The organism is Sphingopyxis sp. Geo25, from assembly GCF_949769135.1.
Classification (GTDB): domain Bacteria; phylum Pseudomonadota; class Alphaproteobacteria; order Sphingomonadales; family Sphingomonadaceae; genus Sphingopyxis.
The window spans coordinates 1-56,653 of the sequence record NZ_CATKOZ010000004.1; the positions used below are offsets into that span (position 1 = coordinate 1).

General features: G+C 64.4%; 54 protein-coding genes, 3 tRNA genes and 1 pseudogene (1 of these 58 cut by a window edge). 20 read left to right on the plus strand and 38 right to left on the minus strand.

The window, feature by feature from the left end; genetic code table 11:
• On the plus strand, positions 1 to 1,574 hold a 1,574-nt coding region (locus QOL68_RS12280), incomplete at its 5' end, for a DUF2357 domain-containing protein (RefSeq protein ID WP_282949702.1).
• A 225-nt stretch (positions 1,575 to 1,799) separates the two neighbouring features.
• Here QOL68_RS12280 and QOL68_RS12285 read toward each other — a convergent pair.
• From QOL68_RS12285 to QOL68_RS12300, 4 genes are all read right to left on the minus strand, one after another.
• Entirely contained in the window at positions 1,800 to 2,729 is a 930-nt protein-coding gene (locus tag QOL68_RS12285; protein ID WP_282949701.1) for a HEPN domain-containing protein, read from the minus strand.
• Between the two features lie 52 nt (positions 2,730 to 2,781).
• Entirely contained in the window at positions 2,782 to 3,030 is a 249-nt protein-coding gene (locus QOL68_RS12290; protein WP_282949700.1) for a sigma factor-like helix-turn-helix DNA-binding protein, read from the minus strand.
• A complete protein-coding gene (locus QOL68_RS12295) occupies positions 3,027 to 4,232 on the minus strand; it encodes a tyrosine-type recombinase/integrase (RefSeq protein WP_282949699.1) in 1,206 nt (401 codons plus the stop codon). Before QOL68_RS12295 ends, QOL68_RS12290 begins: the two co-directional genes overlap by 4 nt.
• Before the next feature lie 89 nt (positions 4,233 to 4,321).
• A tRNA-Ser gene (locus QOL68_RS12300) sits at positions 4,322 to 4,411 on the minus strand.
• Positions 4,412 to 4,637: 226 nt separating this feature from the next.
• Between QOL68_RS12300 and QOL68_RS12305 the strand changes: the two genes are divergently transcribed.
• The 10 genes from QOL68_RS12305 (at position 4,638) to mazG (ending at position 13,616) form a co-directional block, all read left to right on the plus strand.
• Complete coding sequence (locus QOL68_RS12305; protein WP_282949711.1) at positions 4,638 to 5,630, plus strand: lytic murein transglycosylase; 993 nt, start codon at positions 4,638 to 4,640, stop codon at positions 5,628 to 5,630.
• Complete coding sequence (locus QOL68_RS12310) at positions 5,614 to 6,591, plus strand: septal ring lytic transglycosylase RlpA family protein (RefSeq protein WP_282949698.1); 978 nt, start codon at positions 5,614 to 5,616, stop codon at positions 6,589 to 6,591. Before QOL68_RS12305 ends, QOL68_RS12310 begins: the two co-directional genes overlap by 17 nt.
• Positions 6,592 to 6,598: 7 nt before the next feature.
• Positions 6,599 to 7,822: a D-alanyl-D-alanine carboxypeptidase family protein gene (locus QOL68_RS12315; protein WP_283404314.1), complete on the plus strand. Its 1,224-nt coding sequence runs from the start codon at positions 6,599 to 6,601 to the stop codon at positions 7,820 to 7,822.
• Positions 7,816 to 8,445, plus strand: a complete 630-nt coding sequence (gene tmk / locus QOL68_RS12320) for a dTMP kinase (RefSeq protein ID WP_282949709.1) — start codon at positions 7,816 to 7,818, stop codon at positions 8,443 to 8,445. The genes QOL68_RS12315 and tmk overlap by 7 nt, the downstream gene beginning before the upstream one ends.
• On the plus strand, positions 8,442 to 9,416 hold the full coding sequence (locus tag QOL68_RS12325) for a DNA polymerase III subunit delta' (RefSeq protein WP_282949697.1): 975 nt from the start codon (positions 8,442 to 8,444) through the stop codon (positions 9,414 to 9,416). Before tmk ends, QOL68_RS12325 begins: the two co-directional genes overlap by 4 nt.
• Before the next feature lie 38 nt (positions 9,417 to 9,454).
• The gene (gene metG, locus QOL68_RS12330; protein WP_282949696.1) at positions 9,455 to 11,023 is read left to right on the plus strand and encodes a methionine--tRNA ligase; all 1,569 of its coding nucleotides are present in this window, start codon (positions 9,455 to 9,457) and stop codon (positions 11,021 to 11,023) included.
• Complete coding sequence (locus tag QOL68_RS12335) at positions 11,023 to 11,820, plus strand: TatD family hydrolase (RefSeq protein ID WP_282949695.1); 798 nt, start codon at positions 11,023 to 11,025, stop codon at positions 11,818 to 11,820. Before metG ends, QOL68_RS12335 begins: the two co-directional genes overlap by 1 nt.
• Before the next feature lie 13 nt (positions 11,821 to 11,833).
• The gene (locus QOL68_RS12340; protein ID WP_282949694.1) at positions 11,834 to 12,598 is read left to right on the plus strand and encodes an MBL fold metallo-hydrolase; all 765 of its coding nucleotides are present in this window, start codon (positions 11,834 to 11,836) and stop codon (positions 12,596 to 12,598) included.
• The gene (locus QOL68_RS12345) at positions 12,595 to 12,777 is read left to right on the plus strand and encodes a hypothetical protein (protein ID WP_282949693.1); all 183 of its coding nucleotides are present in this window, start codon (positions 12,595 to 12,597) and stop codon (positions 12,775 to 12,777) included. Before QOL68_RS12340 ends, QOL68_RS12345 begins: the two co-directional genes overlap by 4 nt.
• A 113-nt stretch (positions 12,778 to 12,890) precedes the next feature.
• Entirely contained in the window at positions 12,891 to 13,616 is a 726-nt protein-coding gene (gene mazG / locus QOL68_RS12350; protein WP_282949692.1) for a nucleoside triphosphate pyrophosphohydrolase, read from the plus strand.
• On the opposite strand, the gene hflX is transcribed toward mazG, so the two are convergent.
• The 7 genes from hflX to dusB all read right to left on the minus strand — a co-directional run bounded on the left by hflX (position 13,594) and on the right by dusB (position 22,836).
• On the minus strand, positions 13,594 to 15,000 hold the full coding sequence (hflX, locus tag QOL68_RS12355; protein ID WP_502957394.1) for a GTPase HflX: 1,407 nt from the start codon (positions 14,998 to 15,000) through the stop codon (positions 13,594 to 13,596). The two genes, mazG and hflX, sit on opposite strands and share 23 nt — an antisense overlap.
• The gene (gene hfq, locus QOL68_RS12360; RefSeq protein ID WP_058455886.1) at positions 14,969 to 15,469 is read right to left on the minus strand and encodes an RNA chaperone Hfq; all 501 of its coding nucleotides are present in this window, start codon (positions 15,467 to 15,469) and stop codon (positions 14,969 to 14,971) included. The genes hflX and hfq overlap by 32 nt, the downstream gene beginning before the upstream one ends.
• Before the next feature lie 118 nt (positions 15,470 to 15,587).
• On the minus strand, positions 15,588 to 16,967 hold the full coding sequence (gene ntrX, locus QOL68_RS12365; RefSeq protein ID WP_058455887.1) for a nitrogen assimilation response regulator NtrX: 1,380 nt from the start codon (positions 16,965 to 16,967) through the stop codon (positions 15,588 to 15,590).
• Entirely contained in the window at positions 16,957 to 19,248 is a 2,292-nt protein-coding gene (locus QOL68_RS12370; protein WP_282949690.1) for a sensor histidine kinase, read from the minus strand. Before QOL68_RS12370 ends, ntrX begins: the two co-directional genes overlap by 11 nt.
• Positions 19,249 to 19,334: 86 nt before the next feature.
• On the minus strand, positions 19,335 to 20,750 hold the full coding sequence (gene ntrC / locus QOL68_RS12375; RefSeq protein ID WP_282949689.1) for a nitrogen regulation protein NR(I): 1,416 nt from the start codon (positions 20,748 to 20,750) through the stop codon (positions 19,335 to 19,337).
• Positions 20,747 to 21,841: a two-component system sensor histidine kinase NtrB gene (locus QOL68_RS12380; RefSeq protein WP_058455890.1), complete on the minus strand. Its 1,095-nt coding sequence runs from the start codon at positions 21,839 to 21,841 to the stop codon at positions 20,747 to 20,749. Before QOL68_RS12380 ends, ntrC begins: the two co-directional genes overlap by 4 nt.
• Positions 21,838 to 22,836: a tRNA dihydrouridine synthase DusB gene (dusB, locus tag QOL68_RS12385; RefSeq protein WP_282949688.1), complete on the minus strand. Its 999-nt coding sequence runs from the start codon at positions 22,834 to 22,836 to the stop codon at positions 21,838 to 21,840. The genes QOL68_RS12380 and dusB overlap by 4 nt, the downstream gene beginning before the upstream one ends.
• 96 nt (positions 22,837 to 22,932) lie before the next feature.
• Between dusB and QOL68_RS12390 the strand changes: the two genes are divergently transcribed.
• Entirely contained in the window at positions 22,933 to 24,108 is a 1,176-nt protein-coding gene (locus QOL68_RS12390; RefSeq protein WP_282949687.1) for a bifunctional 2-C-methyl-D-erythritol 4-phosphate cytidylyltransferase/2-C-methyl-D-erythritol 2,4-cyclodiphosphate synthase, read from the plus strand.
• Positions 24,109 to 24,110: 2 nt separating this feature from the next.
• Positions 24,111 to 24,668: a CinA family protein gene (locus QOL68_RS12395; RefSeq protein WP_058455893.1), complete on the plus strand. Its 558-nt coding sequence runs from the start codon at positions 24,111 to 24,113 to the stop codon at positions 24,666 to 24,668.
• On the opposite strand, the gene QOL68_RS12400 is transcribed toward QOL68_RS12395, so the two are convergent.
• Positions 24,611 to 25,090, minus strand: coding sequence for a type II toxin-antitoxin system RatA family toxin (locus tag QOL68_RS12400; protein ID WP_058455894.1), 480 nt, complete (start codon positions 25,088 to 25,090; stop codon positions 24,611 to 24,613). The genes QOL68_RS12395 and QOL68_RS12400 overlap by 58 nt on opposite strands.
• A complete protein-coding gene (gene lipA / locus QOL68_RS12405; protein ID WP_349252330.1) occupies positions 25,091 to 26,035 on the minus strand; it encodes a lipoyl synthase in 945 nt (314 codons plus the stop codon). It lies immediately after the preceding gene.
• Positions 26,036 to 26,097: 62 nt separating this feature from the next.
• Between lipA and QOL68_RS12410 the strand changes: the two genes are divergently transcribed.
• Both QOL68_RS12410 and QOL68_RS12415 read left to right on the plus strand, forming a co-directional pair.
• A complete protein-coding gene (locus QOL68_RS12410) occupies positions 26,098 to 26,736 on the plus strand; it encodes a carbonic anhydrase (RefSeq protein WP_282949686.1) in 639 nt (212 codons plus the stop codon).
• A gap of 22 nt (positions 26,737 to 26,758) precedes the next feature.
• Complete coding sequence (locus QOL68_RS12415; RefSeq protein WP_282949685.1) at positions 26,759 to 27,337, plus strand: DUF2846 domain-containing protein; 579 nt, start codon at positions 26,759 to 26,761, stop codon at positions 27,335 to 27,337.
• A 472-nt stretch (positions 27,338 to 27,809) separates the two neighbouring features.
• Here the strand turns inward: QOL68_RS12415 and QOL68_RS12420 are convergent, their stop codons facing one another.
• From QOL68_RS12420 to ettA, 3 genes are all read right to left on the minus strand, one after another.
• Positions 27,810 to 28,157 carry a hypothetical protein gene (locus QOL68_RS12420; RefSeq protein WP_282949684.1) on the minus strand — a complete coding sequence of 116 codons (348 nt, stop codon included), beginning with the start codon at positions 28,155 to 28,157 and terminating at the stop codon, positions 27,810 to 27,812.
• Between the two features lie 74 nt (positions 28,158 to 28,231).
• Positions 28,232 to 28,636 (minus strand): PaaI family thioesterase, encoded by a 405-nt coding sequence (locus QOL68_RS12425; RefSeq protein ID WP_282949683.1) that lies wholly within the window; start codon positions 28,634 to 28,636, stop codon positions 28,232 to 28,234.
• A 59-nt stretch (positions 28,637 to 28,695) separates the two neighbouring features.
• Positions 28,696 to 30,375, minus strand: a complete 1,680-nt coding sequence (gene ettA, locus QOL68_RS12430) for an energy-dependent translational throttle protein EttA (protein WP_058456740.1) — start codon at positions 30,373 to 30,375, stop codon at positions 28,696 to 28,698.
• Between ettA and QOL68_RS12435 the strand changes: the two genes are divergently transcribed.
• The 3 genes from QOL68_RS12435 to QOL68_RS12445 all read left to right on the plus strand — a co-directional run bounded on the left by QOL68_RS12435 (position 30,364) and on the right by QOL68_RS12445 (position 31,346).
• A complete protein-coding gene (locus QOL68_RS12435) occupies positions 30,364 to 30,696 on the plus strand; it encodes a hypothetical protein (protein ID WP_282949682.1) in 333 nt (110 codons plus the stop codon). The two genes, ettA and QOL68_RS12435, sit on opposite strands and share 12 nt — an antisense overlap.
• A gap of 205 nt (positions 30,697 to 30,901) precedes the next feature.
• A complete protein-coding gene (locus tag QOL68_RS12440) occupies positions 30,902 to 31,279 on the plus strand; it encodes a hypothetical protein (protein WP_156416629.1) in 378 nt (125 codons plus the stop codon).
• Positions 31,270 to 31,346: transfer RNA gene (locus QOL68_RS12445), tRNA-Pro, on the plus strand. Before QOL68_RS12440 ends, QOL68_RS12445 begins: the two co-directional genes overlap by 10 nt.
• A 6-nt stretch (positions 31,347 to 31,352) precedes the next feature.
• Here the strand turns inward: QOL68_RS12445 and QOL68_RS12450 are convergent.
• The 4 genes from QOL68_RS12450 to QOL68_RS12465 form a co-directional block, all read right to left on the minus strand.
• The gene (locus tag QOL68_RS12450; protein ID WP_282949681.1) at positions 31,353 to 32,828 is read right to left on the minus strand and encodes a M20 family peptidase; all 1,476 of its coding nucleotides are present in this window, start codon (positions 32,826 to 32,828) and stop codon (positions 31,353 to 31,355) included.
• 57 nt (positions 32,829 to 32,885) lie between these two features.
• A tRNA-Ile gene (locus QOL68_RS12455) sits at positions 32,886 to 32,961 on the minus strand.
• Positions 32,962 to 33,021: 60 nt separating this feature from the next.
• Complete coding sequence (locus QOL68_RS12460) at positions 33,022 to 34,044, minus strand: polysaccharide deacetylase family protein (RefSeq protein ID WP_282949680.1); 1,023 nt, start codon at positions 34,042 to 34,044, stop codon at positions 33,022 to 33,024.
• A 25-nt stretch (positions 34,045 to 34,069) separates the two neighbouring features.
• Positions 34,070 to 35,716 (minus strand): sensor histidine kinase, encoded by a 1,647-nt coding sequence (locus QOL68_RS12465; protein ID WP_282949679.1) that lies wholly within the window; start codon positions 35,714 to 35,716, stop codon positions 34,070 to 34,072.
• A gap of 167 nt (positions 35,717 to 35,883) precedes the next feature.
• Between QOL68_RS12465 and QOL68_RS12470 the strand changes: the two genes are divergently transcribed.
• On the plus strand, positions 35,884 to 36,357 hold the full coding sequence (locus tag QOL68_RS12470) for an Lrp/AsnC family transcriptional regulator (protein WP_058456737.1): 474 nt from the start codon (positions 35,884 to 35,886) through the stop codon (positions 36,355 to 36,357).
• Positions 36,358 to 36,433: 76 nt separating this feature from the next.
• Here the strand turns inward: QOL68_RS12470 and QOL68_RS12475 are convergent, their stop codons facing one another.
• Both QOL68_RS12475 and QOL68_RS12480 read right to left on the minus strand, forming a co-directional pair.
• Complete coding sequence (locus tag QOL68_RS12475) at positions 36,434 to 37,708, minus strand: tetratricopeptide repeat protein (protein WP_282949678.1); 1,275 nt, start codon at positions 37,706 to 37,708, stop codon at positions 36,434 to 36,436.
• A 162-nt stretch (positions 37,709 to 37,870) separates the two neighbouring features.
• Positions 37,871 to 38,167 carry a hypothetical protein gene (locus tag QOL68_RS12480; RefSeq protein ID WP_058456735.1) on the minus strand — a complete coding sequence of 99 codons (297 nt, stop codon included), beginning with the start codon at positions 38,165 to 38,167 and terminating at the stop codon, positions 37,871 to 37,873.
• 68 nt (positions 38,168 to 38,235) lie between these two features.
• Here QOL68_RS12480 and QOL68_RS12485 point away from each other — a divergent pair, with 68 nt between their 5' ends.
• Complete coding sequence (locus QOL68_RS12485; RefSeq protein WP_282949677.1) at positions 38,236 to 40,599, plus strand: coiled-coil domain-containing protein; 2,364 nt, start codon at positions 38,236 to 38,238, stop codon at positions 40,597 to 40,599.
• 190 nt (positions 40,600 to 40,789) lie between these two features.
• Here the strand turns inward: QOL68_RS12485 and QOL68_RS12490 are convergent, their stop codons facing one another.
• The 16 genes and pseudogenes from QOL68_RS12490 to QOL68_RS12565 all read right to left on the minus strand — a co-directional run.
• Complete coding sequence (locus QOL68_RS12490) at positions 40,790 to 41,050, minus strand: DUF1467 family protein (RefSeq protein ID WP_058456733.1); 261 nt, start codon at positions 41,048 to 41,050, stop codon at positions 40,790 to 40,792.
• Positions 41,051 to 41,053: 3 nt separating this feature from the next.
• Positions 41,054 to 42,688: a ribonuclease J gene (locus QOL68_RS12495; protein WP_282949676.1), complete on the minus strand. Its 1,635-nt coding sequence runs from the start codon at positions 42,686 to 42,688 to the stop codon at positions 41,054 to 41,056.
• Positions 42,685 to 43,470 carry a type III pantothenate kinase gene (locus tag QOL68_RS12500; protein WP_204993055.1) on the minus strand — a complete coding sequence of 262 codons (786 nt, stop codon included), beginning with the start codon at positions 43,468 to 43,470 and terminating at the stop codon, positions 42,685 to 42,687. Before QOL68_RS12500 ends, QOL68_RS12495 begins: the two co-directional genes overlap by 4 nt.
• 12 nt (positions 43,471 to 43,482) lie before the next feature.
• Positions 43,483 to 44,283 carry a biotin--[acetyl-CoA-carboxylase] ligase gene (locus tag QOL68_RS12505; RefSeq protein ID WP_502957395.1) on the minus strand — a complete coding sequence of 267 codons (801 nt, stop codon included), beginning with the start codon at positions 44,281 to 44,283 and terminating at the stop codon, positions 43,483 to 43,485.
• Positions 44,205 to 45,638 carry an NADH-quinone oxidoreductase subunit NuoN gene (nuoN, locus tag QOL68_RS12510; protein WP_282949675.1) on the minus strand — a complete coding sequence of 478 codons (1,434 nt, stop codon included), beginning with the start codon at positions 45,636 to 45,638 and terminating at the stop codon, positions 44,205 to 44,207. Before nuoN ends, QOL68_RS12505 begins: the two co-directional genes overlap by 79 nt.
• Complete coding sequence (locus QOL68_RS12515; RefSeq protein WP_282949674.1) at positions 45,635 to 47,191, minus strand: NADH-quinone oxidoreductase subunit M; 1,557 nt, start codon at positions 47,189 to 47,191, stop codon at positions 45,635 to 45,637. The genes nuoN and QOL68_RS12515 overlap by 4 nt, the downstream gene beginning before the upstream one ends.
• Positions 47,188 to 49,239: an NADH-quinone oxidoreductase subunit L gene (gene nuoL / locus QOL68_RS12520; RefSeq protein WP_282949673.1), complete on the minus strand. Its 2,052-nt coding sequence runs from the start codon at positions 49,237 to 49,239 to the stop codon at positions 47,188 to 47,190. The genes QOL68_RS12515 and nuoL overlap by 4 nt, the downstream gene beginning before the upstream one ends.
• Before the next feature lie 4 nt (positions 49,240 to 49,243).
• Positions 49,244 to 49,549, minus strand: coding sequence for an NADH-quinone oxidoreductase subunit NuoK (gene nuoK / locus QOL68_RS12525; protein ID WP_058456728.1), 306 nt, complete (start codon positions 49,547 to 49,549; stop codon positions 49,244 to 49,246).
• Entirely contained in the window at positions 49,546 to 50,157 is a 612-nt protein-coding gene (locus QOL68_RS12530) for an NADH-quinone oxidoreductase subunit J (RefSeq protein WP_204992746.1), read from the minus strand. The genes nuoK and QOL68_RS12530 overlap by 4 nt, the downstream gene beginning before the upstream one ends.
• A 12-nt stretch (positions 50,158 to 50,169) precedes the next feature.
• Positions 50,170 to 50,658: an NADH-quinone oxidoreductase subunit NuoI gene (gene nuoI, locus QOL68_RS12535; RefSeq protein ID WP_282949672.1), complete on the minus strand. Its 489-nt coding sequence runs from the start codon at positions 50,656 to 50,658 to the stop codon at positions 50,170 to 50,172.
• A gap of 401 nt (positions 50,659 to 51,059) precedes the next feature.
• Positions 51,060 to 52,103 (minus strand): annotated as a pseudogene (gene nuoH / locus QOL68_RS12540) (NADH-quinone oxidoreductase subunit NuoH); the annotation flags it as partial.
• Entirely contained in the window at positions 52,100 to 52,240 is a 141-nt protein-coding gene (locus QOL68_RS12545) for a hypothetical protein (RefSeq protein ID WP_282949671.1), read from the minus strand. The gene QOL68_RS12545 and the pseudogene nuoH, both read right to left, overlap by 4 nt.
• A complete protein-coding gene (gene nuoG, locus QOL68_RS12550; RefSeq protein ID WP_282949670.1) occupies positions 52,237 to 54,249 on the minus strand; it encodes an NADH-quinone oxidoreductase subunit NuoG in 2,013 nt (670 codons plus the stop codon). Before nuoG ends, QOL68_RS12545 begins: the two co-directional genes overlap by 4 nt.
• On the minus strand, positions 54,249 to 54,950 hold the full coding sequence (locus QOL68_RS12555; RefSeq protein WP_282949669.1) for a hypothetical protein: 702 nt from the start codon (positions 54,948 to 54,950) through the stop codon (positions 54,249 to 54,251). Before QOL68_RS12555 ends, nuoG begins: the two co-directional genes overlap by 1 nt.
• Positions 54,947 to 56,239 carry an NADH-quinone oxidoreductase subunit NuoF gene (gene nuoF / locus QOL68_RS12560; protein ID WP_282949668.1) on the minus strand — a complete coding sequence of 431 codons (1,293 nt, stop codon included), beginning with the start codon at positions 56,237 to 56,239 and terminating at the stop codon, positions 54,947 to 54,949. Before nuoF ends, QOL68_RS12555 begins: the two co-directional genes overlap by 4 nt.
• A gap of 112 nt (positions 56,240 to 56,351) precedes the next feature.
• A protein-coding gene (locus QOL68_RS12565; RefSeq protein WP_282949667.1) for a complex I 24 kDa subunit family protein crosses the window boundary here: on the minus strand, positions 56,352 to 56,653 show its end. It continues 367 nt past the right edge of the window; only the last 302 of its 669 coding nucleotides appear in the window; its start codon lies off the right edge, out of view; its stop codon occupies positions 56,352 to 56,354.

Here is a 56,653-nt window from a genome sequence, read left to right on the forward strand (position 1 = left end):
CCTACCACTTGTGGATCGAAGGGAATGTTTCGACGCCAGTGATACGGCATCGGGATCCACTATTTGCGCGGGACCTCACCAGTCGTCCAGAGCGAAGGGTCATCAGTGGAACCTTCAACCTTGGGCGACAAGTCGGCGTTTTGCCTTTTACGATTGCATTTGCTGACCGTCACTTGGACATCGAGCTTGAGGTCGTGCCGACGAAGATCGACTACGCTACTGATTATGAAAATCTGATCTCTGAGGTTGCGGCCGGCGCACGCGGCCTCGCTCTGGAGTACATGCGATCTACCCACCGATATGGCGACCGCAGTAACCGTCAAACGACGGAGATTGAGTGGCTTTCCAGCCTGAGACAGCAGATTGGAGAGCTGCAAAAGGCATTCGCGCACATTAATCAGCGACCTTTCCGGCATCTGCTTCGCGAGGTGCACCCCACAGCCAACCACAAAATCCGCCGACTCGATAGCGTCGCTAGGCGCGCGATCCTCAGAGGGAAGGGCAGCGGCATCGTCGACGAAGTGGCCGGTCTCGGTCCAATACGGCGGGTCATCGACAGCGTCACCGCTGTAAGCACACTCGACACACCAGAGCATTGCTGGCTTCGACTGCAGACCGGCCTTGTTCTCCAACAACTACGCTCTTTGCAAGCGGCTTTAGGGATGGAGGCGCGCAAGACTCAGCGCGAGGTTAGTGAGCGCAGGAAGGCCGAGCAGAGCGAGGTAGGTGAGCTCGCCGACAGCGTTGGTTCGATGCTACAGATGGAATTCCTGCGCCTAGCTACTTCGCCACCCCGTCAGACTTCGCCCTCGCTGACCATGCTCGGCGCCCACGGTTATCGAGACGCGTACCGGATTCTCTCGGGCTTGCGACTTGGATTAGCAGTTAGTGGGAGTGCATTGGAACTCCAAACAAAGGACATCCACGAGCTGTACGAGCTGTGGTGCTATTTAACAGTGGTGGAGCTGGTATCTGTCTACACCGATACGGAACGTGATGCCGCGCAACTCGTTCAATCTCACAAGGGAACCCTTCGAGTTGATCTTCGAGCTGGGAGGGAAAGTGAAATCCCACTTCACGGCAATGAACGGTCGTTTCACATCGCCTACAATCGGGGTTTCGCCGGCGAGACGGGGGAGCAGAAGCCAGACATCGTGATCCGTGTCGAAGAGCGTAACAGGCCAGACATCATCATCGTTCTAGATGCGAAGTACCGAGTGGATGCCACCGATCAGTACCGGCAAAAATACGGAGCGCCTGGTCCTCCGATCGATGCCATTAACGCACTTCATCGGTATCGGGATGCGATCGTCATCAATCAGGATAATAGGTATAGACCCGTCGTTCGCGGGGTTGCGTTGTTTCCTCTCACGAAGGAGGAAACCGAACAATTTGTTGCGACGAGCAAGCTCAGTAGGTCTCTTGCAAGCCTGGGGATCGGGGCGCTCCCATTTCTGCCTGGAAACACAGCCCTAGTTTCAGAATGGATAGAGTGGTTGCTTCAATTGCCGGCTGAAGACTTGGCCTGGAACGGGTTAACGGGGCCCGTAATGAAGGCAAGCTCGTCCCGCTGACAGGTCACTTCCAAAGCCGACTTATTTGCCTGTCAGGAGAGATGGAGATGGCGAAAACTTCGAAAATCAGGGAGCCAAATAAGAAGGCAAGATAAAAGCCGTGCCAGCTTCCGGCACGCGATGGTCGGTTTTGTGCGGCTTTGAGCGTATGGCACGGCGCAAAAATGCCATACCCAGCGCGCGAAACGGCGCGCAGCCGCGCGCCTTTCGTATGGCAATGGATAATCAGGATGGAATTGAGGCGTTTGCTTCAAGTTCAGCGATCCGCTCCGAGCAGATCGCATGAACCGCTCGTCCGAGGTCTTCGACGCAGCCCCCAAGCCAAGTCAGCTCGTCTTCGGTGATGCGGTAATGCTTCGAATAGCGGGCCTTCACGTAGGCCTCTTTCAGCTTCTCAAACCGCGCCCGATCCTCGCGGCGCTCACGCGGCCAGGCATCGACCAGCCGCATGTCGATGCGCTCAGCCTGTGTGCGCAGGAAGGCCAGATTGTGAACATGCGGCGTGTAGAAGGTGCAGACCAAGAGGACGCAGTGGTAAAGGCGCTCCGCAGACTGGTGCATGTTAAAGGCCGCTTCCCGCAGCCCGCCGTCGTTCGCGAGAAACTCTGCCGCGCTTTTAAATCTGCCCGCGCTCGGATACCACTCGTCAAAATACTCGCGCGCCATCGCCAACGCCTGCTTGGGCGTCTTTGGCTTAGGGGTGTGAAGCGGCTTGTCGTCATATTCGTAGAGCGCGATCCCGTCGCGCGCCACGTCCATGAAGAAATAGCGCCCATGCGCGAGGCCGTCGTTCACCTCCTGTAAGGTGTGAACGATGAAGTTGACCGGCGTCTTGAGCGTCTTGTCAATCGCCAACTCGCGAATGAGCCGGTCTTCGAGCTTGCTCCAGAAATCGACCTTCTCGGTCAAGCGCTTGTCGTTGACAATGATGAGAAGGTCGAAGTCCGAGCGGTAGCCCTTCGTCGTGTGCGGCTCATCGACCCAGCCGCCGCGCGCATAGCTGCCATATAGGATGATCTTGTCGATCCGCCCCTTCTTCTTCCAGCTCATCGTGCCGAGCGCCAATGCATCCTCGAACTCTTCGAAGACGATCTGCTTCACGCGCTCCAGCTCGCGCTGCTTGTTGGCTGGAAGATGATCGAGGTCGGTTTTCATCGCTGGCGGCACCCTGTCGGCGCGGAGGCTGCTTGGCAAGGTCTAGGCAGCTCTAACGCCGCCAGAATTGCCACCACCTGCGGTTCTTTCCATCAATCGATTGGGCGATGACCCGCAAGCTGCGGATCATCGCGTCCTCGACTTCGGCAACGCTGACGCCATGGCGCTTGGCAAGCTGGCGATAGCTCAGCTCCTCGACGCGGTGGCCGAGAAAGATAGCGCGATCCTCCTCGTCGATCCGATCGACGGCGCGCTCGTACTGACGGAGCAGTTTGCGCCGTGCGCGGGTATAGCGGCTCACCGTTTCCTCCCGTCGCAATAGTTCGCCCAATCCTCCATCATGAGGCGGCGCTTTTCGAGGAGATTGCCGCGCCGGTATGCGGCCTCGACCTTGTTCGCGACGGTATGGGCGAGGGCGGCTTCCGCGACGTCGCTCGGGTGGTTCGTTTCTTCACTCACCCAATCGCGGAACGACGAGCGGAATCCATGCGCCGTGTACGGTTCACCCATTTCCCTGAGTAGCTTGGTCAGCGTCTGATCCGACAGCGGGCGATTTCGCCGCATGCCTGGAAAGACAAGATCGCAGCCCTTGATGCGCAAGCGCGCACACCGCTCAACGATGCGCAGCGGGCGGCGGGTGAGGGGAACGACATGCTCTCTATAGGCCTTCATCCGATCCTTGGAGAGCTTCCAGAGGCCTTTTTCGAGGTCGAACTCGCCCCATGTGGCGCCGCGAACCTCCCCCGACCGGGCGGCCGTGAAAATCGCGAACTCGAGCGCGAGGCGGCTGAACGATTCCCGCTCGCGCAAGCGCTGCACGAAGGCCGGGACATCTTCATAGGGCATCGCCGCGAAATGATTGTCGCGGCGCGGCTGGCGGGGCAGTCCTTTCGTGATAGCGCGCATCGGTGCATCGGTTTCGCGGTAGCCCGACGCATAGGCCCAATCGAGGACCGCCCCGATCCGCTGGCGAACGCGGCGGGCCGTCTCGGGCTTCGCTAGCCAGATTCCCGCGAGCAGGTCGCGGATCATCGGGCCAGTAATCTGATCGACCTTGAACTTCCCTATGTGCGGGAAGGCGTAAAGCTCCATCGTTCGCATCCATTGAGCGTGATGCTTGCCGTTGCGCCATGTCTTCGAGTGTATCTCGTAGGTGGTGACGGCGGCATCCTTGAACGTCGGCACCGCCTGCCGCTTGCGCCGCTCAATTTGCGGGTCCACGCCCATCTCGATCTGGCTGCGAATTTCCTGCGCCAGTTCGCGCGCCTGCGCCAGACTGACTTTCTGGCAACTGCCAAGACCAAAGTCGCGGCGCACACCATCGCTCTGGACCCGGCACACCCAGCTGCTGGTGCCTCCCGGCCGTTCGAGGCGCATAAGGCCGTCACCGAGACTCACGCGACGTCGCTTATCCTTGGGCTTCGAGAGCCCGTTCGAAATGCTTTTCATCCCTTGAATCATAAAATTTGCTCCCACATTGGCAAAAATGTCGGCCTGGACCATGTGGGACGCACTGGGATACGAATCGCATCTCAAACCCGCAGCTAAGCTGGGGTTTCGGAGACGGTTCGGGAAAGAGTGGGATTGAAACCTGGCGGACAGGGTGGGATTCGAACCCACGGTAACGTTGCCGCTACGGCGGTTTTCAAGACCGCTGCCTTAAACCACTCGGCCACCTGTCCGCACGGCGCCGCCATAGCGTCCGCAAGCTTTGCGGCAAGCAAAACATGGCGGCACGGCCCGCCGCGCATATGACTCGGTCTGTCGCTCTACCAGGGGAGGATGGGGTGGCCAAGCCGCGTGCATCTGTGACAGAGGCACCCGATGGGGTGGGACATGACCGACGCTGGACGTTTCAGAATCAAGCAGATTTTCCGACTTTCGGGCGTGATCGCCTCGGCGTGGGCGATGGCGGCCTCGGCGCCCGTGTACGCCCAGAGCGCCGACGCCGGCTTCGACGCCTATGTCCAGTCGCTTTGGCCGAAAGCGCAGGCGCGCGGCGTCTCGCGGGCGACCTTCGACCGCGTAACAGCGGAGCTGCGCTATAACGCACGTGTCGTCGCGCTCGACCGCGACAACCTCGGCGCGCCGCCCAGCAACGACACGCCGATCCCCAATTTCGCGCCCTACAAGGCGAAGCACGTCGACGCCTCGCGGATCAATGGCGGGCGCCGCGTCCACGACCGGCTGCTGCCGTTGCTGTCGCGGATCGAGCAGCGCACAGGGGTGCCGACGAGCATCATGATCGCCATCTACGGCCACGAAACCGCTTATGGCGCGGTGACGGGCAATTTCGACCTTCCCGAAGCGCTCGCGACGCTGGCCTACGAGGGGCGCCGCCGCAGCCTGTTCGAGCCCGAATTCCTCGCGACGCTGGAGATGGTCCAGAAGGGTGTACCGCGCGATGTGCTCAAGGGAAGTTGGGCCGGAGCCTTCGGCTATCCGCAATTTCTGCCCTCGGTCTATCTCCAGGTCGCCGAAGACGGCGACGGCGACGGCGTCGCGCGCATCTGGTCGAGCGAAGCCGATGCGATCGAATCGATCGGCGCCTATCTGCGCCGCGCCGGCTGGCGCGCGGGCCAGCCGTGGGGCGTCGCGGTTCGCGTCCCCGACGGCTATAATCGCGCGGCGATGGCCAGCCGGCTCCAGCCGACGCGCTGTTCGCGCGTGTTCGCGCGCTACAGCCGCTGGCGTTCGATGGCCGAATGGCGCGCCGACGGTTTCCAGACGCTCGATGGGCGCTGGCCCGACGGGCAGGTGCAGGCGACCCTGCTCGAACCCGATGGTCCAGGAAAAACCGCCTATTTGCTGACTGGCAACTATCGTGCGATATTGGACTATAATTGTTCCAACTTTTACGCGCTTTCGGTGGGGTTGCTGGCAGATGAAATCGATCGGTAGGGGCGGGGTGCTGATGGCCGGGGCGGCGTTCCTGCTTGGCGGTTGCGGTAGTTTTGATGGCACGCGCGACGGCGAGCCCGTCGCAGCACGACCGACGCCGGCCCCTGCGGCCGAGCTTGTCGCCGATACGCCGGTCAAGATCGGCGAGCCCTATTCGATCGGCGGTACGACCTACACACCCGCCGATATCCCCGACTATGACGATGTCGGCTATGCGAGCTGGTATGGCGAAGAACTCGGCGGCCGGCCGACGGCGAACGGCGAGACCTTCAACCCCGACGCAATCAGCGCCGCGCACAAGACGTTGCCGCTGCCAAGCTATGTCGAGGTGACCGCGCTCGATACCGGACGCACGATCCTGGTCCGGGTCAACGACCGTGGGCCGATGGCGAACGACCGGCTGATCGACCTGTCGCGCGGCGCCGCGGCGCAGCTTGGCATCACCGAAGGGGTCGCCGCAGTGCGCGTCCGCCGCACGAACCCGCCGCAGGCCGAACGCGCGCAACTGCGCGCCGGACGCCCGGTTCCCGAACGCATCGCAACCCCCGACTCATTGCTCGCAATCCTTCGCAACAAATTGAAAACGCTTCCTGTTCCGGGTGGGCAGCCAGCGGCGCCGGTCGCATCGGGAACGCAAAAGCCCGGCGATGACAGGCTCGAAGTGAAGACGCCCGCCGCGCCCGCAAAGCCCGCGCCGGTCGCCAAGCCGGCACCCATGAAACCCGCGTCGCCAACGAAGCCCGCACCCGCAATTGGAAGCTATTTTGTGCAGGTAGGCGCGTTCAGCAGTGAGGAACGCGCCAGTGCGGCGGCGAAGTCCGTCGGCGGCTCGGTCGTGAAGGCGGGCAATCTCTGGCGCGTCCGCGCCGGCCCTTTCGCCAGCGACGCCGAGGCGCGCGCGGCGCTCGGAAGGGTGAAGGGGAAGGGATTCCGCGACGCTGTCGTGGTTCGCGACCGCTGACGCCGCCATGGAAAGAGCGTCGTCGATCCTGAAAGCTGGCACGGTAACGCTTGTGATGCTCGTGCTTTCGGCATCTCTGCCGATCGCCGCCGCGGACGCGGCGCCGGGCACGACGGCCCCGGTCACCCGCCCGATCTATGTCACCCAAGCGCCGATCGTATTGCTGAAGGACATGCATTCGGGCGCGATCCTCTTTTCGCGCGGCGCCGACAAGCGTTTCGCCCCCGCTTCGATGGCGAAGGTGATGACCGCCTATGTCGTGCTGGACCTGATCAAGAAGGGCGAATTATCGAGCGAAAAGCTGTTCACCGTCAGCGAAGCGACATGGAAGAAATGGAACGGCAGCACGGGCGGGTCGACGATGTTCCTGCGATCGGGTGAAAAAGTGTCGGTCGACGACTTGCTGAAGGGATTGATTACTGTTTCGGGCAATGACGCCGCCGCGGTCCTCGCAGTCGGAATTGACGGTAGTGAAGAAGCTTTCGTCAAAAGAATGAATGATATGGCGAGCAAAATTGGGATGAAATCGAGTCGATTCGGTACGCCAAATGGCTGGCCCGATGGCGGCGTGACCCAAGTCAGCGCCTACGACCTCGTCACGCTGGCCAATCGCCTGATCCGCGAGCATCCCGACGGATACGCCCGCTATTTTTCGATTCCCAGGCTGCAGCATGGCAAGTCGCCCGCCGGCAAGCCGATCGTCCAGCCGAACCGCAACCCGATTCTCGGCCGTTTCGCAGGCGCCGATGGATTGAAAACGGGCCACACGGCAGAGGCGGGCTATTGCTTCCTGGGCTCGGCAAAGCGCGGTGGGCGCCGCTTGATCATGGTCGTTGCCGGTATGGAAAGCGAAAAGGCACGACGCGACGAGGCCGAGCGGCTGATGACCTGGGGTTTCGAACAGTGGGAGGGGCGCAAGATCGTCTCTGCCGGGGCCAAGGTGGGGCATGTCGAGGTCGGCAAGGGGAGGGCTCCGATGGTCGGGGCGGAACCCGGCGCGGCAGTCCAGATGACGGTTCCCAAAGGCTATTCCGGCGGCTACCGCGCCGTCATGCGCAGCCGTGCCCCGCTGCCCGCGCCCGTCGCTCGCGGGACGCCCGTCGCCGACCTGATCGTGACGCCCGACGGCTTGCCGCCTCAAACCACGCCGCTGATTGCAGCAGCCGACGTCGGGCGTGGCGGCTGGCTCGCCCGGTTGCGGACAGGTTTCTACCGGTTGACCGGCTGGTGAGCGGGCGGTTCATCACGCTCGAGGGCGGGGAAGGGGTCGGCAAGTCTACCCAGATTCGTGCTCTCGCTGCCGCGCTTGCAGAGCGCGGAATCGAGGTCGTCGCGACACGCGAACCGGGCGGTAGCGCGGGCGCCGAGGCGGTCCGGACGCTGCTGATGGAAGGGAATGACGACCGTTGGGATGCGCGGAGCGAGGCCTTGCTCTTTGCCGCCGCGCGCGCCGACCATGTCGCCCGCGCCATCCGCCCCGCGCTCGACCGCGGCGCGTGGGTCTTGTGCGACCGCTTCATCGATTCGTCGCGCGCCTATCAGGGCGGCGGCGGCGGCATCACCGACGCCGACATATTGACGCTCCATGCTTTTGGCTCGCTCGGGCTGATGCCCGACCGCACTTTCCTCCTCACGGTCGGCGCCGACGAAGCCGCACGGCGGCTTGCGGTCCGCGACGCCGGCAGTGCCGATCGCATGGGCAGCAAACCCGCCGACTATCAGATGCGCCTTAACGCGCGCTTCCTCGAAATGGCGGCGGCCGAACCCGCGCGCTGGCGGGTGGTAGGCGCCGACGCGCCCGCCGACGTGGTGACTGCCGCGATCCTCGCCGAACTCACGGAATGGCTGCCATGATCGGCCATGCGGATGCGGAAGCCGCCTTTCTGGAGGCATGGCAGGCCGACCGGCTGCACCACGCCTGGCTGCTCGCAGGGCCGCAGGGCATGGGGAAGGGCAGTTTCGCCACGCGTGTCGCGCGGTTCCTCGCCACCCATGGACGCAGCGGCGATGCCGCGACGCTCGACGATCCCGGCGACGGCGCAGCGAGCCGGTTGGTCGATGCGGGCAACCATCCCGAGATCATCCATCTGACGCGCCAGCCCAAGGACAAGGGCAAGGAACTCGCGCGGAACATCACGATCGATCAGGTGCGCGGGATGATCCGGCGCCTCCACCTCTCGCTCTCGCTCGGCGAATGGCGTGTGGTCATCATCGACGCGGTCGACGATCTCGAAACCGACGGCGCCAATGCGTTGCTCAAGACGCTTGAGGAGCCGCCCGCGCGAACCTTGTTCATGCTCGTCAGCCATTCGCCCGGGCGCTTGCTGCCCACGATCCGATCGCGGTGCAGAATTCTGCGTTTTCAACCGGTTGATCGTGACGTCATGACATCGTGGCTGCACGACCTGCGCCCGATGCTGGACATGGCCGAGGTGCGCGCGATCGTCACAGCTTCGGGCGGTGTTCCCGGCAAGGCGCTGGTGCTGATCGACAGCGATGTCGCGGCGATGGAGAAGAAATTGCTCGCGATCGCGACCACCGGCGACCCCGGCAACCGCCTCCGCGACGCGCTCGCGCGGGAAGTCGGTGGATCGAGCAACCGCGAACGGCTCGAACTGGTGATCGACATCGTTCCCGGGCTGCTTTCGCGGATCGCCCGCGAGCGTCCGATTGCCGACATCGCACCGGTCCTCGCGCAATGGGACAGGGTGCAGCGCACGGTGCGCGACGCGATCCGCGGCTCCTATGACGGCTCGATGGTCGGCTTCGAAATCGGCAACTGTCTTGCCGAACTCGCGCCCCGCGAAACGCAGGCCGCGCGCTGACGCTTCCCCTCGCGCGCGCCACCCGCTAAGGCCCGCGCATGTCTGAGCCTTTCTACATCACCACCGCCATCAGCTACCCCAACGGCCGCCCCCATATCGGCCATGCCTATGAGGCCATTGCGACCGACGTGATGGCGCGCTTTCAGCGGATGCGCGGGCGCGACGTGCGGCTGACGACGGGGACCGACGAACATGGCCTGAAAATGTACCAGACGGCGCGCGACCAAGGGCGCCCCACGATCGAACTCGCCGATGAAATGTCGGCATATTTCCGTGAGATGTACAGAAAACTGAATATCAGCTTCGATCATTTCATGCGCACATCGGACCCCGCGCACCATGCGGCATCGCAGGCACTATGGCGCGCGATGGAAGCGAATGGCGACCTTTATCTCGACCGCTACGAGGGCTGGTATTCGGTCCGCGACGAGGCCTTCTACGACGAAAGCGAGCTCGTACAGGGGGAGGGGGAGAGCAAGCTCTCGCCGCAGGGCACACCGGTAGAATGGACCGTCGAGGAAAGCTGGTTCTTCCGACTGTCCGCCTATCAGGATAAATTGCTCGCGCTCTATAATGAAAACCCCGACTTCATCCGCCCCGACAGCCGGCGCAACGAAGTTCTGCGCTTCGTCGAGGGCGGGCTCAAGGATCTTAGCGTCTCGCGGACCAGCTTCGACTGGGGCGTGCCGGTGCCGGACTCGCCGGGGCATGTCATGTATGTCTGGGTCGATGCTCTCACCACCTATATGTCGGCGCTCGGCTATCCCGACCTCGACGGCGAGTGGGGCAAATTCTGGCCCGCGAATATCCATATGATCGGCAAGGATATCGTGCGTTTTCATACCGTTTACTGGCCGGCTTTCCTGATGAGCGCCAATCTGCCCCTGCCCAAGCAGGTCTTCGGTCACGGCTTCCTGCTCAACCGCGGCGAAAAGATGTCGAAGTCGCTCGGCAATGTCGTCGATCCGATGGAGCTTGCCGAACGGTTCGGGGTCGACGCGCTTCGCTATTATCTGCTTCGCGAAGTCAGCTTCGGGCAGGACGGCAGCTATTCGGCCGAGGCGATCGTCCGCACCGCGAATGCCGATTTGGCGAACAGCTTCGGCAATCTCGCACAGCGCAGCTTATCGATGATTTTCAAGAATTTGGATGGTAAGCTTTCTTCGGACTATACGCCCGCGCAAGATGATATCGACCTGTTCCACTTGGTCAATCGAACCGCAAAAGACCTCCTACCCCGCGAATTCGAGCAGCTCGCTTTCTCCGTCGGCATAGAAGAGTGGATCCGCGCCGTTTTCGCCTGCAATCAATATGTAGACACGCAGGCGCCCTGGGCGCTCCGCAAAACCGACCCCGAGCGGATGCGCGCGGTGCTGATGACGCTATTCCAGGCGGTTCGTACCCTCGCGATCGCAATCCGTCCGGTCGTCCCCGACGCCGCCGACAAGTTGCTCGACCAGATGGGCATCGCCACCGATGCGCGCGACTTCGCCGCGCTCGCGGACAAGGACTGGTTCGCCAAACTCGCCGCTGGCGGTTTCACCGTTGGCCAGCCCGTCCCCATCTTCCCGCGCCTCGAACTGCCGGAAGGAGAGGGGGAGGGCTGATGCTCGTCGATTCGCATTGCCACCTCAACTACAAGGGGCTCGCCGAGCAGCAGGGCGAGGTGCTGGCGCGCGCGCGGGAGCGGGGGGTCACCGCGATGCTCAACATAGCGACGCGCGAAAGCGAGTGGGATGAGGTGCTTGCCGCCGCCGAGGCCAACGACGACGTCTGGGCGAGCGTCGGCATCCATCCGCACGACGCCGATCATCATCCCGACGTCGACACCGCAAAGCTGGTCGCTCGCGCGGCGCATCCGCGCGTGATCGGGATCGGCGAGACCGGGCTCGACTATTATTACGACAAGAGCGACCGCGTGAGGCAGCAGGACAGCTTCCGCCGTCATATCCACGCATCGCAGGAAACCGGCCTGCCGGTGATCGTCCACACGCGCGACGCCGAAACCGGCACGCTCGCTTTGCTCGGCGAGGAGATGGGCAGGGCGACCTTCCCCGGCGTGATCCATTGCTTCACCGCGAGCGACGATTTCGCGCGGCAAGCGCTCGACCTCGGGCTCTTTATCTCGATATCGGGCATCGTGACGTTCAAAAACGCCGCCGACCTCCAGGCAACCGCAAAATGGCTGCCGCAGGACCGGCTGCTGATCGAGACCGATTCCCCCTTCCTCGCCCCCGTCCCGCATCGCGGCAAGACAGGAGAACCCGCGTTCGTCGCCGATACGCTGGCTTTCCTGGCCGAGCTGCGCGACGAGGATCGTGAGGCGCTGGCGGCGGCGACCAGCGCCAATTTCTATGCGCTTTTCAACAAGGCGGCACCATGTTTCAACAAGGCGGCACCATGACGTCGCAGCGCCCATGAAGCTGAGAATTCTTGGCTCCGGCACGTCTTCAGGGGTTCCGCGGATCGGCAACGACTGGGGCGCGTGCGACCCCGACAATCCGCGCAACCTGCGCAGTCGCGCATCGATCATGGTGTCGCTGGGCGGCTTTCGTATCCTTGTCGACACCAGCCCCGACATGCGCCTGCAGCTGCTCGACGCAGGCGTCGGCGAAATCGACGCGGTAATCTGGACGCACGAACATGCCGACCACACGCACGGGCTCGACGATCTGCGACAGGTGATGCATCTGCGGCGCTCCGCGGTGCCGGTCTATGCCCGCGACCATGTACTCGACATTCTGAAGTGGCGATTCACTTATGCGTTCGCAGGAAATGCCGGCTATCCGGCGTCGGTCGATCCGATCGACCTTCACGACCATCAATCGATCGGCCCGATCGAAGTCTCGGCGCTCGAAATGCCGCACGGCCCGATCAAGGCGACCGGGCTTATCTTCAGCGATGGTGGGCACAGGATCGGCTATGCCACTGATTTCTCTAAATTTACGGACGAGATGGTTGATTTCTTTCAAGGGGTCGACCTGTTCGTCATCGACGCCCTCCGTCGCTATCCGCATCCGACGCATCCGCATTTGGCGATGAGCCTCGAAGGACTTGCCAAGGTCGGCAATCCGCGCGCTATCATCACGCATATGGACAACACGATGGATTATGACGACCTTGCGGCCGAACTGCCACCGGGTGTCGAACCCGGCTATGATGGGTTGGAGGTCCAATTATGAGCGGCGACACGACGGTCGAGCTGATCTGGTTCGCCGGCGCGCTGACGCTTGTGATCAGCGCGCTCGTCGCGCGCCGGATCAAGCTGGCCGATGGCGTCAAGATGGCGCTCGCGTGGGCGGCGATCTTCGCGCTGGTGTTTCTGGCGATCTGGACGTTTCAATTGGCGCGAGGGGGCTAAGCTCCTCTACTTCCCTATAGATATATTTAACATAATATATATTATCGGATAAATAGATGAGCGAATCCGCGCCCCCCCGGGTCCAGTCCCCCATCGACCGCCTCCTTGCCGTGATGGCAAAACTGCGTGACCCCGATGGTGGATGCGAATGGGATCTCGCCCAGAACTTCTCGACGATCGCGCCTTACACGATCGAGGAAGCCTATGAGGTCGCCGACGCGATCGCCGGCGGCGATCCCGCCGCCATTTGCGACGAGCTTGGCGACCTATTGCTCCAGGTCGTATTCCACAGCCAGATCGCGACCGATGAAGGTCTGTTCGGCTTCGACGATGTCGCAACCGCGATCAGCGACAAGATGGAACGCCGGCACCCGCATATCTTCGGCGATGTGCGGACGGACGATGTGCGCGTCCAATGGGAAACGATCAAGGCAGCCGAACGCGCATCGGACGGCCCCAAGAGTGCGCTCGACGGCGTCGCGCTTTCGCTGCCCGCGTTGCTCCGCGCGCAAAAGCTGCAGGGGCGCGCCGCGCGGGTCGGTTTCGACTGGCCGGATGCCGAAGGTCCGCGTGAAAAGATCGCCGAAGAACTTGCTGAAGTCGTGACGGCACCCGACGATGCAGCGCGCGCCGAAGAGATCGGCGACCTGCTGTTCGCGGTCGTAAACTATGCCCGCCATCTTGGTGTCGATGCCGAAAGCGCGCTGCGCGCCGCCAACGACAAGTTTGCACGCCGCTTCCAAGCTGTCGAGGACCGTGCCGGACCCGATATTGCGAAACTGCCGCTCGATACGCTCGAAATGCATTGGCAGGCGGTCAAGGCGGCGGAGCGCTCCTAGGGTCAGGCCCCTGCGCGACGCCCGGCGGCCACAGCCGTTCGAACCGCGCGCGATCGGCCGGGTCGAGGCGCACCGTGAGCATATGTCCCTCGCCCTCGGGCAGGTCGGACAGGACTTCTCCGCGCGCGTGGAGCCACGCCATCGCTTCGCCCTGATCGAAACGGAGGAAGATGCGCTCCACCTTGTGCTGCGCAGTCAATTGCGACGCCATGAGCGCGCGCGCCGCCTCGACGCCCTCACCGGTAACAGCCGAGATGATCGCGACGTCGGGACGCCGCGCCGCCATCTCCTCGATCTGCGCGCGGCGGTCGGCGTCGGCGGTGTCGATCTTGTTCCAGATTTCGATCTGCGGAACCGCATCGGGAGCGTCCTCCCCCTCGCCGTCGCGCGGTCCATTGACGCCGAGCGAATCGAGGATCGCCCGCACATCGTCATATTGCGCGTCGCTGTCGGGATGCACGATGTCGCGGACATGAATAATCAGGTCGGCGGTGGTGACCTCCTCCAGCGTGGCTCGGAACGCGGCGACGAGTTCGGTCGGCAGGTCGGACACGAAGCCCACGGTATCCGACAGGATCGCCTTGTCGATGCCGGGTAGCCGGATTTCGCGCATCGTCGGATCGAGCGTTGCGAAGAGCATATCTTCCGCCATGACGTCACTTCCCGTCAGACGATTGAAAAAAGTGGATTTTCCAGCATTGGTATAGCCGACCAGTGCGATTACCGGCCAAGGCGCGCGTTGCCGCTTGGCGCGCTGCAATTGCCGCGTCCGGCGCGCATCCTCCAGGCTTCGGCGGATGCGCGCCATGCGGTTGCGGATCATCCGGCGGTCGGCCTCGATCTGCGTCTCGCCCGGCCCGCCGAGGAAGCCGAAGCCGCCGCGCTGGCGCTCGAGGTGGGTCCAGCTGCGCACCAGCCGCCCCGCCTGATAGTCGAGATGCGCGAGTTCGACCTGCAACCGCCCTTCGGCGGTCGCGGCCCGCTCGCCGAAAATTTCGAGGATCAGCCCGGTGCGGTCGATGACCTTGGTCCCGAACTCGGTTTCAAGGTTGCGCTGCTGGATTGCGGTCAGCGCCGCATCGACGATGACGAGCTGCACTCCCTCCATCGCGATGTCGGGCTTGATCGCCTCGATCTGGCCGACGCCGAGCAGCGTTGCCGCGCGGGTCTGGCGCAGCCGCAGCGGGTGCACCGCGACGACATTCAGTCCGATCGCGACCGCCAGCCCCTTCGCTTCCTCGACGCGCGCGTCGAGGTCGCGCGACAGGCGCTGTGCGTGCCATTCGGGCACGACGAGCAGCGCGGCGGCGCCGCGCGTCACTTCATCTTCGCTGGCGGTCATCGTCCCAAGGTCAGGCGCCGGCGTCGCCGTCCTCGTCGCCATTGTCGGTCAGGTTGATCGGGCCATTCGGCTGCACGGTCGAGATCGCATGCTTGTAAACGAGCTGAACCTGCCGCTCGCGCTCGAGCAACATGCAGAAGAGGTCGAACGCCACGATATCGCCCTGCAGCATCACGCCGTTGACGAGGAACATCGTCACCGACTCGTCCGAGCGGCGCACCGCGTTCAGGAACACGTCCTGCAACGCCTTGCCCTTGCTCGCGGGCGCTTCGCGAAGGTCCGCGCCGAGCGCGCCGACGTCGAAGTCGTGCGACGGCATCACCGTCGAGATCGCATGTTTGTAAACGAGCTGTGACTGGCCGTCGCGGCGCAGCAACAGCGAGAAATTGTCGAACCAGGTGATGATGCCCTGAAGCTTCACGCCCTTGACGAGGAACATCGTGACGGGCGTCTTGCTGCGGCGCAGGGCGTTGAGGAAAAGATCTTGGAGATTCTGATTTTTATCGGACACATTTGCCTCCTGTTCTTGGCGGTAGGACCGCGGGTGCGGCGCCGGTTTTCCGGCATTCTAGCCTTCATCGCAGGGGGCAATATGCGGCAAAGCTTGCCGCAGGTCTAGCGCAAAGCCGTTACCCCTCGCCTTCGGGATTATCGGTCAATCCCAACAGCTTCAGTTTGCGGTGCAGCGCCGACCGCTCCATGCCGATGAAGGTCGCGGTGCGCGAGATATTGCCCGAAAAACGGTTGATCTGGATGCGCAGATATTCGCGCTCGAAATTCTCGCGTGCTTCCTTGAGCGGAATGGCGGTGATCGATTCGCTGCCGGGCAATATGTCGGTGCCGCCGCGAACCAGCTCGGAGGGCAGCATGTCCGCGTCGATCCGGCCCAGCCGGTCACTCGGCGCGAGGATCATCACACGTTCGATCACGTTGCGCAGTTCGCGGACATTTCCCGGCCAATCGTGGGCTTGCAGTGCAGCCATTGCTTCGGCGCTGATTTCGGGCGGCGGCGCACGGCGGTCGGCGGCATAGCGCCGGACGAAATGGTCGCAGAGACTGGCGATATCGTCACGCCGTTCGCGCAGCGGCGGAATGTGCACCGGCACGACGTTTAGCCGGTAATAAAGATCCTCGCGAAACCGGCTCTCCGCGATCTCGGTCTTGAGGTCGCGCGCCGAGCCCGAGATGATGCGGACGTCGACGCGGATCATCGTGCGCCCGCCGACGCGGGTGAAGCTCTGGTCGGTCAGGACGCGCAGAACCTTGCCCTGCGTCGTCAGCGGCATGTCCGCGACCTCGTCGAGGAACAACGTTCCACCATGCGCCTGTTCGAGCAGGCCGACACGGATCGAGCCGTCCTCGGCTTCCGAACCGAACAGCTCCGTCTCGACGGTCTCGGGGTCCATTCGCGCCGACGAAATGACCCGGAAGGGTGCATTCTGCCGTCCGCTCCAGCCATGAAGGACGCGCGCGGCAACCTCCTTCCCTACCCCCGGCGCACCCGTGATGAGCACGCGGCTACCAGTGCCGGCAACGCGCTTCAGTGTCGCGCGGACATTGTTGATCGCAGCGCTGGTTCCGGTCAGTTCGTCGGCGGGGCCGGCCTTTTCGCGAAGTTGCTCATACTCGAATTTCAACCGCTCGCTCTCGGTCGCGCGCGCGACGAGATGCAGCAGCCGCTCGGCCTCGAACGGCTTTTCGATGAAATCGAACGCCCCGCGGCGGATCGCCGCGACCGCGGTGTCGAGCCCGCCGTGCCCCGATATGACGATGATCGGCAACGTCGGATCGAACGCCTTGATCGCCTCGACCAGCCCCAGCCCGTCGAGACGCGATCCTTGCAGCCATACGTCGATCAGCGCGAGCGAAGGCCTGCGCTGGCGGATCGCCTCCAGCGCGGCGTCGCTGTCGGACGCGGTGCGCGCCTCATAGCCCTCGTCCTCCATGACGCCGGCCACCAGTTCGCAGATGTCACGCTCGTCGTCGACGATCAGTATATCAAGCGCCATATTCTTCTTTGCCTTGCCGGTTCCGGATCCGCCCCGGAACCGATTCAATCTGCCCTGTCACCAAGTCGCCGCCCTTACCCGCGAGCGGTCGCAGCCGGTCGGGGTGCAGCGTCAGCGTTACGCACGTCCCCTGCCCCGCCGGATTGTCGCAGAAATCGAGCTCGCCATAATGCTGCTCGACGATCTTCTTCACGATCGCGAGACCGAGCCCGGTGCCGCCCTGCCGCGTCGTCATATAGGGTTCGGCGATCGCGTCGCGTGCCTCCGGCAATCCGATTCCGTCGTCGGAAATGCGGATGACAATGGCATCGTCGCGCCCGATGTCCAGCTCGGCGAGGATATGGCCGATTGGAGGAGATTCTGAATCTTTCGAATTTTCTTCAATCGCTTCCACAGCGTTTTTGACGATATTGGTAAGGGCTTGCGACAACAGCCGGCGGTCGCACACCAGCGGTTCGATCTCGTTCGGGGTCTTCACGCTGAACTGGATATCGGGCTTCGCAACCTCGAACAGGAACACCGCCTGGCGCAGGATATCGCGAACATCCTCGACGCCGAAGGTCGGTTTGGGCATGCGCGCGAAGCTCGAAAATTCGTCGACCATGCGGCGCATGTCGTGAACCTGACGGATGATCGTGTCGGTCAGGCGGCGGAAGGTCGCCTCGTCGCCTTCGACCTTCGCGCCGAACCGCCGCTGGAGCCGCTCGGCCGCAAGCTGGATCGGGGTCAGCGGATTCTTGATCTCGTGCGCGATCCGGCGCGCGACGTCGGACCAGGCCGCGCGGCGCTGGTCGAGCAATTGCTGCGTGATATCCTCGAAACTCAGCACATAGCCGTCGCCCTGCGCCACCGCCTTTGCCGCAAGCGTCGCCGGCTCCGCGTCGCGCCGCGCCAGTTGCACGATCGCCTCATGCTCTTCGCTGGTCAGCAGCCGCGCGAGTTCCGGCGCGACATCGGCGAGGGGCTGGCCGGTCAATTCCCCGGCGCTCTGCCCGATCAGATGCTCGGCGGCTGAGTTGGCGAGCAGGATGCGGTGTTCGGCATCGACCGAGACGACTGCCGACGAGACGCCCGACAGCACCGCCTCGATGAAGCTGCGGCGCGTTTCGAGTTGTTCGTTGACGCTGACGAGTGCCCCCGTCTGCCCCTCGAGCTGTTCGGTCATCCGGTTGAACGCGCGCGTGAGCACCGCGATTTCGTCGTCGCGCGCCGGCGGCGTCACGCGCACCGACAGATCGCCGCCCGCCGCGGTCCGCGTCGCCCCGATCAAGGTACCGAGCGGGCGCACGATGCGGTCGGCAACGACGATCGCGGCGATCACCGCGAGCGCGAGAAGCAGCAGCGATCCAAGATAAAGCGCGCCGTTGAACTGAAGCTGCAATTGCTGCGAGCGCTGGAACAGCCCGTTGTAATCGGCGAGGACGGTCCGCGCGCGTTCTGACTGCTGGAAACCCAGCACATTGGCGTCGCGCGAGGCATAGAGATAGGCGCGCCGCGTCCCTGGCAAGCGCGTCGCCGCCTCGATCCGGTCCGATCGCCGGACGACGACGACATCCTGCCCGCGATCGAGGCGTTCGACCATCGAGGGCGAGATACGGCTTTCGGCCGCGCGGTTGTCCGGGTCGATCATCGCCGGCGTGCGGGCAACGCCATCGGCACCGATCTCAATTATCGCCGATTCATTGAGGTTCCGGACGACGACCTGCTGCAGATAATAGTTGGAGAAGGCCGGATCGTCGATCGGAACCCGCTGCAGGAACGCCCCGATATCCTTGGACATTGCGATGGTGTTCGCGCCGACTTCGCGCTGGTTTTCCTGATAATAGCCTTGCGCGAGGCCCGCGGCATTTTCGAACATGCCGCGCGATCGATCGGAGAACCAGAAATCGACGCCATATTGGAAGAGCAGCGACGCGAAGATCACCACCAGCAGCGTCGGGGCCGCTGCGATGAGCGAGAAGAGGGCGACCAGCCGGACGTGCAGCCGTCCATTGCCGCCCGCCATCGATCGCTCGGCGCGCGCGCGGGCGACGCGACTGCCGACGAGGACGATCAGCGCCATCGCCGGAACCAGATTGACGACCATGATCGCCGCGACCAGCCCCGGGGTCAGCAGCCTCTCGCTCTGCGCGTCGCCGGTAACGAAGATATAAGTCGCGATTGCGACGCTGACGATCACCGCCAGCGTGTAATATTCGGGCGCGGCAAAGTGCCAACCGCGCGAACTGGCGTCCGCGGCGGGTAGTTCACTTGCTTGAAGGGGGGAAGCGGCGGGCTCCATTGTTGCCTTGTTACGACAAAGCTGTTGCATAGAAAACACACAAAGTGCGCTCGGCGATCGATTACCGGCTCCGGCCGATCAGATCGTCAGGGTTGTGCGGGATCGATATCGAGCTGGCCCAGCCGCTTGCGCAACGTATTGCGATTAATTCCCAGCCGGCGAGCGGCTTCGAGCTGGTTTCCGCGCACTTCGCGCAGCGTCCGGCGAATCAGTGCCGCCTCGACGATCGCCTCCAGCCGCTCGTGAATCTCGCCGTCATGATCCGCGGCGGCCAGCTGCTCGCGCGCCCAGTCGTCGACCGCACGCGCGATCAGGTCGACGGGGTCGGCGGGCATCGCGCCCTCGCCGCTGTCGTGGAGCACCGATTCGACGTCGCGCTGGGTCACCGTCGTATCGCGCGACAGCACTGCCAGCCGCTGGACGACGTTGCCCAGCTCGCGGACGTTACCCGGCCAGTCGTGCCGTTCGAGCAATTGCATGGCCTCTGGCGCAAACTGGCGGTCGGGGAGCCCCGAATGGCGCCCGGCATCGACGAAGTGGCGCACCAGCGCCGCGATATCGCTCCGCCGGTCGCGCAGCGGCGGCAAGGTCACGGGAATGACATTGAGCCGGTAGAAAAGATCCTCGCGGAAGCGGCCATCGGCGACGAGCGTCCGCATGTCGCGGTGCGTCGCGGCGATGACGCGCACGTCGGCGCGCAGCGCCTGGCTGCCGCCGACGGTCGAATATTCATTGCTCTGGAGCACGCGCAGCAGCCGCGTCTGCGCCTCGAGCGGCATGTCGCCGATCTCGTCGAGGAAGAGCGTGCCTCCCGCTGCCTGTTCGAAACGGCCGGCGTTGCGGCTGTGCGCGCCGGTGAACGCTCCCTTTTCATGGCCGAACAGTTCGGCCTCGATCAGCTCGCGCGGGATCGCCGCCATGTTGATGGCAACAAAGGGACCGGCGCGGCGCAGCCCCGTCGCATGGATGGCGCGCGCGACGACTTCCTTGCCCGTCCCCGATTCACCGAGGATCAGCACCGCAAGATCGTTCGTCGCGAGCCGCGCGATCGTCCGATAGACCGCCTGCATCGACGGCGCGCGGCCGACGAGACCATGGCTGTCGGCTTGCCCCGGATCGACCTTCGCCGCCGGCTGGTTGCTGCGTTCGAGCGCCGCGCGGACGCTTGCGGTCAGTTCTTCGAGGTCAAAGGGCTTGGGCAGATAATCATAGCTGCCGATCCCCGTCGCGCGCACCGCGGTATCGAGGGTATTCTGCGCCGACAGCACGATCACCGGCGTCTCTGGATCGACCCCGGCACCGGGAAGCGAGTCGATGCCGTCGCCATCGGGCAGCACGACATCGGTGATGATCAGATCGGGCCGATTGTCGGCAAGCCACGCGTTGCGTTCGCCGACACTGCCGACAGACGCGAACGTACCGCACTCGCCGGTCAGCGTCTCGCGGATGATCAGCGCGATCGCGGGATCATCCTCGACGAGCAGGATCGTCTTGCCGATCATTCGCCGCGGCCTTTCTTGGGCACGGCCGGCAGGTGGACGCGGAAGCGAGTCCATTCACCGTCGCGCATGTGCTGGACGGTGCCGCCCATGTCGCGCGCCAGCTTGGCGACGAGCGCGAGGCCAAGCCCCCTGCCCTCGCGCTTCGTGGTCACAAAGGGATCGAACAGGTCGCCGCGGATGTCGGCGGGCACGCCGGGGCCATTGTCGCTTACGCTGACCTCGATCGGCAACGCGATGCGGCCGCGGCCGTCGCCATTGTCGATCGACAGGCCGTGGCGGAATGCCGTCGCGACGCGTACCACGCCGTCGTCGCGCCCGCCGAGCGCCTCGCAGCCATTGGTGATCAGGTTGAGCAATATCTGCACGACCGCGTCATGATTGCCATGGACGAGCGGCAGCGAGGGGTCGAAATCCTCGGCAAAGCGAATGCCCGGAAACTGCCGTGCACGTGCGGTTTCGATCGCCTGGTGGATCGGCTGATACAGATTGAGCGGCGCACAAGCGATCGGCTGGCCGCGCGAGAAATGCTCCATCTGGTCGATCAGGGTGGTAATCCGGTCAACTTCGGCGCAGATGAGCGTCGTGAAGCGCTCGCCGCTGGCGTCGGTCTTGCGCGCCAGAAGCTGCGCCGCGCCCTTGATCCCTGCGAGCGGGTTCTTGATCTCGTGCGCCAGCATCGACGCCGCGGCCCCCGCCGCGCGGCCCGACCGTCCGATCGCACCGCCCATCAGCTCGGCATCGCTCTGCGAGGGCACAAGCGTCAGGATGCGGTGGCCGCTGCGACCATAGGGCACCATCTGCATGTCGACGAACGCCGATTTGCGCCCGCCGAGCGAGATTTCCGCGCGGTGTGCGAACAGCGCCGAGGTCGCGGGGTCGTTCATCCGCTGGCGATAGCTGCGATCCATTCCGATGACGTCATAGACGACGCGCCCGACCATCGCGGCGCGGCCGATATTGCAGAGTTGCTCGGCGGCGGCGTTGACGAACAGGATCACTCCGCCCTTGTCGATCAGCAGCGTGGCGATCGGGTGCGACTGGATGATCTCGTCATGGTCGAACGTCGGGATGCTCGACGTCAGCGCGCTCACGCAGCGGCCTTGCTCAGATATGGACCATAAAAGGCTTCGAGCGCAGCGAGGACGCCCTTGCTGTCGGGAATCTGGTTGACCTTGTTACGAAACTCTGCCGAGCCGTGCAGCCCCTTGACGTACCAGCCCAGATGTTTGCGCGCCATATTGACGCCGGTCATTTCGCCATAGTGATCGATCATCGCACGATAATGCGATGTAATCACTTCATATTGTTCGTCGATGCCGGGGTCGGGCCGCTCGGCCTCGCCGCGCAGCGCCGCGATCACCTGCCCGAGCAGCCAGGGGCGACCATAGGCGCCGCGGCCGATCATCACGCCGTCGGCGCCGCTTTGCGCCAGCGCTGTCTTGGCATCGTCGGGCGAGCAGATGTCGCCATTGACGATCACCGGGATCGACACCGCATCCTTGACCTTGCGGACAAAGGCCCAGTCGGCCTCGCCGCGATACATCTGGTTGCGCGTGCGGCCGTGGACCGTGACCAGCTTGGCGCCGAGATCCTCGGCGATATGCGCAAGCTCGGGGGCGTTGAGGCTGTCATGGTCCCAACCCATGCGCATCTTGACCGTGACCGGAGCCGACACCGCTCTGACGCAGGAGTCGATCAACGCCGCCGCGAGCTTCAGGTCGCGCATCAGCGCCGACCCTGCGTCGCCGTTGGTCACCTTGCGCACCGGGCAGCCCATGTTGATGTCGATGATCGCGGCGCCGCGGTCTTCGTTGAGCTTCGCCGCCTCTCCCATCTCATAGGGAGTGCAGCCGACAAGCTGCATCGACACCGGTTCTTCGACCGGATCCCACGCCGCCTTCTGGATCGACTGGCGCGTCTCGCGGATCGCTGCCTGGCTGGCAATCATCTCGGTGACGTTGAGCCCCGAGCCATAATAGCGGACCAGCTTGCGGAACGGCAGGTCGGAGACGCCCGTCATCGGCGCGAGGATCACGGGATCCGCGATGGTGATATTGCCGATCTGAATGGGCCTGAGCGGCGCCATGGCGGGGAGCTTTCGTTGAATTGCCTAAAATTTGAGCAGCCCCTACACGCTAAGCGGCTTTCCCGCAAGGCGCGGCTGCGCTAACCGGCGCGGCTGATGACCGACTCCACGCCGTCCACCGTTCCGCGCGTCGCGGCGATCCTGCTTGCCGGGGGCTCTGGCACGCGCGCGGGTTTCGATCATCCAAAGCAACTCGAATTGCTCGGTGGCAAGGCCGTGCTGCGCTGGAGCGTCGATGCATTCGACGCGCATCCGGCGATTTCACTGGGCGTACTGGTGGCGAATGGCGACGTCATGGCGGCCGTGGATGGCATCGGGAAAGGCTGGATTTCTGCCGATCCGGGCGCCGAGCGCCAGCAATCGGTTGGCAATGCCTTGCAGACCCTCGCCGATTGGGAGGACGAGGCGCTGGTCCTCGTTCACGACGCCGCGCGCCCCGGATTGACGACCGACGTGATCGACCGGCTGCTTGCGGCGCTCGAAACCTCGGCGGCGGCGATCCCGACCCTGCCTGTTCCCGATACACTCGTCGAACAGGCGCATGGCGAAGCGGGAGAGGTCATCGACCGCAGCGCCCTCGCGCGCGTCCAGACGCCGCAGGCATTCCGCCTGGGCATCCTCAGACGCGCGCACGCCGCGGCCGTCGAAGCGGCGGCGACCGACGATGCGCAGCTGGTCCGGCGGCTCGGCATTGCCGTCGCTGCCGTCCCGGGCGACCCGCGGCTTCACAAACTGACATATGCCGAGGATATGGTAATCCTCGCGGGACTTTTGGGAACGGGAACGATGCGAACCGCGGTCGGCATGGGCTATGACGTTCACCGCCTGGTTGCAGGCAAGCCGCTGTGGATCGGCGGGATAGAAATCGCGCACAGTCATGGACTTGAAGGGCATAGCGATGCCGACGTTGCGCTTCACGCGATCACCGACGCTATCCTCGGCGCCCTGTCGGACGGGGATATCGGCGACCACTTTCCGCCCAGCGATCCGCAATGGCGCGGCGCGGCGTCGCACCGCTTCCTTGCCTTTGCCGGCGAGCGCGTCGCGGCGCGCAATGGTCATATCGCGCACGTCGATCTGACGATCATCGCCGAAGCCCCGAAAATCGGCCCGCACCGCCCCGCCATCAGGGCACGGATTGCCGAAATCCTTGCGATTCCGGTCGAACGCGTTAGTGTGAAAGCCACAACGACCGAGCGGCTGGGCTTCACCGGCCGCCGCGAGGGGATCGCCGCGCAGGCCGTAGCGACCTTGGAACTTCCGGAGAATTGAGAGTGGTTTTCGACGCAGAAGCGCGCCTTGCCGAGCGCGACCAACTGGCCACGGCGGTCCTCGCCGCCAACCGTGCGGCGGGCAGGCGGATTGCAGTCGCCGAAAGCTGCACCGGCGGCATGGTCAGCGCCGCGCTGACCGACATTGCCGGAAGCTCGGACGTCTTTTCGGCGGGCTTCATCACCTATTCGGCCGACGCGAAGCAGAAGCAGCTCGACGTCAGCAGCGAGATACTCGAAACCTTCGGCGAGGTGGCGCTGGCGACGGCATGGGCGATGGCCGCCGGCGCGCTCGCGAACAGCGACGCCGATGTCGCGGTGGCGATCACCGGAATCGCCGGCCCCGGCGGCGGGTCGGAACGCAAGCCAGTCGGCCTTGTCGTCTTCGCGCGCGCGCTGCGCGGCCAGGATCCCGACGATTATTTCACCCAGCGTGTTCAGTTCGAAGCGACCGACCGCGCCGCGATCCGCCAGGCCGCGACTCTCTTCGCCCTCGACCTGCTTCAGCCCGAAAGGGACGCGCTGCGACCGTCGGAGGATATCGCGCTTCCGGCGCCATAGAGTTCGCCCGCGCGCGTTTCAAACGCGGCGATCATCTTGCGCAGCGCCTTGTCGAACATCTGCCCGGCGAGCGTTTCGAAGACGCGGCTGCGGAACGAGAAATCGACCATGAAATCGACGCGGCAGCCGCCGTTTTCGAGCGGCGCGAAATGCCATTCATTCTCCAGATGGCGCATCGGGCCGTCGATATAGCTGACAGTCACGGTCCGCGGCCGTTCCTTGTGGACGCGGCACGAGAAGCTTTCGCGCAGCCCCTTGAAGCCGACGATCATGTCGGCCACCGATTCATGTTCGCTGTCGCTGCGGACGCGCAGCGCGATAACCCACGGCAGGAATTCGGGATAGCGCGCAATATCCGTCACCAGCGCGAACATCTGTTCAGCGCTGTGCGGCAGTTCGCGCGTCTCGTGGTGCCGCGGCAATCAGTCCGCCCCAACCCGTCCCGGCCGGGCATCGCGCGCGAGCTGTTCCTCGCGCGCCGCGCGCATCCGCTCGAAATCGTCGCCGGCATGATAGCTCGACCGTGTCAGCGGCGATGAGGCGACCTGCAGGAAGCCCTTGGCACGGGCGATCTGCGCATAGGCATCGAACGCCTTGGGCGTCACGAATTCGGCGACCTTCGCATGTTTCGGCGTCGGCTGGAGATACTGGCCCATCGTCATGAAATCGATATCGGCGCTGCGCATATCGTCCATCACCTGGTGGACCTCCATCCGCTCCTCGCCAAGCCCGAGCATGATGCCCGACTTGGTGAAGATCGACGGATCGCGGCGCTTGACGCTTTCGAGCAGTCGCAGCGACGCATAATAGCGCGCGCCGGGACGGATCGTCGGATAGAGCCGCGGCACCGTTTCCAGATTATGGTTATAGACGTCGGGACGCGCGTCGATGATCGCCGCGACCGCGCTTTCGGGCTTGTTGCGGAAATCGGGGGTCAGGATTTCGATCGTCGTCTGCGGAGTTTCGCGGCGCAGCGCCTCGATCACCTTCACGAACTGGCTGGCGCCGCCGTCGGGCAGGTCGTCGCGGTCGACCGAGGTGATGACGATGTGCGTCAGTCCCATCTTCGCTGCCGCCGCAGCCGTATGCTCTGGTTCGAGCAGATCGACGGGACGCGGCATTCCGGTCTTGACGTTGCAGAAGGCGCAGGCGCGCGTGCAGGTGTCGCCGAGGATCATCACCGTCGCATGCTTCTTGGTCCAGCACTCGCCGATGTTCGGGCACGCCGCTTCCTCGCACACCGTGTGGAGGTTGAGTTCGCGCATCAGCTTGCGCGTTTCGGCATAGCCGGGGCTGGTCGGAGCCTTGACGCGGATCCAGTCGGGCTTGCGCGCACGCTGGCTGGGAGTAGATGCAGGAGCGTTCATGGCGCCCACATAGTCGTGCGCGCGCCTCTTCTCAACCTCTCTACCTATGCTAAGGGGCGGACATGACTCACTTTGCAGACATGATCGAAGGATATCGTCGTTTCCGTAACGGCGGCTGGCAGCAGCAGCGCGACCGCTGGGACGAACTGGCCGAGGGGCAATCGCCCAAGGTGATGGTGATCGCCTGCTCCGACAGCCGCGTCGAGCCCTCGCAGATTTTCGACACGAATCCGGGCGAAATCTTCGTCGTGCGCAACGTTGCCGCGCTGGTCCCCCCGTTCGAGACGACGCCGGGCCGCCACGGCGTCTCGGCCGCGCTCGAATTCGCGGTGCAGTTTCTGAAGGTCGAGGAAATCGTCGTGATGGGTCACGGCCTCTGCGGCGGCTGCCACGCGGCGCTTCACCGCTCAATGGAAGGGGCAGAGCCCGGTCGCGGCGGCTTCATCGCCGACTGGATTGCGATGCTGGACGACGCGGGTGCCGAGGTTCGCGCCGCACATCCCGACATCGACAATCGCGAGGCAGGACGTGCGATGGAAATGGCCGCTGTGCGCGTGAGCATAGCCAATCTGCGCACTTTCCCCTGTATCCAGGAGAAGGAAAAGCGCGGAACCTTGAAACTGCGCGGCGCCTTCTTCGCGATCAGCGACGGCGTGCTGCATGTGATGGACGACGCGACGGGAGATTTTGCGCCAGCCTGAGGGCACAAACAGGGAGGACGCGATGAGCAAGAATGCGATGTGGCTGACGATCATTTTCGCAGCCGCGATTGTCGGAGCCTTTCTGGGGCCGTCGCTCGGTAGCCTGCTCGGCGAGACGACGATGCTGATCCTCGCCCCCCTCCTCCTCATCGGCGTGATCGTCTTCTGCATTTGGGCGCTGTCGAGCAACAAGAGCGGCAAGAAGGGCGATACCGCTGCGCTGGCCGAAGCCCGCGCAATGCGCGCGCCCGAAGGCAAGGGCCGCATCTACATCACCCGCCGCGGCTTCGTCGCCGCGCTGCAGGGGATGAACGTCACGCTGGACGGCACGGCGACGGGCCAGATCAAGTCGGGGCAGATGTTGATGGCCGATGTCGAACCCGGCACGCATCGCATCCAGGTCGGGACCGCGAAGGCGAAGCTCGCCAATGCGGCCGAGATGGATGTCGAAATCGGCGCGGGCGGCGTGGTTGTTATCGACGCGATGATCGAGATGGGGGCGCTCAAGGGCAGCGTGAAGCTGACCCGCCTCGACGCGGCGAAAGCGCGCGAGAATGTCAACGCGACCGCGCTGATCCTGTGGGAGGTGGCGCCCGCCTGACGCCTTGACGTGCACGGGCGAAGGCAGCGCGACGATCCAAAGTTCAGTAAAGTTCAGCCCTGTGCGGCGCTACTTCGCCCTCCCTTAGACTGCCAGCGCCCGGCCCACCGCGCCGTGGCCGCACCTGCAATCAAGCGCGAAAATGAATGAGTCGGCCGAAGGCTGGCACAGCCGGATAATGTAGGAAAAGGCTATTTGAAGGCGCGTCCGTTTTGGGGTGGTTTCCAGACATTCGTCACCCCGGACTTGATCCGGGGTCCACGACTTCAACGCCGCGCTGGATCCCGGATCAAGTCCGGGATGACGAAGAGGGGGTGTCTAAATTGGGGTGGGGAGCGGTCGTTACCAATAATCGTCGCCCCCGCGAAGGCGGGGGCCGCCATCGGCCTTTTCCTGCGCCGCAGCGTAAACCGACTGCGGCCCCCGCCTTCGCGGGGGCGACGGCTAGTTCCGGTCGTTTGCTGCCATGCTCTCATTTGCGCGTCGGGACGGTCGTGCTCGGCTCAAACGTCACGGCTATTTGCGTGAGGGAGAAGCCACGCGTTTGAACTTCTTTCAAAGCCCGCTCATCCATGCCGCGATTTGTCTTTAGTTCGCGAACCGACACGGATTTTCGAAACTGCCATGGGCCATGCTTGCTAGGGAGGTTCGTGCCAGCTTCGTCAATCGTGATTGCCCAGAAATCGTTGTCGCCTTCGAAGAAATGGAGCTTCATTGTGACCTCATCGGCGCCATAGCTTTGAGCTTTGATTTCATTTGACGGCGCACAGGCGGCCAGAAGGCAAAGGGCCGTTAGCCCAAATAATATCCGGCTCCGCATTTAGATAGTGTCGCATCATCTCTGAACGACTGCAATCGGTCGTTAGCGGTCATCGGTACCAATCACTTCGCCCCTCACGGGATCGCGTAGGTCACATTGGCCTGCCCGACCGGCTTGTCGGCGTCATCGGTCCAGATGCGGACATCCATCACCGCCAGCCGTCTGCCGAGGCGGAGCATGTGCGCGTCGGCGAACAGCGGGCCGGGTCGGCAGGGCCGCAGAAACTGGTAGTTGAGCGCGCTCGTCACCGCCATCGCGACGGGGCCGATGTGCGCGAGGACGAGGGCATAGGCCGCCATATCGGCGAAACCCATCTGCGTCGGGCCGGAGATCAGCCCGCCGGGACGCAGCGCCTGATCATTGGGGTCGATCCGTGCGCGGATATGGCCGGGTTCGGCCAGGACGACATGGCCGCGCGAGCCGGGCTTCGAATGCGGGAAGGCGTCCGCGATGAAGGCGTTGAGCGCGTCCGCATCCATGCGGATCGCGCCAGACGATATGGGCGCCGACACCGGTGCCGCGTCCTCCGCCATACCGGTCAGCGCGTCAGCTTCTTATAGGTCGTCGCGTGCGGACGCGTCGCTTCGTCGCCGAGGCGGCGGATCTTGTCCTCCTCATAAGCCTCGAAGTTGCCTTCGAACCATTCGACATGGCTGTTGCCCTCGAACGCCAGGATGTGCGTCGCGAGGCGGTCGAGGAAGAAGCGGTCGTGGCTGATCACCACCGCGCAGCCCGCGAAATTCTCCAGCGCCTCCTCGAGCGCGGCGAGGGTTTCGGTGTCGAGGTCGTTGGTCGGTTCGTCGAGCAGGAGGACGTTGCCCCCCTCCTTGAGCATCTTGGCGAGATGGACGCGATTGCGTTCGCCGCCCGACAGCTGGCCGACCTTTTTCTGCTGGTCGACGCCCTTGAAGTTGAACGCCCCGACATAGGCACGCGTCTGCATCTCGTGCTTGCCGATGTTCATCAGTTCGTGGCCGCCCGAAATTTCCTCCCAGACATTCTTGTTCGGGTCGAGCGCGTCGCGGCTCTGGTCGACATAGCCGAGACGCACGGTGTCGCCGATTGTGACGCTGCCGCTGTCGGGGGTTTCCTGCCCGGTGATCAGCTTGAACAGGGTCGACTTGCCCGCGCCGTTGGGCCCGATGACGCCGACGATGCCGCCCGGCGGCAAGGTGAAGGACAGATCCTCGAACAGCAGCTTGTCGCCATAGGCCTTCGAGATGCCGGCGACCTCGATCACCTTGCCGCCAAGGCGTTCGGGAATCTGGATGACGATCTGCGCCTTGCCGGGAGTACGCTTTTCCTGCGCCTCGACGAGCTGGTCGAAGCTTTTGATACGCGCCTTCGACTTGGCTTGGCGCGCCTTCGGCGATTGCCGGATCCATTCGAGCTCGTCGCGGATCGCCTTCTGGCGGCCCTGGTCCTCGCGCGCTTCCTGTTCGAGGCGCTTGCCCTTCTTGTCGAGGTAGGTCGAATAATTGCCTTCGTAGACAAAGTAACGGCCGCGATCGAGTTCGAGGATCCAGTTCACCACATTGTCGAGGAAATAACGGTCGTGGGTGACGAGGATGACGTTGCCCGGATAGTCGACGAGGTGCTTTTCGAGCCAGGCGACGCTTTCGGCGTCCAAATGGTTCGTCGGTTCGTCGAGCAGCAGGATCGACGGCTTCTCGAGCAGCAGGCGGGTCAGCGCGATCCGGCGCTTCTCACCGCCCGAGAGATTCTCGACGCTCCAGTCGCCCGGCGGGCAGCGAAGCGCTTCCATCGCGATTTCGAGCTGGTTGTCGAGCGTCCAACCGTCGACCGCGTCGATCTTTTCCTGCAGCGTCCCCATCTCTTCCATGAGCGCGTCAAAATCGGCGTCCGCGGGCGGATCGGCCATCAGCGCGCTGATCTCGTTGAAGCGGTCCATCATGTCGGCGACGGGGCGGACGCCGTCCATGACATTTTCCTTGACCGTCTTCGTCGGGTCGAGCTGCGGCTCCTGCGCCAGATAGCCGACGGTAATCCCCTCGCCCGGCCATGCTTCGCCGGTGAAATCCTTGTCGATGCCGGCCATGATCTTCATCAGCGTCGATTTACCCGTGCCGTTCGGGCCGACGATACCGATCTTGGCATCGGGATAGAATTGCAGGCTCAGGTTGTTGAGCGTCGGCTTCTGCGCGCCGGGATAGGTCTTGGTCAGACCCTTCATCACGAAACTATATTGGGCGGCCATGGATATGCTCCGGTAGAGGCTGGGCCGCGGTCGTGCGGCCGGGAGAGTTGGGCGCCGGTTAGCGAATGGGCGCGCGGTTGGCAATCGACGCTTGCGCGCGCGAAGCCGCCCGCCGGCGGCGGGACCAACGTCGGCGCACTGCTCGCGGCAGGCGTTCCTGCGGTCGACCTGGCCTGCGATGGCACGCGTTGTTTCGACATCCACCAAGCGCCCGACGACACGCCCGACAAGCTCGATTCCGCTCAATTGCGGCGGAATGTCGTGGTCTGGGCCGCGACTCTGGCGATTCTCGCCACCGGCGAGGAAGGCGAGTTGCCGTGATTGTTTCCGCCAAATGACAGAATTCCGCCCGCCCCGACCATCTCAATTATTTTTGTTGACGATTCACGCGGAACGGCTAAATCCCGCCGCTCGCGGGACGGGAAAGTTTCCCCAGCGCGGAAAGGCATTTTAGGGAGCCCACACATCATGAAGAAGTTTGCTGCTATCGCCGTTGCTGCCAGCATGTTCGCCCTCGCCGCTTGCGGTGAAAAGGCTGCTGAAGAAGCCACCACCGAAGCTCCGGCTGCTGAAGCTGTTGCTGAAGAAGGCGCTGACGCTGCTGCTGCTGGCGCCGACGCTGCCGCTGCTGGTGCTGACGCTGCCGCTGCTGGCGCCGACGCTGCTGCTGCTCCGGCTGCTGACGCCGCTGCTGCTCCGGCCGCTGACGCCAAGGCTGCTCCGGCTGCTGACGCCGCTGCTGCTCCGGCTGAAGAAAAGAAGTAAGTCACAGCCCCTCGGGGCAATGACCGAAACGAAAAGAGGCGGTCTTCCTTCGGGAAGGCCGCCTTTTTCTTTGCCCGTCACCTGCGGGTGGACTTCGCACGCGCGCCTGTCTAAGGCCGCGAGGCCGGTCGGGGAGTAGCGCAGCCCGGTAGCGCGCCTGCTTTGGGAGCAGGATGTCGCAGGTTCGAATCCTGTCTCCCCGACCAATCCCCCTATCCCGTCGATGTCGCAATCAGCCGCGCGTAGAAATCGATCATCCGCTTGAAGCTGTCGATCGCCATATGCTCGTTGGTCCCGTGGATCATCGCCGATTCCTTCAGCGAGAAATGCATCGGCATGAAGCGATAGACGTCCTCCGACACCGGCTCCATGCTCCGGCTGTCGGTCCCCGCAACGACCAGCGTCGGCGTGAGCACCGCATCGGGCGCGTCGGCGCGCGCGGCCGCGGCGATCCATTTCCAGCCCTGCGAGCTCGTCGACGACACGCGCGAGGGTTCGCGCGGCGGCTTGACCCAGGCGAGGTCGACCTTGATGTCGCCCACCGCTCCCTTCGCGCGCGCCATCACATCGGCCGAGCTGTTCCACGGCGCGATGCGATAGTTGATCAAGGCGCTCGCCGATTGCGGCAGGACATTCTCCTTGGGACTGCCTTCCAGCATCGTCGGCGCGATTGTCGTGTGAAAAGCCGCGGCGGTCGTGGGTGCAGCGCCGAGACGGTTCTTGAGGCTGCGCCCGAACAGCCACTGGTTTGCAACCGCCATCTTTGTCGCGCCGCCCTTTTTCGCGGCGAGCGCCTCGATCATCGACGCCCCGGGGCCGCGGAATTCGAGCGGGAACGGTTTGCCCGCGATCGCCAGCACCGCTTTCGCGAGCGTCGTCACGCCGGTTTCGGCAGGCGGCATCGAACTGTGCCCGCCGGGCGCAGGGGCAGTGACCTTCAGCGTGCCATAGCCCTTCTCCGCGATGCCGATCATGATCGCGGGCCCATCGATGACGGGCGTGTCGGTCAGGACAATGCTCCCCTCGTCGAGCGTATAGATCGCCTTCACACCCTCGGCCTTCAGCTTCGCGGCGGCGGCTAGCGCGCCAGAGCCGCCCGCCTCCTCATCATGGCCGGATACCAGATAGATGCCGCGCTTCGGCTTGAAGCCGCTTTTCGCCAGCGCGTCGAGCGCTTCGAACAGACCGACAAGCGAGCCCTTGTCGTCGACCGTGCCGCGACCCCATACCGCCCCGTCGGCGATCGTCCCCGCGAAGGGGGGATATTTCCAGTCGCCTTCGGTGCCGGGCGTCACCGGCACGACATCCTGGTGCGCCATCAGGATAACCGGCGCGAGCGAAGCATCGCTGCCCGGCCAATGATAGACGAGCGTCCGGTTCGGCAGGATCGTGCGCTGCATCGCGCCATGCGCGGCGGGATAGGTGGACGCCAGCCACGCATGGAGCCGGTCCCATTCGGCGACTTCGTTGGCGGCCGGATCCTGGTTCGAAATCGTGCGAATCTGTGCGGCTTCGCTCAAATGGCGAACCGCCGCGTCCAGATCATAGGCGGGCGCCGCCGCAAGCTTCACATCGCGGCCGTCGGCGACATTGGCCGGCGCGAAGGTCGACGTGCGCACGCCGACAACGGCGGCCCCCACGACAAGGATCGATAGGCCGCCGATCAAGGCAATCCGAAGCTTTCCCATTCCCCTCTCCTTTTCGGTGGGCAATGGACAGCGATCGGTTTCGATTTGCAAGGGGAATGGTGGGCCCGGCAGGACTCGAACCCGCAACCTAGCCGTTATGAGCGGCCAGCTCTAACCATTGAGCTACAGGCCCCCGTTCCGGGGATGTGCGGGCGATAGCGGAGCGCAGCGGGCGTTGGCAAGCCGGTTGCGTTCATGCCGGCCTCTTCGCGGTCGCGAGCATCAGCAGGCCCGCCGTATCGGTTGGAACGACGCCGCGGCGCGCCAGATGGTCGAGCACCGCGTCCCACCAGCGATAGAAACGGTCGAGATCGGCCGCCGTCCGCACATAAGGGGTATTACCGGGACGCAGCGACGGCGAGTGGAACGAGAAGTTGAGGACGGGAACCCCCTGATCGAGTGCGATGTCGACCGCCCGGCACGCGCGATCGACGGGAATGCCTTCGGGCGTCAGTGCGATGCGCTCGACAAGCCCGAGACGCGCCAGCACCGAGCCGGCATAGCGGCCGTTCCGCGCGATCGGGTGATAAAGTCCCTCGCCCTTCGGTCCCATGAGCCCGCCGAAAACCGTCGTCACCGGAACCTCGAGCACTGGCCCGTGACGCGTCGCCACCCACCAGGGTCGAAGCGGGGCGCCGCGATAATCGGGCCCATGCCCTTTGCGATAATCGAAACCCGGCCTTACCGACGTGTCGCAGACAAAACCGAGTTCGGCGAGCATCTCGGCGGTATCGCGGCCGAGGCCGTAACGCCCGGCGCGATAGACTTGCGGTGCGGCGCCGAAGCGGGTGCGAATGGCGTCGCGCAGCGCCGCCATCTTCGCCCGCTGGAGCGAAGGAGGAAGATTGCCGGCATAGCTGTTGCGTTCGCTCACCTCTTCTTCATGCGGCGGCGTGACCCACGGATGAAGCTGGGCCCCGACGTCGCAGCGGCCGGCAGCGCGCGCCGGCGCAAGGATCTCGACGGCGCGATCGTCCTGCACGACGGGCCAGTCGACAAGATAGATCGGAACGACCGCGGAGCGCTCGAAATAGCCTTGGCATTCGGCAAGCGACGGGACCGAATCGAGCCGGTAGCCGCTCCGCGCGAAGGGCGCCGACCAGTCGAAATCCTCTTCGGTATCGATCGTGACCCAGAAACGTGGGCGTCCGTCATGGCCGAGACCAATCTGCTCGGCCGTCTCCGGATATGTCTGAAAGCTGCCCGCGGGCTGCACTTTCGTTCCCCTTTGCCCCCGGGGGCTATTCGCCCTGCTGAACACCGAGTTCGGTATCGACTCTCGGGTTGGCCGAGGGCAAATGCAAGGTCAAGGCGTTATGTCCGATGTCGAGCCGACCGCCGACGCTGCGGGCGAGACTGTCAACAAGCCGCAGCGAGAAGCCGAGGCTCAGGATCGCAGCCCCCGGCGCCTCCCCTTCGGGGCTGAAGCCCGGATCCAGCAGTTCGGCCGCCGTGGCGAAGCGGATCGCCAGCGGACGAACGATGCGCAATTGCAGCATGTCGTCCGCGCCCGGCTCGGTCACCAGCTGACCGACGAGGATGGTTCCGGGCTCCGAAATGTCGACGAGCGCGGTCAGCATCCGCCCGATCATCCGCCGCGAATTGGCGTCGCCGCCCTGCGCGAGAAAGGGGCCGCCGACGCGCGAGATACTGAGGTCGACGCGCTGGTCGGCAAGAAGCGCCGCGAGATCCTCCTCGACGCGCGTCATCACCAGGCCCAGGTCGGCAACCTCCTCCGGCGCCAGCGGAGCGGGCCTGGGGTCGATCGCGCGCGCGGCGGTGTCCAGATCCTCGATAATCGACTGGATCGACGTCGCGTCGGTGACAATCGCCTCCGCCATCTTGCGATAGGAGTTGCTGACCGGACCGAACATCTGACCGGATATGATCTGCGAAAAGCCGGAGATCGCGTTGAGCGGGCTGCGCAGTTCGTGAATCAGCTGACGGATCGAGTCGCCTGAATTCTGGCTGGCTGCCGGACGGCCGTAGGGCATCTCGTTGCGCTGCGGGCGCCGCGCGCTGCCGCGATACCCGCGAAACTGCCCCGTCGCCGGGTCGAACCAAGGCATCGCCGAGAAGCGCCACTCGCCCGCCTCCGACGCCGCGCCTTCAAGGATCATGCGCGCGTTCACGATTTCGGCGCGCTGGCGGAACGCTCCCGCTGCCGCGCCGTCGGCGCCGGGCTCGCCCCCGAAGGCCGCATCGGCGATCGACAAGCCGATTGCGGCGCCGCGCGTAATGCCGTCGACCCAGCGAATCAGACCGTCGGGCCCGGTCTCGAACAGGAATCCGGTGCGTGCCGGACGCGGCGGCGGCTGCGTGCGGGTCGACTGGAACTTGTCGATGCGGCGGACGAGCTCGCTGATCTGGCTGGGAGCCCCCTCGATGGCCGGAACCGGACCGGCAGCGGCGGCCTCGGGTTCCGGCACGGCGACGGCAACGGCCGTGGGCTGCGGCAGCGCGACCGATCCGGCGCCCAGACTCTCAAGCGCGCGACGAACCGTCTGGGGAAGATCCTTGCGCCCTGCAAGGACCGAGCGAGCTGTCGCAGCGGTCGCAGGAAGCACCGCGAGCCAGTCTCCCTCCGACAGACGCGCGCGGCTCAGCATCGTCGCCGAAACCGCCGGCACGTCATTGGCATAAAAGGCAACCAGCGGCGCAAAACGGCCATGATGCGCGATCGCCTCGGCGCAATCGCGGCGAATCTTTTCGGGGACTTGCGGCCGCAGCAGAGCAAGGGCATGGAAAGCGCGGCGCACATCCTCGCCGGCTAGCTGATTGCCGCGCTGGGCAAGGATATCGCTGAGCTGACGCCACGCAGCGATGCTCGCACGGCCGTCTTTCGGGGCTTGGCGCAAGATGGTCGCGATCATCGAGTCAGCAGTCACGCGGGCCGGCCCCACACCCAGTTTGTTGGTTAGCGTATGTTTACCGGCTAGCGTGAATCCGCTGGTCATGAAAGTGCCATCGTGGACCACGTCACATTGTGGGACAATTGCAATCGGCTGAAATAATATTATGGTCGCTGCACTTTTGGAAAGCGGATGTTTCAAATATGGCCAGTCAGAAATTTGATCAGATCGACCTCCAGATCCTCGGGGAGCTGCAGAAAAACGGGCGGATGACCAATGTCGAACTGGCGCAAATGGTAGGACTCACAGCGCCGCCGTGCCTGCGCCGCGTCCGCGCGCTGGAAGAATCGGGTGTCATCCGCTCTTATCATGCCGATCTCGACGCCGCGAAGCTCGGCTATGGCATCACCGTCTTCGCGATGGTCAGCCTGCGCAGCCAGGCCGAATCCGACCTCAAGGCATTCGAGGACTATGTCGGAAAGCTTCCCGAAGTTCGCGAATGCTACATGCTGAACGGCGAAATAGATTTTCTGCTCAAGGTCGTCGCGCGCGACCTGCAGAGCTTCCAGTCCTTCCTGACCGCGCACCTGACGTCGGCGCCCAACGTGACGAGCGTAAAGACGTCGCTGACGATTCGCACCGCGAAACAGCTCGCCGGAATCCCGGTCGAAACCTGAGAGCGGCCGACACGCCAAGAAAAAGGGCGCCACCCCCGATGGAATGGCGCCCTTTTTGTACGTTATCGCCGCTGGATCAGGTGGCGGGGGCCGCCGCCACGGCGGCCGGAGCCGTTTTGGTCTGGACATAGACCGTCCACAGCTTGGCGAGCCGCGTACGATTGCCCTGCACCTTCGCCAGGGTGGCGAGCGCAGCGTCATTCTGCCCCGACAGCGCCTGCGCCACGCCGAGGCGATATTGCGCGATGGGGTCGCTCGCCGCGATCGCCTCGTAAAGCGGGATCGCCTTGGCGATTTCACCGATGCCGACCAAGGCATCCGCGGTTGCGCGCGCCGCTTTGGGGTTCGTCACCGGCTTGCTGGCGTCCGCGAGGAGCCCGGGACGGTCGGCCTTGGCCCGATCGGTCTGCGAACTCAGGATCTGCGAAAAGCGTTCATCCCGGTCGGTGAAAACCTTGTTCGCGATGCCCTGTTGAACCAGCGACACCACCTCGCCCGGATAGCCGGCTTCGGTCGCCATTGCCGCATATTCCAGATATTCGCCGCGATCGGTCATCGCGCCCGATGCTCGCATCAGGCGAAGGATGTCGAGGTTGAGTTCCTTGTCGGGACCCGCCTGCTGGAGCAGGATGTACAATGTGTTGCGCCAGACCGCGGGCTGCGGATAGTCGCGGACGCGGAGCGTCAGAATGTCGAGCAGTTCGTCGGTGCGCTTCGCGGCCTGGAGCGCCTTCGCCGGACGCACATACAATTCTTCCGACGGCACCCGGCCCGCTGCGCGCTCGGCATCGATCGTCGCCTTGGCGAGCGCGATCCCCTGATCGACGCGCCCCGAGTTCAGATAGCTGTCCATCAGCAGCAGCGGCAGCGCGGAATCGGTCGATCCCGCCGCCTTCGCGGCCTCGAACCGCGTCGCGGCCTTGACATAGTCCTTCTTCACATAGGCGAAACGGCCCGAATAGAAATTATAGTTGCCAAGGTCGGCCGCCGGAACGAGGCCCGAATCGAGCGCGGTCTCCAGGCCCTGACTCTGGGTCGCCTCATCCTTGTTCAGGATGCCGAGTTGCAGCGTGTAGAAACCCATCAGATATTTGTCGTCGTTCGAGGTCGCCGTCGCCTGCCCCTCGGCCAGCGCCGCCTGCAAAGCGGCGGCATCCTTGGCCTTGGTCGCGTCGCCCATCTTCTTCACAGCGGGCATGAATGCCTTGCTGGGCGAAACCTTCGGCCCCTGCGCGGCCTCTTCCTTCTTCGGCTTTTCCTTCGCCATGACGGGGGTGGCCGTCGCCATCAGCGCGCAGCCCAAAACGGCGGCCACAGCGGTCGCGGTCGTCGGGCGGAAACGGGTGAACATCGATATCTCTCCTCTGAAACGGCCGCCTTGCCAGAAGCATGCGGGGGTCAGCCGCGGTTCACAACGCGGCTAGACCCGTAGCGTTGCCAAGGCAAGACGGCCGGGATCGATATTTCCAATGGCAGGGGGCGGCTGAACGGGGATTGAACCCGCGAAAGCCGTTCAGGCGAAGCTGTCGATCGCCGCGTTGATGTCGCGCAGGATCGCTGGATCGCCGGGCACGCCCTCGATCGCCGCTTCGGCGAGCTGGATCAGCGGAATCACCCCGAAGGTCGCGGCCAGGCTTTTCATCCGCTCGGCGGCGACGCGCCAGTTGGCGTCGCAGCGCGCGCGCCGCATCAGGTCCGCCAGTTCGCGCGTGTTCGCGGCGAAGCTCTCCCGCAGCTCTCGGGCTACCGCGGGATCGTCTCCGACCGCCGCATGAAGATACCGATCCAGGGGGCCACTATCGAACGACATTCCACAACCTTGCCGGATTGTGGTTAAGTTTCCGTTCCATGAACGCGATTTGATGCTAATATGGCCGGATGACGGGGGATAAGAAGATCGTCGGACTGTGGCGGGATTCCGCCGCCAATCCGGATGCCGAAGCGCAGAACGAGGCGGCCGCCGCGGCGGCCGAGACCGCGCCTGCGGTTGAAACCGCCCTTCCCGAGGAGCGCGACTGGCTCGATATGTCAGCCATCACCCATGCCGCCCAGGACTATGACGAAACCGATGCGGCAGGCTCGTCGTGGAAGGACCGGATCGTTCCCGCGCTTCTGATTATGGTGGCCATCGGCTGGGTCGCCTTCGCGGCTGCGGCCGGAACCGACCGCTTCACCCGCGCGCCCGCCTTCGCCGCATGGCCGGTGCTGCTCGCGACGATCGCGATGCCGCTCACCCTGATCGCCGTGCTCTGGATGGCCCTCTTGCGATCGAGCCGGTCCGAACAGGCGCGTTTCGCGCGGGTTGCCGGCGCGCTCCGCGACGAGAATATGGCGCTCAATGCCTCGATGCGGGCCCTCGCGGAAAATCTTGCCGATGCGCAGCGCCAGCTCGGCGAACAGGCACGCACGGTGCAGCAGCTCGGCGTCGATACCGTTCTGCGCCTCAACGAAAGCAGCGACAAGCTCGCGACGAACGCGTCGGTCATCGCCAACGCGCACGACCAGCTCGCGCGCTCGGGCGATGTGGCGATGCAGCGGATGGACGGTCTGCTCGCGGGCCTGCCGCGGATCGACGACGTCGCACAGCGGCTTGCGGTCAATTTCCGCGAGGCGGGCCTTGTTGCGCACCAGCAGGGCGCGAACCTCGAGGCCAAGCTCGCCGCGCTTGCCGAGGAAGCCGGCAAAACCGCGCAGATCGGCGAAGCCTCGGCTACCAGCCTGAGCGAAGCCATCGGCGTGTTGCGGCAACAGGCCAGCGACGCCGAGATGAGCCTGATCGCGGTCGCGTCCCAGGTGACCGACGCGCATGGCGTCGCGCTGGCGCAGATGACGCAGGCCTCGGCAACCGCGCGCGACGACCTCAAGGCGACGATCGCTGCGGTGACGGGGCAGATGGACGGCAGCTGGCGCCATTTCCGCGATAGTGTCGCTTCTGCCGCCGAGTTGCTCGACGCGCGCCTTGCCGCTGCACGCGAAGCCGGCGACACGCTCGGAGCCCAACTCGCCGCACATGGCGAAACGAGCGACGCGCTCGCCCGGCAGATCAGCTCGCATGTGGCGACGGTCGGCGAACAACTCGCGGCGCTCGACACCAGCGTTACGTCCAGCACCGGCGTCATCGGCCGCGCGATCGACGACACCAAGGGCCAGCTCGCCGCCTTCATGGCCGAAGCGCAAAAGAGCAACGGATCGGCGCACCAACTGATCACGCAGGCGGAGTCGCTGCTGCTTGCGCTCGACGCGGTAACGCGCGAGCTCGACGAGACGCTGCCGCACGCGATCGACCGCCTGAATTCGCACGGCAAGGCGACGCAGACCGCGCTGTCGCAAATGAAGCCGATGCTCGAAGCCTCCGAGCTCGTCGCGCAATCGACGCTGTCGCACGTGAACGCCGTCAAATCGACGCTTCAGTCGAACGAAGAGCAGATGGCGGCGCACGCCGACAGCCAGCAGGCGCTCGCCGATCGCATCAAGGCATCGCTCGCCGACGCCGACACCGCGCTCGCCCGGCTGCGCAGCGGCGCTGACGAATTTGCCGAACAGGGCGGCGCACGAATGATCGCGACGCTCGGCGAAGTCCGCGCGACCGCCGACAGCGCGGCCGAGGAAGCGCGCCAGACGCTCGAAAAGCTCGTCTCGGGTGCCCGCGACGCGATGAAGGCGACGGCAAGCGAAGCGATCGACGCCTCGTTCAAGACCGAGATCATGACGCAGCTCACCGCGATCGAGGAAGCCTCGCGCCGCGCGGTCGAAGCCGCCAACGCTGCAACCGACCGGCTGATGCGCCAGCTGATCACGATCATGGACACGAGCGCCAGCGTCGAGGCGCGCGCGATCGAGGCCGAACAGGCGATCGCCGCCTCCGACCGCGATTCGATGGCGAAGCAGGTCGGCGTGCTGACCGAAGCGCTCAAATCGACCGCGATCGACATGACCAAGATATTGTCGAGCGAGGTCAGCGACACGGCGTGGGACGCTTATCTCAAGGGCGACCGCGGCGTCTTCGCGCGGCGCGCGGTCAAGCTGATCGAAAATGGCGAGGCGAAGGAAATCCTGCGCCTCTACCAGAATGACGACGGCTTCCACGCCGCGGTGAACCAGTTCATTCACGATTTCGAGGCGATGCTGCGCTTGCTGATGGGCGCGCGCGACGGGTCTGCGATCAGCGTCACCCTGCTCTCGTCGGATATCGGCAAGCTCTATGTGGCGCTGGCGCAGGCGATCGACCGCCTGCGGGGCTGATTGCGCTGAAGCAGCCCGGTTGGCCCGGCAGCCTTCGACCGGTTGGGGACATCGTGATCCCCGGCGAAAGCCGGGGCCCAGAGCGGCAAAACACCAGGCTTGAGTGAGAATTCCCTGGGCCCCGGCTTTCGCCGGGGATCACAGAAGGATGTCCGCTCCCCACTCCAAAGCCGCCAAATCAGGTTACCGCTCAGGCCCGCCCGCTCAGCACATCGGGGTCGGCCCAGCCGTTCACATAAGCGATGTAATAAAGCACGAAGCCGATCGTCGCGACGATCGTCATCTGCAGCAGGATGCGTCCCGGACGCACGGTGGCCGGCGCGCCCCGATCCTGCCCCCGCACCAGCGGCGTCGCATCATCCTCGGCGCGGCGGCCGTGGAAGGGCAGCACGAAAAAGGCGCTGAAAGCCCAGAAAAGCGTGTAGATTGCCAGGATAGACGTCCATTTCATGACTCAGACATCCACGATCAGCACGTCGGTAATCGGCTTCTTGCCGGTCCAGTCGGTCGCGACCCGCCGCACGCCGAGGCGGATCGCCTCTTTCAGCGCCTCGCGGTCGCGCGCCGGCCCCTTCGCCGCCTGCTCGGCGGCTTCGTTCATTTGCTCGAGGAAGCTTTCGCGGTCATCCTCGACCGGCACGCCGCGATACTGGATCGCGCTACCCTCGAACTTGCCGTCCGACAGCACGACGGCGACCGAAATCTGGCCGTAAAGGGCAAGCTTGCGCCGTTCGTTGATCGTCTCGCCATCGGCGGGCAGGATCACGTCGCCGTCGAGGATCAGGCGGCCCGAACGCACGCGTTCGACGATCCGCGCCGGCCCCGGTGCGAGGCGGACAAGGTCGCCATTCTCCTGCACCAGCATGTCGGGCACGCCCCGTTCGAGCGCAAAGCGCGCCTGTTCGTGCATATGGCGGATCTCGCCATGCACCGGCACCACAAGCTTCGGCCGCAACCAGCCATAGAGCGCGGCGAGTTCGGGCTGCCCCGGATGGCCGCTGACATGGATATGCGCCTGCTTCTCGGTGACGGTCAGCACGTCCTTCGCGGCAAGCTGGTTCATGATCCGTCCGATCGCAACCTCGTTGCCGGGGATCTGCTTCGACGAAAAGACGACCGTGTCGCCCGCCTCCAGCTTGATCTGGTGGATGTCGGCCGCCATGCGCGCCAGCGCGGCGCGCGGCTCGCCCTGCCCGCCGGTCGCGATCACCATCACCTTGTTGCGCGGCAGGCGCATCGCCTCGTCGAAATCGACCGTCGGCGGAAAATCCTTGAGGTAACCGACCGTCCGCGCGACGCCGAGAATGCGGTCGAGCGAGCGTCCTGCGACGCACAAAGTCCGCCCCGTCGCCTTGGCAACCGCGCCCAGGGTCGCGAGCCGCGCCGCGTTCGACGCGAAGGTCGTGACGACCACCCTGCCCTTTGCCGCGCCGACCGCGGCCATCAGCCCGTCGCGCACGCTGCCCTCGCTGCCCGATGCCTGTGCATTGAAGGCATTGGTCGAATCGCAGACGAGCACGTCGACCCCCTCGCCGCCGATCGCGGTCAGCGCCGCCGCGCTTGCCGGCGTTCCGAGGATCGGGTCGTCGTCGAGCTTCCAGTCGCCGGTGTGGAATACGCGCCCATAGGGCGTGTCGATCACCGCCGCGCTCATCTCGAGGATCGAATGCGCAAGCGGCACCAGCCGGATACCGAAGGGGCCGATGCGAAAGCTTTCGTCGATATCGACGACCCTGATCTCGACCTCTTTCTCCAGCCCCTCTTCGGCGAGCTTGTGCGCGATCAGCCCGGCGGTGAAGCGATTGGCGTAGAGTGGGACGCCGAGGTCGGCGGCAAGATAGGGGATGGCGCCGATATGGTCCTCATGCCCGTGCGTCAGCACGATGCCGAGCAGGTCGTCCTTGCGGTCCTCGATGAATTCGAGGTCGGGCATCACGATCTCGATCCCCGGATAATCCTGGCTGCCGAAGGTCACGCCCAGATCGAGCATGATCCATTTGCCGTCGCAGCCATAGAGATTGGCGTTCATGCCGATCTCGCCCGATCCGCCCAATGCGAGGAAAAGCAGCTCCTTGCCCGGAGTCGTCATAATGTCGGCTTTCGTTGATGATAGAGATGCATCAGCCCGTTCAGCGTCAGATCGGGTTCGATGCGGTCGAACAGGTGCGCCTGTTCCTGGAACAGCGTTGCAAGGCCGCCGGTGGCGATCACCGTCAGCGGCTTGCCGATCTCGGCCTTCATTCGCGCGATCAGCCCCTCCATCATCGAGACATAGCCCCAATAGACGCCGATCAGCATCTGGCTTTCGGTCGTGCGGCCGATGACGCTGGCGGTCGCCGGCGCTTCGATCGCGATGCGCGGCAGCTTGGCGGCGGCGGCAACGAGCGCTTCGAGCGACAGGTTGACGCCGGGCGCGATGATCCCGCCGAGATAGGCGCCCTCGGGGCCGATATGGTCGAGCGTCGTCGCGGTGCCGAAGCTGATGACGAGCTTGTCCTTGCCCGGCTCGACCGCCTGCGCAGAAATCGCGTTGACCGCGCGATCGGCGCCCACCGACTGCGGCTCGTCAACCTTTAGCGCGATGCCCCAGCTCACCGGATCGCGCCCCGCGACGAGCGCGTCGACGCCGAAATATTTGACCGCGAGCAGTTGCAGGTTGTGGAGCGCCCGGGGCACCACGGTCGAGATGATCACGGCGCCAACCTCCGCGCGGTCATGCCCCTCGATCCGCATAAGCTGGTCGAGCCAGACCATATATTCGTCGGCCGTGCGCCGGTCGTCGGTCGCGATGCGCCAGCGCGCGAGCAGTTCGGTTCCCCGGAAAAGCGCGAATTTGGCGTTGGTGTTGCCGACATCGATCGCGAGCAGAATTTGCATGGACACCTAATTCCCCTCCACGGGCCGCTGCAATTCGACGTCGCCCGCGTGAACCAGCATGGTCCCCCCGCCCGCAACGCGCAAGCGCAGTGCGCCATCGGGCGCGAGACCGTCGAATAGGCCGTCGATCCCCTGTTCGGAAACATGCAGCGGCGTGCCGACCGGATGCCCCATCGGCAGCCAGGCGTTGACGATGCTGCCGACGCCTTCCTGCCGCCACGTCCACAAAGCGTCCGTCATCGCGATCGCCAGCGCCTCGGCGAAGCGGTCGCGGTCGAGGAGCGCACCCTTGCCGGCGAGCGATGCAGTGGCGCGATCGGGGAGTTCGGGAGCGGAGACCAGATTGACCCCGATACCCATGACGACGCTGTTGCCCGTCCGCTCCATCAATATGCCGGCGCATTTCGCGCCGTCGATCAGCAGATCGTTCGGCCATTTGAGGGTTGCGGTGACAGCTGGCGCCAGCGCTGCGACGGCTTTCGCCAGCGCAACCCCGGCGACCAGCGCAAGGGTCGCGGGAGACGGGTCGCCCGCGGTCAGGTGAACGACCGTCGATCCCATGAAATTGCCGTGACCATCGCCCCACGCCCGGCCCAGACGGCCGCGCCCGGAGGTCTGGCGGTCGGCGACGAGCCAATGCCCCTCGCCGACATGCTCGCCGCTGGCCAGTCGCGCCAGCAGGTCGGCGTTGGTCGAACCTGTCTCCGCGATCCGCTCGATCGGCGGAATCAGAACAGCACCGCCGCCGCGGTCGCCGATAGCGCGGCGAGTACGCCGATGAAGAGATAGCCGATGACCGAGAGCCACAGCGCACTCGCGGTGATCACCGCATCCTCGACCACCGTGCCCGTTCCGCGCGGGAATTCGGTGTCCGATTTTTCGTCGAAATACATCGTCTTGATGATGGCGATATAATAAAAGGCGCCGATCACCGAAGCGACGATACCGGCCACCGCCAGCGGCACCAGGTTGGCGTTCACCGCGGCCTCGAAGACCAGATACTTCGGCCAGAAGCCAAAGAGCGGCGGGATGCCGGCAAGGCTGAACAGGAACACCGCCATCGCCGCGGCGAGGCCGGGGCGACGCTGCGAATAACCCGCGAGCGCCGGGATGCTTTCGATCTGGTTGCCGCGGTCGTCGCGCAGTTGCAGCACGATCAGGAAGCTTCCGATTGTCGTCACCATATAGACGAGCAAATAGGTCAGCACGCCCTCGACCCCCTGCTGCGTCCCCGCGGCGAGGCCGATCAGCATATAGCCGACGTTGTTGATCGACGAGTAAGCGAGCAGGCGCTTGATATTCTTCTGCCCGATCGCGCCAACCGCACCGAGGATGATCGACGCGAGCGCGAGGAAGATGATGATCTGCTGCCATGCGCCCACCGCCGGCCCAACCGCGCCGATCACGACACGCGTCATCAGCGCCATCGCCGCGACCTTGGGCGCGGTGGCGAAAAAGGCCGTCACCGGGGTCGGCGCGCCTTCATAAACGTCGGGGGTCCACATGTGGAACGGCACGGCGCTGATCTTGAACGCGAGGCCGGCGATCACGAACACGATGCCGAAGATGATGCCGATGTTCAGCTCACCGCCCAGCGCGGCCGCGATCGTGGCAAAATCGGTTGAACCGGTGAAGCCATAGAGCAGCGAGATGCCATAGAGCAGGATTCCGCTCGCGAGCGCGCCGAGGACGAAATATTTGAGCCCCGCTTCGCTCGACCGCTCGTCGCTGCGCATGAAGCTCGCGAGCACATAGGAGGCCAGGCTGTTGAGCTCGAGCCCGACATAAAGCGTCATCAGGTCGCGCGACGACGCCATGATCCCCATGCCGAGCGCCGCGAACAGGATCAGCACGGGATATTCGGCGCGCATCGCATCCTTGAAGAACCGCGGCGCGATGACGACGCAGATGAAGCTCGCGGCATAGATCAGCAGCTTGGCGAAACCGCCGAAGCTGTCGACCGACAGCGTGCCCGAAAAGACCGTGGCGTCGGTCCCGAACAGCGCCAGCACCGCTGCGGCGGCCGCCGCCAGCGTCACCATCGCGGCGAGCTGATAGAGCCCGACCTGGCGATCACCCGCATAGGTTCCGAGCATCAGCGTGACCAGCCCGCCGATCGTCAGGATCAGTTCGGGCCAGATGAGCGCGAGATCGGCGGTCATTGGACGCCTCCCGCATGATGCGCTTCGCCCGATGCTTCTCCGTGGCCTGCAGCGGCCGGCTTGGGCTTGCCCGCGGCAAGATGCGCGTCGCCGGCAGGCTTGGCGGGCGCGAGGCGCGCGACCACGGTCGTCACGTCACCGCGCATCGGCGCGAGGAAACTTTCGGGATAGACACCCATCCACAGCGCCACGGCGGCAAGCGGCGCAAGGATCGCCCATTCGCGAGGGTTGAGGTCGGGCATCGCCTTCACATCGTCCTTGGTGAGTTCGCCGAACACGATGCGGCGATAGAGATAGAGCATATAGGCGGCGCCGAGGATGATGCCGGTGGTGCAGACGAACGCGACCGTGCTCGACGCCTCATAGATACCGGCAAGGCTCAGGAACTCGCCGACGAACCCGCTGGTGCCCGGGAGGCCGATCGACGCCATGGTGAACAGCATGAAGAACAGCGCATAGGCCGGCATGTTCACGGCAAGCCCGCCGTAACGGTCGATCTCGCGCGTATGGAGCCGGTCATAGATCACGCCGACGCAGAAGAAGAGCGCGGCCGAGACGACGCCATGGCTGAGCATGATGATCAGCGCGCCTTCGATCCCCTGCTGGTTCAGCGCATAGAGACCTGCGGTGACGATCGCCATGTGCGCGACCGACGAATAGGCGATCAGCTTTTTCATGTCGCTCTGCACCAGTGCGACGAGGCTGGTGTAAACCACCGCGACCATCGAAAGCGCGAAGACGACCCACATGAACTGCGCCGACGCTTCGGGGAACATCGGCATCATGAAGCGGATGAAACCATAGGCGCCGAGCTTGAGCAGCACGCCGGCCAGGATCATCGAACCCGCGGTCGGCGCCTGCACATGCGCGTCGGGAAGCCAGGTGTGGACGGGCCACATCGGCATCTTGACCGCAAGGCTGGCGAAGAAGCCGAGCCACAGCCAGGTCTGCATTTCCGGCGGGAAGTTGTAGTTGAGCAGGGTCGGGATGTCGGTCGTGCCCGCTTCGCGGATCATCGCAATCATCGCGATCAGCATCAGCACCGAACCAAGCAGCGTGTAGAGGAAGAATTTGAACGCCGCATAGATGCGGTTCGCCCCGCCCCAGATACCGATGATGAAATACATCGGAATCAGGCCTGCCTCGAAGAAGACGTAGAAGAGCAGCAGATCCTGCGCCATGAAGACGCCGATCATGACGACCTCCATGATCAGGAACATCGCCATGTAGAGCCCGACGCGCTTGGTGATCGATTCCCAGCTCGCAAGGATGCAGAGCGGCATCAGGAATACGCTGAGCATGATCAGCATCAGTGCCATGCCGTCGATGCCAAGCGCATAGTTGAAGCGGCCGAACAAGGGCGCGGACTCGACGAACTGCCACTGCGCGCCGCCGATATCAAAATTCGCCCACAGCATGACGCCGAGCGCGAAGTCGATCAGCGTCGCGACCAGCGCGATCAGGCGCGCATTGCGGTCGCCGGCAAAGAGGCACGCGATGGCGGCGACCGTCGGGATCGCCAGCATCAACGAAAGGATGGGAACACCGCTCACAGGAACCTCACCATCGCCCAGCTGGCGAGGCCGACAAGACCGAGCAGCATCACGAACGCATATCCATAAACATAACCCGATTGCAGCCGGACCGCGAGACGGGTCCCCCCAGCGACGAGCGCCGCGGCGCCATCGGGACCGAAGCGGTCGATGGTGCCCTCATCACCCTTCTTCCAGAAGAAGCGGCCGATCCAGAAGGCGGGCTTCACGAAGAGGATGGTGTAGAGCTCGTCGAAATACCATTTGTTGTACAGGAACTGGTGCAGCAGCCGGAACTGCGCCACGAACTTCGCCGGCAGGCTGGTGTTCCGGATATAGCTGTTCCACGCGAGGAACAGCCCGATCGCCATCACCGTGAACGGCATCCACTTCACCCACAGCGGCACTTCGTGTGCGGCGTGCATCAGATGTTCGTCGAACGCGAGGCTGCCCTTCCAGAACGCCATGCCCTCTTCGGGATAGATGAACTGGTGGTGGAAAACGATACCCGCGAACACCGCACCGATCGACAGAACGATCAGCGGGATGAGCATCGAAAGCGGGCTTTCGTGCGGATGAAAGCCCGCGGTACCGTCACCATGCGCCTCGTGATGATGCGCGTGAGCGTGACCGTGACCCGCGTCCTCATCCGAGGGATGATCGTGATGATCGCCGTGCACCGCATGCTGGATGTGCTCGCTCTGCTCCCAGCGCGGCTTGCCGAAGAAGGTCAGGAAGACGAGGCGCCACGAATAGAAGCTCGTGAGCAGCGCGGCGAAGATGCCGACCCAGAAGGCCACCCGCCCGCCGCCGCCCGACGCGAACGCCGCCTCGAGGATGCCGTCCTTCGAATAGAAGCCGGCGAAGCCCGCGACGCCCGCGATCCCGACACCGGTGATCGCCAGCGTGCCCATCAGCATCGCCCAATAGGTGATCGGGATGTGCTTCCGAAGGCCGCCGTAATAGCGCATGTCCTGCTCATGGTGCATCGAATGGATGACCGAGCCCGCGCCGAGGAACAGCAGCGCCTTGAAGAAGGCGTGCGTGAACAGGTGGAACATCGCCGCGCCATAGGCCCCGACGCCCGCGGCGAAGAACATGTAGCCGAGCTGCGAACAGGTCGAATAGGCGATGACGCGCTTGATGTCCCACTGCGTCGTGCCGACCGTCGCGGCGAAGAAGCAGGTCGCGGCGCCCACGAACGTGACGACACCGAGCGCGACCGGTGCGGTCTCGAACATCGGCGACAGGCGGCACACCATGAACACGCCCGCGGTGACCATCGTCGCGGCGTGGATCAGCGCCGACACCGGGGTCGGGCCCTCCATCGCGTCGGGGAGCCAGGTGTGCAGGCCCAGCTGCGCCGACTTGCCCATCGCGCCGATGAACAGCAGCAGGCAAAGGATCGTCATCGTGTCGAGACGCATCCCCATGAAGGTGATCGTGCTGCCCGCAATGCCCGGCGCAGCGGCCAGAATTTCGGGGATCGAGACCGTGCCGAACACCAGGAAGGTGCCGAAGATGCCGAGCATGAAGCCCAAATCGCCGACGCGGTTGACGACGAAAGCCTTGATCGCCGCGGCATTGGCGCTCGGCTTCTTGTACCAGAAACCGATGAGCAGATAGGATGCGAGGCCGACACCTTCCCAGCCGAAGAACATCTGGACGAGGTTGTTCGCGGTCACGAGCATCAGCATCGCGAAGGTGAAGAGCGACAGATAGGCGAAGAAGCGCGGCTGGTCCGGGTCTTCCTCCATATAGCCCCAGCTATAGAGGTGAACGAGCGCCGACACCGTCGTGATCACGACGAGCATGACCGACGTCAGCGTATCGACGCGCAGCTCCCAGTTGAACTGGAGCGCGCCCGACGAGACCCAGTGCAGCACCGGCGTCACGCCGGCCTCGCCCGTTCCCGCGACGAACGACAGGAAGATCGGCCAGCTCAAGGCGCAGCTGGTGAACAGCGCGCCGGTCGTGACCAGCTTCGATGCGAACGGGCCGATGGCGCGCTGGCCCAGCCCTGCAACAAGCGCCGCCAAGAGCGGCAGGAAAACGATCGCCTGGATCACCGGCTTACCCCTTCATCCGGTTGGCATCGTCGACGGCAATCGTGCCGCGGCCGCGGAAATAGATAACAAGGATTGCAAGACCGATCGCGGCTTCGCCGGCGGCGACGGTCAGCACGAACATCGAGAAGACCTGCCCGACGAGGTCGTTCAGCGCGGCGCTGAACGCGACGAGATTGATGTTCACCGCGAGCAGGATGAGCTCGATCGCCATCAGGATGACGATGATATTCTTGCGGTTGATGAAGATGCCGAGCACGCCGAGCGTGAACAGCACCGCCGAAACGGCGAGATAATGGCCGACCGAAATCACAGTTCCATCCCCTGCCCGACGCCCGGATCGACCAGGCGCGTCGCGTCCTCGGGACGGCGGCGGTTCTGGGCCGAGATATTCTGGATGCGTACCCCGCCGCGCTGGCGGTGGGTGAGCACGATCGCGCCGATCATCGCGACGAGCAGCACGATCCCCGCCGCCTCGAACAGGAAGATGTAGCGCGTGTAGAGCAGCTCGCCGATCTGCTGGATGTTGCTCGTATCGGTCGCGGCGGGCGCCGCGCGCGCCGCAAGATCGACCCCCCCGGCCTGCCAGGCGCCCACCGCGAATACCAGCTCTGCGGCGAGGACGATCGCGACCAGCGCGCCAAGCGGCAGATAGCGCACGAAACCGCTGCGCAGTTCGGCGAAATCGATGTCGAGCATCATCACGACGAAGAGGAACAGCACCGCGACCGCGCCGACATAGACGATGACGAGCAGCATCGCGATGAATTCGGCGCCGGTCAGCAGCATCAGCCCCGCCGCGTTGAAGAAGGCGAGGATCAGCCACATGACGCTGTGGACGGGGTTGCGCGCGAAAATCACCATCGCCGCAGAGGCGATGACGATGGTCGCGAAGAGGTAAAAGGCGATGAGCTGGATCATGTGCGCGCGCCCTTATCGATAGGGCGCGTCGGCGGCAAGATTCGCCGCGATCGCGCGCTCCCATTTGTCGCCATTGGCGAGCAGCTTGGCCTTGTCATAGAGCAGCTCCTCGCGCGTTTCGGTCGCGAATTCGAAGTTCGGCCCCTCGACGATCGCGTCGACCGGGCACGCTTCCTGACAGAAGCCGCAATAGATGCACTTGGTCATGTCGATGTCGTAGCGCGTCGTGCGGCGCGAGCCGTCTTCGCGCGGCTCGGCCTCGATCGTGATCGCCTGCGCCGGGCACACCGCTTCGCACAGCTTGCACGCGATGCAGCGCTCCTCGCCGTTCGGATAGCGGCGCAGCGCATGTTCACCGCGGAAACGCGGGCTCAGCGGGTTCTTCTCGAACGGATAGTTAATCGTCGCCTTCGGCTTGAAGAAATATTTGAGCGTGAGGGCGTGCGCCTTCACAAACTCCCACAAGGTGAAGCTTTTGACGAGATGGGCGATGGTGCTCATGCTGCGGACCTTTCGAGGTCAGATTTGCTTTGGCAATCGCCCATCAATTGTTGGGCGCCGTCTTCTAGCGTCAGAATCGCGCTCGGCCTGCCGTCAGAGATGACGTCCGATTTGCCCATCCGGAGTTTCGCTTTTCGCGCCGGTTCGATCCAATCTAGCCGACCGCCACTGAGCAGGCCGTCCCCGGATTCTTCAACGTATCGAAGCTTTCCCTTCAAACGATCTGGATATTTCACTTCGATGGTATTCAAATCACTCGCACCCGCCGCGGGCCGATATAAGTAAATCACCATCGTTGGTGGAACCGCCGCCTTCCCATAATCATCCGGCGACCGGAGCGAACAAGCGTCGGAAGCCGCTAACGCCACAAGCGCTTGTGCTGTTGGCTTTTGCTCTACTTCAACACAATACCTCGTCAGCATCAGATAGCCGGAGATCAGGAAGACCCAGAAGAGCGAAATCGGCAGGAAGATTTTCCAGCCCAGTCGCATCAGCTGGTCATAGCGGTAGCGCGGGACGGTCGCCTTGACCCAGCTGAAGACGAAGAAGAAGAAGAGGATTTTCGCGAACAGCCAGATGATGCCCGGAACGACATAGAGCGGCGCCCAGTCGACGGGAGGCAGCCAACCGCCCCAGAACAGGATCGCGTTGAGCGCGCACATCAGCAGCACGTTGGCATATTCGCCGAGCCAGAACAGCGCAAAGCTCATCGACGAATATTCGGTCTGATAGCCCGCCACGAGTTCGCTTTCGGCCTCGGTCAGGTCGAACGGCGCGCGCGCGGTTTCGGCGAGCGCCGAAATGAGGAACATCACCGCTAGCGGGAACAGCAGCAGGTTGAAGCCGAAGGCGTTGACGAAGCCGAGCCCGTGGCCCTGCTGCGCCTTGACGATGTCGTTCATGTTGAAGCTGTCGGCGAAGAGCACGACGCCGATCAGGATGAAGCCGATCGAGACTTCGTAGCTGATCATCTGCGCCGACGCGCGCATCGCCGAGAAGAAAGGATATTTCGAGTTCGACGACCAGCCCGACAGGATCACGCCGTACACGCCGAGCGAGGAAATCGCGAGGATGTAGAGCAGCCCGACGTTGATGTCGGCGAGGATCGCGCCCGAGTTGAACGGGATCACCGCCCACGCCATCAGCGCCACCGTGAAGGTGATGATCGGCGCAATCAGGAACAGCCCGCGGTTGGCGGAGCTCGGGATGATCGTTTCCTGCAGGAAGACCTTGAGACCGTCGGCGAAGCTCTGGAGCAGGCCGAAGGGGCCGACGACGTTCGGGCCGCGACGCAGCGCGATCGCCGCCCAGATCTTGCGGTCGGCATAGATGATCATCGCGACCGCGAGCATCAGCGGCAGCGCGATGAGCAGGATGCCCGCGACCGTCGCGACGCCCCACGCCCAGTTCGGGTCCATGCCCCACGAGATGAAGGTCTCGGTCATTTCTTGGCCCCGTCCTGATTACGCCAGCCATTGTGCGGACCGGGCACATCCGACTTGCTGCGCGGATTGAAGCCGCGCCACACCGCATAGCCCATACCGACGAACAGCGCGCCGGCGACGATAGGTGCGTGGATCATTCCGCCGCCTCCGCAAAGTCCGCGCCATGGACCAGCTCTTCCGAGCAGCGCTGCATCGTCGGCGACGCGCGGCAAATGGCGTTGGTGAGATAGAAATCCTTGATCGGCGACGGGATCGGTCCCTTGGCAGGCTTGGCGTCAAGCTTCGGCACCGACCAGCCGTAACCGGCAAGACCCTCGGTGCCGAGCGCGGGCACCGCGGCGATCATCGCGGCACGGCACTGGTCGAAGCTGTCGAAGCCGACCGAGACGCCGAGCGCATCGGCGAGCGCGCGAAAAATGCTCCAGTCCTCACGCGCGTCGCCGGGCGCGAACACCGCCTTCTCGCTGCGCTGGACGCGGCCCTCGGTATTGACCGTGGTGAAGTCCTTTTCGGTCCACGCCGCAGCCGGCAGGATGACGTCGGCGGCATGCGCGCCCTTGTCGCCATGATGGCCGACATAGACCTTCAGCGTCTTGTCGAAGGCGGTGAAATCGACCTCGTCGGCGCCGAGGAAGAAGGCGAGCTTCGGCTTCGCCGCCACTATGTCCTTGATGCCGCCCGGTTGCGCATAGCCGAGCATCAGCCCGCCCATGCGGCTCGCCGCCATATGGACGACGCTGAAACCGTTCCAGCCGTCCTTGACCGCGTTCACCGACTTGGCAAGCGCCAGCGCCGCGCCATGGACGCCGGGAACGGCAAGGCCGCCGCCGCCAAGGATAATCAGCGGCCGTTCCGCGCCCTTGAGCGCATCGAGCGCCGCAGCGGGCAGCTTGGCGACGAGCGAGGCGTCGTCGCCGAGCCAATTGACCTTGTAGGTCTGGTCCTTCTCGGGGCCGATCGCGAAAACCTTCGCGCCCTTCTTCCACGCTGCCTTGCGGATGCGCGTGTTGATCAGCGGCGCTTCCCAGCGCAGGTTCGTGCCGATCAGCAGGATGACGTCGGCATTCTCGGCCTCGGCGATGGTGGTATTGAAATTGACCGCCGACAGGCTCGACACGTCATAGTCGAGGCCGGTCTGGCGGCCTTCGAGCAGCGTCGAGCCCAGCGCATTCACCAGGGCCTTCGCCGCGAACATCGTTTCGCAATCGACGAGATCGCCCGCGATCGCGGCGACCGACTTGCCCGCCTTTGCCCCCTTGATTGCATCGAACGCTTCGGCCCACGTCGCTTCGACGAGCTGTCCGCCCTTGCGTATATAGGGCCGGTCGAGGCGGCGGCGGATCAGGCCGTCGACATGGTGGCGCGTCTTGTCGCTCGCCCATTCCTCGTTCACATCGTCGTTGACGCGCGGCAGCACGCGCAGCACCTGACGGCCGCGGCTGTCGATGCGGACATTGGTGCCGACCGCGTCCATCATGTCGATGCCCAGCGTCTTGGTCAGCTCCCACGGGCGCGCTTCGAACGCATAGGGCTTGCTGGTCAGCGCGCCGACCGGGCACAGATCGACGATATTGCCCGACAGTTCGCTCGCGACCGCATGTTCGAGGTAGGAGGTGATCTGCATATTCTCGCCGCGATAGATCGCGCCGATGTCTTCGACGCCGGCGACTTCCTCCGCAAAGCGGACGCAGCGGGTGCACTGGATGCAGCGGGTCATCACCGTCTTGACGATCGGACCCATATATTTCTCGGTGACCGCGCGCTTGTTCTCGTCATAGCGCGTCGCGCCGCGGCCATAGGCGACCGACTGGTCCTGCAGGTCGCATTCGCCGCCCTGGTCGCAGATCGGACAGTCGAGCGGGTGGTTGATGAGCAGGAACTCCATCACCCCCTCGCGCGCCTTCTTCACCATCGGGCTGTCGGTCTTGATCACCTGCCCCTCGGCGGTCGGCAGCGCGCACGATGCCTGCGGCTTCGGCGGGCCGGGGGCGACCTCGACGAGGCACATGCGGCAGTTGCCGGCGATCGACAGGCGCTCATGATAGCAGAAGCGCGGAATTTCCTTCCCCGCCATCTCGCACGCCTGCAAGACCGTCGCGCCCTGCGGAACTTCGATTTCTACGCCATCTACGGTTACTTTAGGCATCAGCCCGCGGACCCTTCTTTGCTCGTCACCGCGACGCGATAGGCCGCGAGCGCCATCAGCGCGCGGAGACCCGGACGATTCGTCCGCAACTCCGAACCCTGCTTGATGCAGGCGGACAGTTGCGGTGCCAGCGCCTTCATCGCGTCGCGCTCGGCGTCGCTCATCACTTCGGTACGAAACAGCGCGACGCTCTGCTGCGGCGCGCTCATCACGATGCACATCGAGATCGTCTCGAGGGTGCCGCGCGAGGCGATCGGGGTCGCTGTCCGGTCGCGGCCAAGATCGGCCGAGAGCGCGGCGTCGGTGAACTTGTCGGAGAGCAGATGCTCGGCAAGGTTGCCCGCAAAGACCAGACCGGAAAAGGCCAGCTTGCTGTTCGGCGCGCAGCGATCATGCCCCTTCGCGATCGCGCGGATCTGATCCCGATAATCCTTCGACCGATAATCCTTCGCGAGCAGCTTGGTCGCGCCCGGACGGCTGGTTTTGGCTACGCAGCCGGCGAAATTATACATCGCCTGCGCCGCGAGCGGATCGATCTTTGGCGCCGTATCTTCATCGCTCTTTGGCTCGGACTGACCGGCATTTGCCGCCAAAGTCCGGTCGAAAGGATTTGCGCCCGAGGCGTGGACCTCGCGCTGGGCGAAAGCCGGAGCGGCCGCGAGCGTTGCGCCCGCGATCAGGAGAAGCAGCTTCGTCTTCATTCGGCCGCCTCCAGCGCGCCGCCATTCTCGCGAATACGGCGTTCGATTTCGGGGCGGAAATGGCGGATCAGGCCCTGGATCGGCCAGGCAGCCGCGTCGCCGAGTGCGCAGATGGTGTGCCCTTCGACCTGTTTGGTGACGTCATAGAGCGTGTCGATTTCGCTGATGTCGGCGTCGCCGGTGCGCAGGCGTTCCATGACGCGCCACATCCAGCCGGTGCCTTCGCGGCACGGCGTGCATTGGCCGCAGCTTTCATGCTTGTAGAAATAGCTGATCCGGCTGATCGCCTGGACGACGTCGGTCGATTTGTCCATCACGATCGCGGCGGCGGTGCCGAGGCCCGAGCCGAGCGCCTTCAGCCCGTCGAAGTCCATCGGCGCGTCCATGATCTCGGCCGCGGGGACGAGCGGAACCGACGAGCCGCCGGGGATCACCGCGAGGAGATTGTCCCAGCCGCCGCGGATGCCGCCGCAATGCTTTTCGATCAGCTCGCGGAAGCTGATTCCCATCTCTTCTTCGACCACGCACGGGCGCTCGACATGGCCCGAAATCTGGAAGAGCTTGGTCCCCTTGTTATTCTCACGCCCGAAGCTGGAGAACCAGACCGCGCCGCGGCGCAGGATCGTCGGGACGACCGCAATGCTCTCGACATTGTTGACCGTCGTCGGGCAGCCATAGAGGCCCGCACCCGCCGGGAACGGGGGTTTCAGGCGCGGCTGGCCCTTCTTGCCTTCGAGGCTTTCGATCATCGCGGTTTCTTCGCCGCAGATATAGGCGCCGGCGCCGCGGTGGACGAAGACGTCGAAGTCATAGCCCGACTTGGCGGCGTTCTTGCCGAGCAGGCCGGCGTCATACGCCTCCTGCACCGCGGCGAAGAGCGTCTCGGCCTCGCGGATGAATTCGCCGCGGATGTAGATGTACGCGGCGCGCGCGCGCATCGCATAGCCCGCGATCAGCGCGCCTTCGATCAGCTTGTGCGGATCGTGGCGGATAATCTCGCGGTCCTTGCACGAACCGGGTTCGGATTCGTCGGCGTTGATGACGAGGAAGCTCGGGCGGTCGGCGCGCGGTTCCTTCGGCATGAACGACCATTTGAGCCCGGTCGGGAAGCCCGCGCCGCCGCGGCCGCGCAGGCCCGACGCCTTGATCTCCTCGATGATCGCGTCCTGGCCGCGGCTCATGAGGTCCTTGGTCTTGTCCCAATCGCCGCGCGCCTGCGCCGATTTGAGGTTCCACGGCTGGAAGCCATAGAGATTGGTGAAGATGCGATCCTTATCGGCGAGGCTCATCGGGCCGCTCCCAATTCGTCACCCCGGACCTGATCCGGGGTCCACGACTTCAGCGCTGCGATGGATGCCGGATCAAGTCCGGCAGGACGAAGGAATGAGGCGTTTGTCATCATCACCACTCCTTCCGATAGTCATGGTTGGCCTTGACCATTTCCTTCAGCGTCGTCGGGCCGCCCTCGGGCTCGCTCGTGTGGCGCTTGGGGTTCTGGGGACCGGTCTTCGGCTGCTTGCCCGCCGCCAGATCGTCGAGGATGCGGACCATCGAGTCATAGTCGAGGTCTTCGTAATTATCGTCGTTGATCTGGACCATCGGCGCGTTGGTGCAGGTGCCCATGCACTCGACCTCGGTCAGCGTGAACAGACCGTCGGGCGTGGTCTTGCCCTTGGTCATGCCGCGATTCTTGCACGCGGCCA

What these genes read in the sequence shown, in the direction of transcription:
- nuoG (WP_282949670.1), bottom strand. Translation starts at nt 54,249, where the DNA reads ATGCCTAAAGTAACCGTAGATGGCGTAGAAATCGAAGTTCCGCAGGGC.
- QOL68_RS12470 (WP_058456737.1), top strand. Translation starts at nt 35,884, where the DNA reads ATGGCCAGTCAGAAATTTGATCAGATCGACCTCCAGATCCTCGGGGAG.
- QOL68_RS12450 (WP_282949681.1), bottom strand. Translation starts at nt 32,828, where the DNA reads ATGGGAAAGCTTCGGATTGCCTTGATCGGCGGCCTATCGATCCTTGTC.
- nuoF (WP_282949668.1), bottom strand. Translation starts at nt 56,239, where the DNA reads ATGAGCCTCGCCGATAAGGATCGCATCTTCACCAATCTCTATGGCTTC.
- QOL68_RS12310 (WP_282949698.1), top strand. Translation starts at nt 5,614, where the DNA reads ATGAAATCGATCGGTAGGGGCGGGGTGCTGATGGCCGGGGCGGCGTTC.
- ntrX (WP_058455887.1), bottom strand. Translation starts at nt 16,967, where the DNA reads ATGGCGCTTGATATACTGATCGTCGACGACGAGCGTGACATCTGCGAA.
- mazG (WP_282949692.1), top strand. Translation starts at nt 12,891, where the DNA reads ATGGCAAAACTGCGTGACCCCGATGGTGGATGCGAATGGGATCTCGCC.
- QOL68_RS12345 (WP_282949693.1), top strand. Translation starts at nt 12,595, where the DNA reads ATGAGCGGCGACACGACGGTCGAGCTGATCTGGTTCGCCGGCGCGCTG.
- QOL68_RS12415 (WP_282949685.1), top strand. Translation starts at nt 26,759, where the DNA reads ATGAGCAAGAATGCGATGTGGCTGACGATCATTTTCGCAGCCGCGATT.
- QOL68_RS12370 (WP_282949690.1), bottom strand. Translation starts at nt 19,248, where the DNA reads ATGGAGCCCGCCGCTTCCCCCCTTCAAGCAAGTGAACTACCCGCCGCG.
- hflX (WP_502957394.1), bottom strand. Translation starts at nt 15,000, where the DNA reads ATGGCGACGAGGACGGCGACGCCGGCGCCTGACCTTGGGACGATGACC.
- QOL68_RS12325 (WP_282949697.1), top strand. Translation starts at nt 8,442, where the DNA reads ATGATCGGCCATGCGGATGCGGAAGCCGCCTTTCTGGAGGCATGGCAG.
- QOL68_RS12295 (WP_282949699.1), bottom strand. Translation starts at nt 4,232, where the DNA reads ATGGTCCAGGCCGACATTTTTGCCAATGTGGGAGCAAATTTTATGATT.
- QOL68_RS12480 (WP_058456735.1), bottom strand. Translation starts at nt 38,167, where the DNA reads ATGTCGTTCGATAGTGGCCCCCTGGATCGGTATCTTCATGCGGCGGTC.
- QOL68_RS12335 (WP_282949695.1), top strand. Translation starts at nt 11,023, where the DNA reads ATGCTCGTCGATTCGCATTGCCACCTCAACTACAAGGGGCTCGCCGAG.
- ettA (WP_058456740.1), bottom strand. Translation starts at nt 30,375, where the DNA reads ATGGCCGCCCAATATAGTTTCGTGATGAAGGGTCTGACCAAGACCTAT.
- QOL68_RS12475 (WP_282949678.1), bottom strand. Translation starts at nt 37,708, where the DNA reads ATGTTCACCCGTTTCCGCCCGACGACCGCGACCGCTGTGGCCGCCGTT.
- QOL68_RS12485 (WP_282949677.1), top strand. Translation starts at nt 38,236, where the DNA reads ATGACGGGGGATAAGAAGATCGTCGGACTGTGGCGGGATTCCGCCGCC.
- ntrC (WP_282949689.1), bottom strand. Translation starts at nt 20,750, where the DNA reads ATGATCGGCAAGACGATCCTGCTCGTCGAGGATGATCCCGCGATCGCG.
- QOL68_RS12315 (WP_283404314.1), top strand. Translation starts at nt 6,599, where the DNA reads ATGGAAAGAGCGTCGTCGATCCTGAAAGCTGGCACGGTAACGCTTGTG.
- QOL68_RS12420 (WP_282949684.1), bottom strand. Translation starts at nt 28,157, where the DNA reads ATGCGGAGCCGGATATTATTTGGGCTAACGGCCCTTTGCCTTCTGGCC.
- nuoI (WP_282949672.1), bottom strand. Translation starts at nt 50,658, where the DNA reads ATGAGCACCATCGCCCATCTCGTCAAAAGCTTCACCTTGTGGGAGTTT.
- QOL68_RS12410 (WP_282949686.1), top strand. Translation starts at nt 26,098, where the DNA reads ATGACTCACTTTGCAGACATGATCGAAGGATATCGTCGTTTCCGTAAC.
- QOL68_RS12390 (WP_282949687.1), top strand. Translation starts at nt 22,933, where the DNA reads ATGACCGACTCCACGCCGTCCACCGTTCCGCGCGTCGCGGCGATCCTG.
- QOL68_RS12555 (WP_282949669.1), bottom strand. Translation starts at nt 54,950, where the DNA reads ATGAAGACGAAGCTGCTTCTCCTGATCGCGGGCGCAACGCTCGCGGCC.
- metG (WP_282949696.1), top strand. Translation starts at nt 9,455, where the DNA reads ATGTCTGAGCCTTTCTACATCACCACCGCCATCAGCTACCCCAACGGC.
- QOL68_RS12425 (WP_282949683.1), bottom strand. Translation starts at nt 28,636, where the DNA reads ATGGATGCGGACGCGCTCAACGCCTTCATCGCGGACGCCTTCCCGCAT.
- QOL68_RS12285 (WP_282949701.1), bottom strand. Translation starts at nt 2,729, where the DNA reads ATGAAAACCGACCTCGATCATCTTCCAGCCAACAAGCAGCGCGAGCTG.
- QOL68_RS12340 (WP_282949694.1), top strand. Translation starts at nt 11,834, where the DNA reads ATGAAGCTGAGAATTCTTGGCTCCGGCACGTCTTCAGGGGTTCCGCGG.
- lipA (WP_349252330.1), bottom strand. Translation starts at nt 26,035, where the DNA reads ATGAACGCTCCTGCATCTACTCCCAGCCAGCGTGCGCGCAAGCCCGAC.
- QOL68_RS12545 (WP_282949671.1), bottom strand. Translation starts at nt 52,240, where the DNA reads ATGATCCACGCACCTATCGTCGCCGGCGCGCTGTTCGTCGGTATGGGC.
- QOL68_RS12490 (WP_058456733.1), bottom strand. Translation starts at nt 41,050, where the DNA reads ATGAAATGGACGTCTATCCTGGCAATCTACACGCTTTTCTGGGCTTTC.
- dusB (WP_282949688.1), bottom strand. Translation starts at nt 22,836, where the DNA reads ATGGCGCCGCTCAGGCCCATTCAGATCGGCAATATCACCATCGCGGAT.
- QOL68_RS12530 (WP_204992746.1), bottom strand. Translation starts at nt 50,157, where the DNA reads ATGATCCAGCTCATCGCCTTTTACCTCTTCGCGACCATCGTCATCGCC.
- QOL68_RS12305 (WP_282949711.1), top strand. Translation starts at nt 4,638, where the DNA reads ATGGCGGCCTCGGCGCCCGTGTACGCCCAGAGCGCCGACGCCGGCTTC.
- QOL68_RS12495 (WP_282949676.1), bottom strand. Translation starts at nt 42,688, where the DNA reads ATGACGACTCCGGGCAAGGAGCTGCTTTTCCTCGCATTGGGCGGATCG.
- nuoN (WP_282949675.1), bottom strand. Translation starts at nt 45,638, where the DNA reads ATGACCGCCGATCTCGCGCTCATCTGGCCCGAACTGATCCTGACGATC.